Source organism: Candidatus Accumulibacter contiguus, assembly GCF_036625285.1.
Taxonomy (GTDB): domain Bacteria; phylum Pseudomonadota; class Gammaproteobacteria; order Burkholderiales; family Rhodocyclaceae; genus Accumulibacter; species Accumulibacter contiguus.
In genome coordinates, this window is the sequence record NZ_JAZKUC010000001.1 from 1,086,527 (window position 1) to 1,141,861 (window position 55,335).

Consider the following 55,335-nt stretch of genomic DNA (forward strand, 5'->3'; position numbering starts at 1 on the left):
ACAGCCCGACGCCCCTCTGGGACATCAAGCCCGTGGGAGAGCACTTGGCGTGCATTGTCAGCCGTTTGTCTGAATACCGAACAGTTGCTGGTTGGCACGTGCCGGAAAGCCGTGACCACGTATTTGCAAGGATGGCTATAGATGAACGCTTCTGAATCAACGTTTGTGGGTATTGACGTTTCCAAAGACACGCTGGAGATCGCTTTAGACGACCAATCAAAAACCCAATGCATTGCCAATGCTGACGCTGATATAGCGGCGTTGGTCAAAGAGCTCGTTCCACGTTCTGAGGAGATTGGGGCGATCGTATTGGAGGCCACGGGAGGCTTCGAGCGCCAGGTGGCGGCGGCACTCTGTGCGGCCGGGCTGCCGGTGATGGTGGTCAATCCGAGGCAGGCGCGAGACTTTGCCAAATCCATGGGATACCTTTCCAAGACGGACGCCATTGATGCGCGAGTCCTGTCGCACTTTGCGCGGACACTGCACCAATCGGCGCAGCGGGAACGGCTGTTGATGAAACTGCCCGATGCCAACCAGGAGGCGTTGGAAGCCTTGCTTGTACGCCACAACCAGCTCATTGGCATGCGCGTGGCGGAAGGAAACCGATTGGCCCTGAGCCATGGTTCGCAACACAAGAGCATCAAGGCAGTCCTCAAAATACTGGATCGACAGATCGTGGCGGTTGATAAAAGCATGGCTGGCATGCTGAAAGAGCATTTTGCCGAGAAGCTCGCTTTGTTCAAAGGCTTCAAAGGGGTCGGACCGTGTACGCAAGCGAGTCTGATGGGGGCATTGCCTGAGTTGGGCCAACTCACCCATGCGCAGATTGGCAAGTTGGTCGGAGTCGCTCCATTAAACGCGGACAGTGGTCGCCACAAGGGTAAGCGCATCACCTGGGGTGGTCGAGCGACGGTCCGTACCGCTTTATACATGGCGGCCTTAAGTGCCATACGTTACAACCCCGTCATCAAGACCTTTTATGAACGTTTGCTTGCTAACGGAAAACTCAAAAAAGTCGCGCTGGTCGCTTGCATGCACAAGATGCTGACGATCATGAACGCCATAGTCAAATCGGGTATTCCGTGGAATCCAGAGCATGCAAAATGCGCCTAAAAAACTTGACTGGGAACACAGTTGCTCCCCCGCAAGTGGGGAGGGGAGATTCGTGAGTCGCATACGCGACTTTCACATTAACGGTCATGGATGAAGCCGCGTGCACATTACTCGCTACCCCATGCCCGGGGCTTTTGCTTTGCACCGTCATTGCCTCAGGTGTCCTGATGCGGGTCATTGGCATACCGCGCTTCCACCTCAGCCATTTTCCTCGCCAGGTCGTCGGGAGCAAGGATCTGTTTTTGAAACAAGATGACGGAAAAAGCGGCAATCCAGCGCTCATAGTAGGTGAGATTGTTCATCATCTCGGCGCCGAGAGACTCCACCCCGCGACGCTTTTCCTCGGTGTTGATGATTTTATGGTAGTCCAGCACATCCGCCAGCGCGTGGCAGCGCTTCTCCCAGGGCAACAGCACATGGTCCGTTTGCTGGACTCGGTCGGCCGGCAGCCCGCCGATGTCGTTGGGCAGGCGTTTTAATAAGTCTTCACTGTGGTTCATGGTGTGTCCTGTCTTTGGTTTTCTACTCGGACGACGCCGATCATCGCATCGCGCGTAACCAGGGCTGCGAGTTGTTCCTCGCTCAAATCCTCCGTGCCCGCCGGTCGTTGCGGCAGCACGAGATAACGAACCATCGCGGTCGAATCACTAACGCAGATCTCTACATCCCCGGGAATGTGTGTGCCAAATTCCTCCAGGACCGCCCTTGGCTCTTTCACCGCGCGAGCCCGATAAGGTTTGGACTTGTACCAGTCAGGCGGCAGCCCCAGCACCGGACGCGGATAGCAGGAACAGAGCGTGCAGACGATGAGGTTGTGAACTCTGTCGGTGTTTTCGAGCACGATCAACTGGGTATCGTCGTAAAAGCTGATCCCGAATTCTTCACAGGCGGTACGGCCATTGGCCAGCAGACGCGCGCGAAATCCTGGATCAACCCATGCTCGCGCCACCACCTTCGCCCCCAGAGCCGGCGTGCGGGAGTCGAGCACTTCGATCTGGCGGCGAATTTCACCCGGGCCGATCAATCTCTTCTCGATGAGCAATTCGCGGACAGCGATCTCCATGATTTCATAATAGCCCGGCATCGGTTCATCCGACGCCTTCGGATGATCGTGGTCGTGGTCGTGTGTCTCCATGGTTCAAATCCTTTCCAGCCAGGTTTCAAATACCTCAATGACCAACTGGTCCTGCGCTGGCCCTGCGTATCCAGGCCACAATTCCAAAAGCAGAATGCTCACCCGATAGTAATATCTTCTGATCCCGGCATTACGGCCATAACCTTCCTCCTCATTGTTGACGGCCACCGGCCTCAGGATCATTTTCACCACGCCTTGCTTGCCGCGGACGTAGAGCGGCACGCGGTAGTGGCCAATGGGAAAACGCATCGAAATCCGGACGCAGTCCCCGACCTTCAAAGCGGGTTCCTCACCGAGAGCTTTCACCACCCGCAAACCAGATGGCGTAATTGCTGAGGTTGTTAGGGTCATGTCTGATATTCCTTTTACAGGTTAGCGAAGTAATCGGCCCGCTGCCGCAAATCGCGCCGAAGAAACACAGGGAGGGAATGATGGAGCAAGCCAGGGCCCAACGCAATCGAAGCCTCCGCCTCCAGCCGGGCCAGTCCCGAGTGGCGATGGAGTCTACCGGCGTGTACTGGATCCCCTGGTTCGAATTGCTGGAGTCGCGTGGCTTCACGGTGCTGCAGGTCAACGCGCGCCCCGTGAAGAATGTTTCTGGCCGCAAATCCGACGTGCTGGACTGTCAGTGCGCCGAGTGTTGCGAGCGGTGGCGAGACCTGGCGCTGGCCCATCTGAGTACTGACCGCGCGAGATGCACTGTCGAAAAATCTTACAGTACGTGACCGAATTTCAGGCAAGTCATTGATTTTTCATCATGGTACGTTCAATGCTTATATCTGGCCGTCAACACTGTTCTGATAAATAAGGAGTGCCGCCATGAACGTGACAGCAACTTACACCCGCCACCTGGCGGCCGCCGCAATGCTGGTTCTCGGATCTGCCGTCGCCGAGGCGAGCGTACTGAACTTGTCGACCGGCCTCGATGCGTCGGATACCTTGATCACCCTCGGCAACACGCCCGACGCGCACTGGACCGTCGACCAGCCGGCAGGCGGGATCGCCCCCGCCAAGGTCGTCGATGCAACGAACACGGGCGGTGCATTCTTCGCCTGGGCCGCCAACGGACCTGGGTCGTCCTGGATTACCATCGATCCTAACAGCCTCGGCAATGGATCAGGGACCCCGTTCTCCTATTACCGCTCATTCACGCTCGCTGCCTCAGAGGTCGCGTCGGCCTCGATCTCTGGTGTCTGGGGAATCGACGACTCGGGTGATTTGAAATTGAATGGGAACCTTCTCAGCAGCCTTGTCGCGGACTATTCAGCCACCACTGCATTCTCCGCCGCAGCGGGAAGCGGCTTTTTCGTCGCGGGCTTGAACACGCTGACGATTACCATGACTTCCTCGGACAACGTATGGGAGGCTGTCAGATTGCAAGGTGCCCTCACCGTTCCCGAACCCTCGATGCTCTCCCTCCTGATTTTTGGCATCCCGCTCGCCCGCCGGCGCGGCCGCCAGGCTACGCCGGCCTGAGGCGCGCAGCGCCAGTTTGGCGCAACCAGGACTGCAGCGCCCGCTTTATGCCGTCGTGCACGTGCAGGTCGGCTGGCCGCGCGACCAGCGCCTGCACGGTGTCGGCCTGGGCGTTGCAGCCACCAATGAAAGTATATGAGTGAGCCCCCATCAAGAGGTGTCAATCTCGATCCACCTTTCCGACGCCAGCGGCAACTCATTCAGTTCCGCCCTCGCCTCCCGCCAACTCGGGATGCGACAGTGCGCCAGGTCGGCGAGGCTGAAGACGCCGGGCGGATCGAGCGGTAAGTCGTGCAGCACGGATTCGAGGCAGGCAGCGCGTTCGCTGGTGGCCGCGTAGCAGGTGCCGACCGGACCAATGCTCTCAACGTAACGCGCCATTGTCATAATTTGATCAACGGTCAGATACCCGGTTGCACGTCGGGCAGGCTCCTGGCAAAATGCCTATCCCCTTGATACCCAGGTAAGATTTTATATGCCAAGATCTTTATGTCAATGTCGTTGACTCGTTCTCTAACTTCCTTTTTTCTCAAGCTTTTTTCATTCAGTCGCGTTTGACGGAGAAGGCTTTCTCCCGAACAGGCATCCTCAGTCTTCCCCGCCTGATCGCCTGCCTGCTCGGTGGGTACACGTCCAAAGTGCAGTCTGAACTGGACGCCTTCTTCGCCAACCTGGCGAACCGCGCCGACCTGGCACGAGAAGTCTCGGCGCAGGCCTTTGCCAAAGCCCGGAAGCAGGTGTCGGCCGCCGCCTTCTCGCTTCTCAACGATCATTTCCTCACCCTGGTCGATGCGCAGTTCGGCTTTCCTCTCTGGCACGGGCTGCGCGTCGTCGCCGGCGATGCCACGGACTTGCACCTGACCCTGTTCGGCAAGACCCGTGACGGCAAGCGCTCCGTCCGCCACAAGATCGAGGCCAAAGGCTTCGCGCTCTATCTGCCCGGGATCGAAATGACCCTGGCCGCCAGGCTCTACTCCACCGACGTCGGCGAGCGCCAGATGCTCTTCGAACACCTCGACAAACTCCGCCACAATGACCTCCTCGTGCTCGACCGCGGTTACCCAGCCTACTGGCTCTTCGCCGCCTTGTGGCAGCGAAAACTCCATTTCTGCATGCGGGTCGACAGCCTCAATTTCAACGTCATCAAGACATTCCGCCGATCCGGCCTGCTTGAGCAAATCGTCACCCTGCCAGCCCCCTGCAAACAGGACGCGCTCGATTACGAAATTGCCCGCACTCCTTGCCAGGTTCGACTCATTCGCCAGGTGTTCGGCCACAAGGTGCGCGTTCTCGTGACCTCGCTCCTCGATCTGGATGCCTACCCCGCCGCCGCCTTCGGGGCGCTCTATCACTCCCGCTGGAGAATTGAGGAAGCCTTCAAACGGCTCAAGCACCGTCTGGCCCTCGAACACCTGTCGGGCATGTCCTGGCTGGCCGCACAACAAGACTTCGGCGCAAAAATCCTCTGCGACAACCTCAATGCCCTGGCCGTCCATGCCGCCAGTGAATCCCTCGATCCCAATACCCGCGCACGCTACTTCATCAACCGCGGCGACACCTTCTCTCGCATCAAGCGCACCCTCGGACGCTGGCTCCTCCAGGGCATCAATGCTCTCGACAATGTCGCCTCCGTCTTCGACGAACTCATCAAGAACCTCGTCCAGATAAAACCAAACAGGTCATCTCCCAGAAATTTCACCAAAAAACCACATTTATCACATGCTTACAAAAACGGGGTATGACTATGTTCTGATAGGTTGAGAGCATTGGGCGAAGAAGGCGTCCAGTTCAGACTGCACTTTGGACGTGTACCCACCGAGCAGGCAGGCGATCAGGCGGGGAAAACTGAGGATGCCTGTTCGGGAGAAAGCCTTCTCCGTCAAACGCGACTGAATGAAAAAAGCTTGAGAAAAAAGGAAGTTAGAGAACGAGTCAACGACATTGACATAAAGATCTTGGCATATAAAATCTTACCTGGGTATCAAGGGGATAGGCATTTTGCCAGGAGCCTGCCCGACGTGCAACCGGGTATCTGACCGTTGATCAAATTATGACAATGGCGCGTTACGTTGAGAGCATTGGCCACACCCGGACTACCGCCTTGATCCTGATGGGTGACTGGTGCGGACTGGTTCCGACACCGCAAGAACGAAGACCAGGGCGCGAGCGCCGATCTGATGCCAGGAGCGGATTTGCTCACGAATGTATCGCCGCTGCATCGCGAGAGGTTTTTTTTAACCTGTTGACAGGGGCCGGCTAATGGGTGACCCCGCGGCTTTGACCCCTCCTACGGCAATTTCCGGTTCTTGTGTCGCCGTACTCGTAGTATTGCTGCCAGGCCTATACCAAGCAACCCAAGGGTGGTAGGTTCAGGCACACTCGTTGCCGGGGGCAAGGCTGAAAATAGCAAGCCAGACTGCGAGTGAAAGCTCAGACCATTCGGTAGGCTAACGGGTTGAAGTACAAATGATCGAGAGAAATCTGCAGACGCGTCACCGAATGTCTCGACTGCCAATGCAATCTGGACACTAACCCACCGGTTTTCCGAAGTAATGGTATAAGGCAGTTCAAAATCGAATGCCCCATAGCCGGAACCACTCGCATACTGCTCCAGGGTGTTCGATACGAATCCGCCGCCATAGGAGGTACTGCTAAAGGCAGCTCCGGCAAACCCGAAGGCCTCCCGATCCCATGGCCAACCGTCGAGAACATCGCGATAAAGCCCCTTTGGTTCAATCACCCCATCAACGCGTGCCCGCAAGGATCCGGTATAACCCCCTTCGGGGATATCTCCCTCAAAATAGATCCAGTCACGCAAGAGAGCTCCCGCAAATGCATACTGATGATCGTACTCTGGATTGTATTGAGTGGAACTGGAAGCGCGCAGCACTGCTCCCTCGAGAGATGACGAAGATGCACTGACGCCTGTACTGCTAACATCGCTCCCTGACGAGACCAGTACTACAGGCGTAGATGTTGAAGGAATACCCCAGCAAGAACCGCTACTGCCACAGCCGAAAGCGACCGCGAGGCTATTGTTCCAGTTTGCCATACCGATATCCCAGAGCACATCTCCCGGCGTGTCATATCCACCCCGCAACCCGCGCGCTAAGGCTTCAATTTCCGGATATGGTTCCCCTCGCAACCACTGAAATCCCGTAGAAGACTTATCACTCCAGTCAAGGCCCGCGCTTGCTGGCTGGCTTAAGCACATCAAGGAAACCAGCCCCACACCGAGATAAATTCGCGCCTTGTTCACTCCTGAATCCTTGATGCCTCCCCCCTCAAGCGCGGCCCGCCCCGCGCCGCGAAAGGCCTGCCTGGCGATCTTGCCGGAGAGCCAAACATCTCTCGACATTCTCCTGATTGATTCGACACCACCCCCGCCGCAAACGCTCACTCGCTGCCCGCTACCCGTCTTCTGAATTGGCAAAATTCGCTTCCGTCCCATCACTGTTTCTCCTTGAGTGGCCACAAAATCCGTGGCCGAGACAAGCAAGAAGTAGGCCACTTTTCGTAAGTGCATGACGGGAAAAAAATAAAATAAAATAAACAATAAGAAGTGTAAAGTTTTTCGACACTTAATCCAAGGGGCCAGGCTCAAATAGTATGCCGTAGCAAGAAATAAAGGGCCACGTTCGCTTTATCCAGCGAAAATCAGGTAAAGAAGTGGGCCTCTTGTTGTCTTTCGGCGCCAAAGGGATCAGCAGACAAAACACGCCTGCCCCTTTGATTTCGACTACGGCATCGAGTCGGGGGCGATCAAGCGTAGCTCGGGAAAGTAGCTGCGATAACGGCGGGCATCCCGGGTGAGCAAGGTCAGCCCGGCAACTTGGGCGTGGGCGCCAATGTAAAAGTCAGGCATCGGGGCGGTTTTCGTCCCGCCTGCACGGCGGTAGGCGACAAAAGCTCGCCCAGCGCGGAATGCCGCCTCCCAGGGAAGGTCAGCGCGCTCCAGCAGCATATCGGAGAGGATCGAGGCCATCTGCGACTCCGAATCGGCATAGCCGGCCAACTCCGCGTAGATGATGGGGTTGATGAACACCGCGCCATCGTTCGAGGCGGAGATGAGCTGGGCAGCCGACCAGGCGTACCATTGGGAGTCCGGGTCCGCGGCATCGATGATGACGTTGGTGTCGATGAGATAACTTCGCATCAGTCCTCACCCCGGGTTTCGCGCATGATTTCATCGGTGGTCATGCCGCAGCCCTTGAAAGCGCCACGCAGGCGCTCGACGAGTTGCTGGCCGCGTGTTCCTCCCTTGGGCATGAGCCGGACAACACCGTCCTTGAACTCGAACTCCACATCCGTATTCGGCATCAGCCCGGCCTGTTTGCGAATTTCAACGGGAATGGTCACCTGACCTTTGCTGGTGATGCGCATAGTTTTCCCCTTCTTGCTGTAAGCAGTAAGAATAGCACGGCATTACGTCGGCGACCGCGTCGTGGAACGTCTACCGCCGGAGCATTCGCAGCCCGATCGCGCCGGCCACTGGGATTCGCTCATCGTCGCGGCGGCGCTGGCCGCAGGCTGCGCAATCCTTCACTGTGAGGACATGCAGTACGGGCAGGTATTCGAGTTAAGGGGGCCAGGCTCGAATAGGGTGCCGTAGCCTTTGATCGGATGGCTCCAACGGGTCAATGGCGACGTCCAACATCCGCGGCGGGAGACTGACGACCGTATGGCCACAAGTCGCCTCGATCTTCTGAATGTCGGCGCAGATGGCACGGAGGTCGAAATTGAACCTCCGCGCATGTTCAGCGCGATACTTCCGAACTTCGTCAACAATAGGGTCGATCATTCCAGATCTCCAAAGACCTCTTCCGGCGAACACAGTTCGGGGCACTGGCAGCCGTCCCGCTCGATGACCGACCGTATCTTGTGCCGGGTGAGCGCGTTGTTGACGTGGGTGGGTGGTGTCCCTCAAGTGGATATGCTAACCTATAAGATATTGATTATAAAATACTATATGAGGCTCATATCCACGTCTGGACCACTACCGTCAGCGCATTGTGCCAACGCTCCCGCTCGGCCGCATCTTCGTCGCCGGGACGCGGCCGGCCGGTCTGGTTGAGAAGAACGATGACCGGTTTGCCGATCCACTCGAGAACGGCGAGTTCGAGCGAAAGATAGCCCACGTCAGTAGGTTCTTCGGACGCATTGACCAGGTACAGTACAACGTCGGCCTGCTCGCGCACGTTGAACACCGCCTGCTGCAAGAGCCAGAACACGCGGTCGCGGAAGCGATCCCAGAGCTGCGCCAGGAACCAGCCGATGGGGTTGCCCTGCTGCTGCAGACGCCTGGCCAGGCGGGCGCTGTCACCGAATCCGGGGGTGTCCCAGAGAAGCAGTTCATCACCTTCCGGCGTGCCGATCAGGGAATGGCTGGTGGCCTCGAGGGTGACGTGCGGCGCGTCCCGCACCCCGCCGACATCTCGCCCGAGCAGGGTGCGCGCGCGAGTCGTCTCGGTTCGAGCACAGCCCCCCGCAATGGTGTCACAATGACAGTTGCCGGCCAGTAGGCAATCGCCGTCTTGCCATCTGGCCAGTGCGATGTGACTGAAACCCGTCGTCGGCACGGAACCGCTATGGATGTTGCCTCCCCGATACCAGTTGAACCCACCGCCGGCAATTCCCGGCCGCCCTCGTCGGCGCAGGATGGCCCCAGATACGCGCGCCTGTTCCTCGCGCTCTGGCCGGCGCCCGCGGAAAACTCGGCACTCCTCGGTTATCAGCAGCAATGGTTGTGGCCGAAGAGATCATCACCCGTCCCTACCGAGCGGCTGCACCTGACCCTGCACTTCATCGGCGCCGTCGAACGCCTGCGCCTGGAAGCCGTGGGCGCCGGACTGCAGGTGGCAATGACCCCTTTCGAGCTGCATCTGACCCAGGCTGCGATCTGGCCTCGCGGCCTCGCGGTGCTGCAGGCGAGCGCCATACCCGAGGCGCTGAAGGAACTGCATTGCCGCCTTGGCGAAGCGCTGCAGGCACTGGCCCTGCCGGTCGAGTCGCGTCCCTTTCGCCCGCATGTGACGCTGGCCCGACGTGCTGCCGGAACCATCGCACCCGCCGCAGCGCCGGCACTGCTCTGGCAGATCGGCAGCTACGTGCTGGTCGAGTCCTTGCCGGGCGCCACTGGTGGCTACCGGATCCGGCGCCGTTACCCCTGAGCCGCAAGGCAGCGGTGTCGGAAAACTCGCAGCAGTGCTTCCAAAGCCCGCAAAATCAGGCACAATGGCGCCCTTTTGCAAACGCCACGGCCGCTTCGCGGCAGGAAGCGCTGAAATGTCGCATCGCCGTGCTGCCGCGCTGATGGTGCTGGTAACGCTGCTCTGGAGCATCGCCGGGGTGGTCTCGCGCCATCTCGATGCTGCCGGTAGTTTCGAGGTCACCTTCTGGCGCAGCCTGTTCAATGCGCTGGCGCTGAGTGTTGCGCTGACGCTGATGCGTGGACCCGGCCTGTGGCGCGGACTGGCACACGCCGCATGGCCGGTGTGGTTCTCGGGCCTCTGCTGGTCGGTGATGTTTACCGCTTTCATGCTGGCGATCACCCTCACCACGGTCGCCAATGTACTGGTGACGATGGCCATCGGCCCCCTGATCACCGCCTTGTTCGCCCGCATCTTCCTGCAGCACCGACTGCCAGCCCGAACCTGGCTGGCGATCGTGGTGGCCGGCGCAGGCATTGCCTGGATGTTCGGACAAGAGGCGCAAAGTGGCCTGTCGCTGCTTGGCACTCTGGTCGCACTCGCCGTGCCACTGGCCGCCGCGCTCAACTTCACGACGCTGCAGCATGTTGGTCGTGGCCGGAATGCTGCGGATGGAGCAGTTCGCCAGGACATGTTGCCGACGGTGCTGATCGGTGCCATACTGTCGGCAGCCTTCACCCTGCCGATGGCGTATCCCTTCCAGGCATCGATCCATGACCTCGGTCTGCTGGCACTGCTCGGTGTCGTGCAACTGGCGATTCCCTGTCTGCTGGTGGTGCGCCTGTCGCGCGAACTGCCGGCGCCGGAGATCGCTCTGCTCGGTCTGCTCGAAGTCGTCTTCGGTGTCACCTGGGCCTGGCTCGGTGCCGGCGAGCAGCCGGCAGCAAGCACTCTGACCGGTGGCGCGCTGGTGCTTGGCGCGCTGGTGGTCAACGAAGTACTGGCCGGCTTCCCACTCAAGCCAGGACGATCTCTAACGGTCATGACTTTTCCAGGCACCCCCGATCGAAAGAAATGAGCGCTGTCACCAAGAAACTGTCTTTCCTCGACAGATATCTGACGGTCTGGATTTTTGCTGCCATGGCGATCGGTGTCGGCCTCGGTTTCTTCGTTCCGGGCATCGAGGCTCTGATCAATTCCTTCCAGGTCGGAACGACCAACATTCCGATTGCGCTGGGCCTGATCCTGATGATGTACCCGCCCTTCGCCAAGGTCCGTTACGAAGAACTACCCGACGTCTTCGTCGACAAGAAAGTCCTTGGCCTGTCGCTGCTTCAGAACTGGGTCGTCGGGCCGATCCTGATGTTCGCGCTGGCGATCATCTTCCTGCCGGACAAACCCGAGTACATGGTCGGCCTGATCATGATCGGCCTCGCCCGCTGCATCGCCATGGTGATCGTCTGGAACGAGATTGCCAAGGGGTCTACCGAGTACGCTGCCGGCCTCGTGGCCTTCAACTCGATCTTCCAGGTACTGTTCTACAGCGTCTACGCCTGGCTGTTCGTGACGGTCCTGCCGCCACTTTTCGGGCTCTCCGGTTCCGTGGTCGATGTCTCGATCGGGCAGATTGCCGAGAGCGTCTTCATCTACCTGGGAATTCCGTGCGTCGCCGGGGTTCTGACACGGGTGATCCTGCTGCGCTTTGTCTCGAAGGAGTGGTATCACCAGCAGTTCGTACCAAAGATCGGTCCGATCACCCTCGTCGCTCTGCTGTTCACCATCGTCGTCATGTTCAGCCTCAAGGGCAAGCTGATCGTCACCATCCCGCTGGACGTGGTGCGCATCGCCATCCCGCTGCTGATCTATTTCGTGCTGATGTTCCTGATTTCGTTCTACATGAGCAGGAAGGTGGGGGCCGGCTACGGAAAATGCGCCACTCTGTCGTTCACCGCGGCGAGCAACAACTTCGAACTGGCGATTGCCGTCGCCGTGGCCGTCTATGGCATCAATTCCGGCGCCGCCTTCGCCGCCGTCATCGGTCCGCTGGTCGAGGTGCCGGTGATGATCGGCCTGGTGAGTGTGTCGCTGTGGTTCCAGAAGCGCTACTTCGCCTCTGAAAGCACGAGGGTGTAAGTGTCAGTGGCGGTCAAAACCCGCCGATAGCTGGCGGAGAAGCGTAGGAGAGGCTCCCGGCGAGGGATGGTCCGTAGTCGAGACGGATTGGGGTTTCGGAGCGGCCGGGTCACCGATGATGCGGCAGGGGGGCGTGTCGGAAGGAGCCCGAAGGGCGACTGGAGACACGCCCCCCTGCCGCGCGCCGGCCATCGGGGAAGCTTGCCGCTCATCGGCGAAGGGGGCAACGCGGAGATGACAAGCCCGTTCGCGATGCGGTAAAAAGGGCCCGCCAAGAAGAACGAGCACGACACCGGCCAAACCCGCAAAGTTGACACCGATGCCGTGCCCCACACCGTGCTGGGCACGGGTGCAGGGAGAGTATTTCACGATCGACATCTCCCTGTCGATCGCGCATTGGCATGCCGGAAACCGCCAATGGAAATCACGGGCCGACTCTTCCTTTGTCATGGCTGCCGAACCCAGGTCGTCGTCTGCCGCCGCTGCGACCGGGGCCAGATCTATTGTGCCAGAGGCTGCGCCCAAGCCGCACGCCGCGCTTCGGTCCAGGAAGCCGGCCACCGCTACCAGAAGAGCCGAAGAGGCCGCCTCAAGCATGCCGAAAGAAGCCGCCGTTACCGGCTGCGCCGGCAGAATGTGACGCATCAGGGTTCTATGCCAGCGGCACAAAGTGATCTACTGGCGGCGAACTCGGCGGTGGGCCGGGAACCGACGGCAGTCGGTCCGACCGACCCTTCCCGAACGGCGCGCTGCCATTTCTGCGGTACGCGCTGTTCGGGCTTGCTCAGGCAGGGCTTTCTGGGCAGCTGCCGGGTTCCATCCGCTGTCCCACCTGACCGAAGAGGAACCCCACTTGACCATTTCCCCTGAACTGGAAGCGCAAATCCTGCGCTACTTCCACGCCGAACACTGGCGCATCGGCACTATCGCCAGCCAACTGAAGGTGCACCACGGCACCGTCTCGCGCGTCATCACGCAGGCCGGCTTGCCACGGGTCGGCGCGCCGCGGCGCGCTTCCCGCATCGACCCCTACCTGCCCTTCATCCGCGAGACCCGGGAACAGTTTCCCCACCTGACCGCGAGTCGGCTATACGTCATGGTGAAGGGCCGCGGCTACAGCGGGCAGCCCGATCATTTCCGGCACTTGCTCGCCTTGCACCGACCGCGGCCCACCGCCGAAGCCTACCTGCGGTTGCGCACGCTGCCCGGTGAACAAGGACAAATCGACTGGGCCCACTTTGGTCATCTCGATATCGGCCGTGCCCGCCGGCCTTTGATGGCTTTCGTGATGGTGCTGTCGTGGTCGCGACAGATCTTCCTGCGCTTCTTTCTCGATGCCCGCATGGAGAATTTCCTGCGCGGTCACTCCGCTGCTTTCGAGACCTGGGTCGGCGTGCCGAGGGTCCTGCTCTATGACAACCTCAAGAGCGCCGTCCTGGAGCGACAAGGCCAGGCGATCCGATTCAACCCGACGCTGCTGCATTTCGCCGGTCATTACCGCTACGAACCACGGCCCGTGGCAGTGTACCGAGGAAATGAGAAAGGGCGCGTTGAGCGCGCCATCCGGTATATCCGAGAGGCCTTCTTTGCCGGCCGCAGCTTTGCCGATCTGGCCGATCTCAATGCTCAGGCCGATGCCTGGTGCGCCGGCGAAGCCGCCGACCGGCGCGGCCCGGAAGACGTGACCCTGACCGTACGCGAAGCCTTTGCGCTGGAATCGGCGCATCTCATGGCCCTGCCGGACAATCCCTATCCAACCGACGAGCAGGTGGCGGTAAAGGTCGCCAAGACACCCTATGCGCGTTTCGACCTCAACGATTACTCGGTTCCCCATACCCACGTGCAACGCACGCTGAGCGTCGTCGCGGATCCCCGGCAGGTGCGCATCCTCGAGGGCCAGACGCTCCTGGCGACGCATGCGCGCAGCTATGATCGGGGGCAGTGCATCGAGAATCCCGCCCATCTCGAGACGCTCGCCGCACACAAGCACCAGGCCAGTCAGCACCGCGGTACTGACCGCCTGACCCAGGCGGTGCCGGAGAGCCGGGACCTCCTCGTGCGGGCTGCCGAGCGTGGCGGCCATCTCGGCGCGATCACCAGGGCTCTGTTGCGCCTGCTGGATCGTTATGGTGCGGCCGAATTGCGCGTCGGCGTCCTCGACGCATTGGCGCGCGAGGTGCCGCACGTGAACGCGGTGCGCCTGGCTCTGGAACGTCGGCGCGAAGCCCGAGATCAGCCGCCGCCGGTCGAAATCACCTTGTCCGAGCAGGTCCAGCGCCGCGACACGCCGGTCCAGCCACACCGCCTGGCAAGTTATGACCAACTCACGGAGGCCGACGATGACCCCGCTTGAGAGCCTGCGCCGGCGCGCAGAGACCTTGCACCTGCATGGCCTGCTCGCCCATTGGCCAGAATTGGCCGACAGCACCTGGGTTGAGCCGCTACTGGCCTGGGAGGAAGCCGAACGGGCACGGCGCAGCCTCGAACGCCGCCTCGGCTGCGCCCATATCGGCCGCTTCAAGCCGCTGGCCGATTTCGATTGGAACTGGCCCACGCAGTGTGACCGAACGGCGATCAGCGAATTGATGGGGCTCGATTTCCTGCACAGCGCCACCAACGTCATCCTGGTCGGCAGTAGCGGGCTGGGGAAGTCGACCATTGCCCAGAACATCGCCTATCAGGCCGTCCTGCACGGCCACACCGTGCTGTTCACGACCGCAGGCCAACTTCTCAATGATCTCGCCACCCTCGATAGCGATTCGGCTCTGCGCCGTCGATTGCGCCACTACGCCGCACCGTCTCTCTTGGTCGTCGACGAGGTTGGCTACCTGTCCTATTCGAACCGCCATGCCGATCTGCTCTTCGAACTGATCAACCGCCGCCACGAAACCCGCAGCACCTTGATCACTACCAACCGCTCGTTCTCGGACTGGGCGGAGGTCTTCCCCAACGCCGCCTGCGTCGTCGCGCTCATCGATCGTCTCGTCCATCACGCCGAGATCATCGCCCTCAAGGGCGAATCCTATCGCCACAAAGAGGCCCGCGAGCACGCCGAGCAGCGCTCCCGAAAACGCAAGGCAACCGCCGGGAGCACCCCATGAAACCCTACCCCCAACCCTCCGGATTGAACCACGGCCTCGACTGCCTGATATCCGCCGAATGGACACCGGCCCAGGCTTTCGCCGTCGTCGAACTGCTCGACGACTTGCGGGACCGGATCTGCGCTCACTACCAGACCGCCCTCTTTGAACTGCTTCGTGACGAGCAATCCAGGGACAGCGACGCCAATCCCTACGACCCCTGGACCGAAGAGCCGCCGTTCTAACCGCTGCCAACCTTCCAATCCTCAAGGGGCCCTTACCGGCCCCTCCTTTGTCCACTCAATCAGTCCAGCATTCTCTGCCATTCTTCTGCGCCATTTATGCGCGCTTCCTTCCAGCCACTAACAATCGGCAAGGATCTCCAGCACCATCAGCGCGCCGTGCTCGGTGCGCGTCTGCCAGCGCCACGAAAGCTTCAAGCCCTGTTCATTGACAGCGCGTTCGAACCCCATGCGCTTCAGGTTGTCCTCCAGCGAGTGGTACGCGTCGGTGTCGGCCAGGAGCTGCAGATCGATGACGATGTCGACATCCAGCGTGCCGGCGTGCGCAGGCACGTCGGGTGGACGCTGGGGCACCAGATAGCGCAGGGTCAGTCCTCCCACTAGGAAAACCGATTCCTTCCATGGGCCGAGTCCGCGCAGCAGCGTGACGAGAACGCGCTCGCAGTCCACGGTGTAGGCATCGCTGTATCCACCGAAGTGGGTCGGTTTGACCATCAGAAGCCGATCCTTTCTTTGCGCAGGTGCTCGGCCAACTCCTTGGCGCGCCCCTCGGCGCACACGAGGTCCAGGTAGGTCTGGATCGGGCTGGCCAGCCAGACACCGTCCACCCGCTGCCTGAACAGCAGATCCCCTGGCGATTTGGCGTCGATGACCACCAGATTCGCTCCCTCACTGACGGGGCGGGCGCCCAGTTCGCCCAGCGCTGCTTCGGTGGCCGAGCCGACTGGCAAGCGGATGCGAACCTGCGAGACGTTCGACAGAAACGGGGCGTAGCGCTGGGCAGCCGCTTCATGGGTGACCGCGTAGTCGATTCCACGCGATGAACACACGCCTTCGAGTCCTGCGGCCAGGGCGTCGGTTTTCATGGACGGAACGAAGAACCTTCGCATCGCCTCGGCCGGTTGCTGCTTCAGGCTCGTTGCCCAGGCATCCAGCAGTGCGGCAGGCTGACGCACGCGCCGCTGCTTGCCCGGCCCCTGTCCCCGCGAACCCAGCCAATCGAGTCGCTCCAGTTCGGTCAAGACCATCGACACCGTCGATGGGGATGCCGAGACGTCTTCGGCCAGATCGGTCACACCGAGCCAGTCCTCGCGACGCATCAGCAGACCATGCAGCACGTGCGCACGGCGCCCTGAAAACAGCGAACGAATGGCGCGGGAGGTCGACTTCGACGGCGGCTTGTCCACGAAGAAGAGCGCACCCGGTGCGGGGAGGTACAGGCTGCCCCCGGCGTCGAAATAACCGACCCGCTCCGCTTGCAGCAACTCCTTGGCGCCCGGGGAGATCGATTCGGCTACAAGCAGCGACACGGCGTTTTCTGCGCCGGCATCGCCAATGCGCCGCGACGCCGCATCCCGGATCTGCCAAAGTGCCTGCCGGACATCCCGCGGATAGAGCGCCTTTCGGATCCTGACCAGCAGTGCCAATGGACGCCCGGCGACCAGCATCGAGACCGAAACGTCGTTCACCGCGGCCTGCCCGCCGGCGTCGCCTTGGCACGCGAGATCAGCCGTCACGTCCGGGAGGGCCCGCAGGGCTTCCAGGAGTTCGGCGATCAACGCGCGCTCGACTTCAGGGGTGTTCACGATCGTGCCTCATGGGTTATTCGCTGTGCAGCGAATGAAGAAACTGTATAGGATATTCCCAAGATAAGGCAATATTTGCTGCACAGCAAATCTTTAGGATTCCCTGAACCACGATCGCAACGATCCACGAAAACCGAAAACCTGTCCCCGTGAACCCGTCCGCTGAAGCCACAGATGGTCAGTCGCTCAGACGCCCTGGCGACGTCTTCAGCGCTTCCATGGTCAAACGGAAGTTCGTCGCGGAGGTACTTGCCACCATCGGGCCGACTGCCACCGCCCATCAAACCTTTGTCGAAGGCAATATGCTCGCGACCGGGGAGCGCAACGCATGAACCGTCCGCGACGGCAAGGCCGTGAGGCGCCCACCACGACAAGATGCTCGTCCAAGACCCTCGACGAATGCAAGGCGATCCAGCTTGAGCACCGTCAGGCCATGGAGGCACGCGCCAAGGAAAAAGGCACGACCTTGATGGCAGCGCGGCAAAATGCTTGCGACCGCATGCAGGCACGCGGCTTCTTCAGCGAGCAAATGTCGGAGACCGAGGGACGATTGCTTAAACCGGTTTCGGGGGCCATGATGCTGGGAGTGGGCATTCTGCTGATCGCTGCCCCGGCGGCACTCAACGACCTGCGCGTGGCGCTGGTCTTGCTGGTTGGCTCGATCGGCTTTTTCGGGTTGGTCCATTGGCTGAGGAAGCCTGTGCAGGGTGCAGACAATGAATAGAGTCCTGATCATCACGCTGCTGCTGTCGGTCGCCGCAACTGCGCAGGCGCGTGGCCCCGTGCGCGCGAGCGAGGGGAATACCCGCGGCTGGCAGTTGATGACAGCGGATGAGCGAATCGAACATCAGGCGAGGATTCGTGGCTTCACGACGTACGAGGAGTGCCGCAGCTACCAGGTCGCGCATCACCAACTCATGGAAGAGCGCGCCAGAGCGCGCGGCATGGCGTTGCCGCAGGGAGGACGTGACATCTGTGAGCACCTGCGGCCGGCAAGCGACTCTCGCCAGCCCTCCAGTTGATTCCTGCGCGAGCCCACCATGTTCCTCCTTCGCTGGCTATCGATTCCGCTGCTGATCCTTGCCTTTACCGCAGGCCCCGTTTACTGGGCCTTCCCGGAGGGCCTGTCGCTCGCACGCAGTCTGGGCATTGTCCTCGGTTGGGCGGGCTGCGGCCTGCTGCTCGCCAGCCTGCTGCTGATGCTGCGGGAAACCTGGCTGTCCCGCTGGCTGGGCGGACTGGAACGGATGTACCAATGGCATCACCGCGTCGGCATGGCCGCTTACGTCCTGCTGCTGGCACATCCGCTGGCGCTCGCTGCCGATGCCTGGCCCGCGTCTCCTGCTCTGGCCTGGCAGACGCTTTCACCGTTCAGCCAGGGCTGGCCGGTCAGGCTCGGTTGGCTGTCGCTGCTGCTCCTGATGCTCGGGCTGGCGGCCACTTTCGCGACGCGCCTACCCTATCGACCCTGGCGCTGGCTGCATGTCTCGCTGGGGGTCGGCGTGCTGGCCGGTCTGTGGCACCTGCTGCAACTCGGCATCGAAGAACCGGTATTGCCGATCCTGGCACTGGCCGCCCTGTTCCTCGGCTGGCGACTCCTGCTGGAAGATAGCGGATTGGCGGCGCGGCCGTACATCGTGCAATCGGCCGTGCCAGTTGCTGACGGCATGGTCGAGATCTCTCTCAAGCCGCTGGCAGAACCCATTGCCGCCACTGCAGGACAGTTCGTCCTGGTCGCTTTTTTCGCCGGGCCGACGTTCCGGGGTTGCGGCGAATTTCACCCCTTCACGGTCAGCTCCATCGGCACCGACCGTGCAATCCGCGTCGGCGTCAAGGCCCTCGGCGATTGCACCCGGCGCATCCAGTCCATCGAGCCGGGCGTCCTGGCGCGGGTGCATGGCGCCTTCGGCACCTTCCTGGCCGAGCGGCCAGCGGCACCGCAACTGTGGCTGGCCGGCGGCATCGGCATCACGCCTTTCCTGGCGCTGCTGCGAGCAGGCCCGCTCAGTCAGCAGACGACTCTCGTCTATCTCTATCGCGCCGAGGCCGACGCTGCCTTTCTGCAGGAGCTGCGCGCGCTCGCCGAACGCGATCCACATTTATCCCTGCAGGCTCTGGCCACCGGGAACGAGCCGCCGGATGTCAATGCTTTCCTGCCCGACGCAGTCAAGCTGGCCGGAGTTGAGTGTTATCTGTGCGGGCCGCCGGGCATGCTGGCCGCGGTCAGACAGTCCCTCCACGCGCGCGGCATCCAGCCTCGCCATATCCATTTTGAAAACTTCGGATTCCGATAATGCGCCGACTCTACCTATCCACCACCCTCATTTTCTGGCTGCTGGTGTCAGCCTTCTGGGCAAGCAGCCTGTGGTTGCCGCCCGCTGAAGAAAGCGTTGCAGTAGCGGCCGAAAAGGTCATCGCAAGGAGCGAACTGGCCAGGCACGCACTGCCGGACAACTGCTGGATGGCGATTCGCGGCGCGGTCTACGACCTGAGCGCCTATCTGCCCCGGCATCCGTCGCCCCCCGAGATCGTTCTGCCCTGGTGCGGCAAGGAGGCGACCGAGGCCTATGACACCAAGACCAAAGGGCGCCCGCATTCCGCCTATGCCGACGAGTTGCTCGCCAAGTACCGGATCGGCATCCTGGCTGCCAACAAACCGTGACCAACGACCTCCTGGCTTCATTCTCACCACCCGGCACGGCGAGGCCACCCTGCCCAGCACCCGAACAGGCGCCGCTGGGGGTCATCGAGGAGGTGCACGGGCCGGTCATCGACATCCTGTGCAGCCGCCTGCCGCCGCTGCATCAGGCGGTGTATGTCTGCCTCGATGGCGAGCGTTACACCTTCGAGGTGCATCGCCACCTCGACGAATCCCGGGCCCGGGCGATCGCCCTGCATCGCACGGCCGGTCTGCGCCGGCTGCTGCCAGTCTTTGACAGCGGCGGGCCGCTGCAGATACCGGTGACCCCGGATTGCCTGGGCCGCTTGCTCGACATCTTTGGCCACCCGCTGGATGGTGGCCCGCTGCTCGCGTCGACGGAATCTCGCCCCATCGTCGCGGCCCCGGCGCCGCTTTCGGAAGCGCTCGGCATGGGAGAAATCCTGCCGACCGGCATCAAGGTGATCGACCTCCTGTGTCCCTTCGTGCGCGGCGGCAAGACCGGCCTGTTCGGTGGCGCCGGTGTCGGCAAGACGGTGCTGATCATGGAATTCATGAACGCCATCGTCCACCTGCACCAGGGGGTATCGGTCTTCGCCGGAGTCGGTGAGCGCATTCGCGAAGGACATGAGCTCTGGCACGACATGCAGGACGCCGGCGTCATGCCGCGCTCGCTGCTGGTGTTCGGTCAGATGGACGAATCGCCGGGAGTCCGCTTCCGCATTGGGCTGTCGGCGCTGACCTATGCCGAATACCTGCGCGACCATGTCGCCAAGGAAGTGCTGTTCCTGATGGACAACGCTTTCCGCTTCGTGCAGGCGGGCAGCGAGCTCTCGGGGCTGCTCGGGCGCATGCCGGCGACGGTCGGTTACCAGCCGACACTGCTCTCCGAAGTGGCGGAATTGCAGGAGCGCATTTCTTCCACACGCAGCGGCAACATCACCGCCGTCGAGGCCGTGTATGTACCCGCTGACGATATGACCGACCCGGCGGTGGGGGCGATCCTCGCCCACCTCGACACCACCGTCATTCTTTCGCGCAGTCAGGCGGCCAAGGGGATCTACCCGGCGGTCGACCCCCTGGCTTCGGGCAGCCGCATGATGGATCGCGTCACCCTCGGCGACCGTCACTACCGGGTGGCGCAAGCAGTGCGCGAGCATCTCGCCCGCTACCGCGAACTTGAAGACATCATCGCCATGCTGGGCATGGAAGCGCTGTCGGAAGCCGACCGGCGCACCGTTCTGCGGGCGCGCTTGCTCGAACGTTATCTCACGCAGCCGTTCTTTGTCGTTGCCGACCACACCGGTATCGCCGGGGCCTCGGTACCTCTGGCAACGACCCTCACCGATTGCGAGGAGTTCATCAAGGGGAGCTACGACGAGCTGCCCGAGGATCGCTGCTATATGCGCGCCGGTATGGAGTGTGTGCAATGAGCAGCGGGATCACCCTGCATCTGCAGAGCGCAGTGCGCTGCGAGCGGTTCGACAAGGTGCAGAGCTTTGTCGGCAGCGATGCCAGCGGCAGCTTCGGCATTCAGCCGGGACGCGCCCGCTTCATGACAGTCCTCGACTATGGCCTGTCGCGTTTTCGCAGCACGCAGGGTGCGTGGCAGTATCTCGCCTGCCCCGGCGCCGTACTGCGCTTTGCCGACGATCAACTGACCGTCAGTACCCGGCGCTACCTCTGCGACGAAGACTATCAACGAATCTCGGAACTGCTGGCAGGGCAACTGGCACAGGAAGAAGAGGCTCTGAGGAGCGTCAAGGACAATCTCCAACAACTGGAGCAGGAGCTTTTCCGGCGCCTGCGCACCCTGGATCGGTGGCCGTCATGAACGACCATCACCGCAAGTCATCATGAACGACCATCTTCGCAAGTCATTATGAACGACGATCTTCGTAAGTCATTATGAACGACGACAAGTGGCGTCGCGAAGTTTCCCGTGACAGCGAAAGACTCAAGGAGGCTGAACGGAGCCGGCGCTCTCTTCTCGTGCAGACGGTCTTCCTCGGCAGTCTGTCGGTGCTGTTCCTGGCGCCCCTGCTGGCGGGGGCCTATCTGGGGCGCTGGCTCGACAGCCTGGGTGAGGGCTACACGGTGCGGTGGACGGTGAATCTGATCCTCCTCGGCCTCGCGCTCGGCGTGTTCAATGTCTATCTCTTCATCCGAAAATACTGGTAATGGAAGCGGCAAGCGTTGTTTTCAGTCTGGGGGGCTTGCGCATCACCTCGACGGTGGTAACCACCTGGGGCCTCCTGCTGACCTTCGGACTGTCCTGCTGGCTGGCGACCCGACGACTTTCGGTCGACCACCCCGGTCTTGTGCAAACGGCGCTGGAAGGTGTCGTCCAGTCGATCGAGGCGGCCATCGAAGGGGTGCTACCGGGCCGATCCGGCCTGCTCCTGCCTTTCATTGGTACCCTCTGGCTGTTCGTCGCCGTGGCCAATCTGACCGGGATCGTTCCCGGTCTGCATGCACCCACCAGCGATCTGTCGACCACCGCCGCGCTGGCCTGCCTGGTCTTTGTCTCGGTGCACTGGTTCGGCATCCGCAGCGAAGGTCTGAAGAATTATCTGCGCCACTATCTGGTCCCCAGCCCGATCCTCCTGCCGTTTCATTTGCTCGGCGAGTTTTCCCGCACCATCGCGCTGGCAATGCGCCTCTTCGGCAACATCATGAGCCTCGAAATGGCCGCCCTGCTGGTTCTCCTGGTTGCGGGCCTGCTGGTGCCGGTACCGGTACTCATGCTGCACATCGTCGAAGCCCTCGTCCAAGCGTACATCTTCGGCACGCTGGCCCTGATCTACATCGCCGGCGGCATGCAATCGCATGCTGTGGAGAACCCCGAAGCCCCCCCATCGAATGACACGAAAGGAAGCAGCCCATGAGCGACATGCACTGGTTTGTCCTGGTCTCCACCGTGGCGGCAACGCTGGCCATCGCGATCGGCATCATCTTCCCGGCCATTGCCATGGGCCGGGCGATCACGCAGGCGCTGGAGGCTCTGTCGCGGCAGCCGGAGGCGGAGAAGTCGATCACCCGCACCCTGTTCATCGGCCTGGCGATGATCGAGTCGCTGGCCATCTACGTCCTGGTGATCGTGCTGATCATCCTCTTCCGCAATCCGCTGCTCGAATACCTCTTGAAGTAGGAGGCGGCCATGGAGCTGGACTGGACCACCTTTGCCCTTGAAATCATCAATTTCCTGGCGCTGATCTGGATCCTCGAACGCTTTCTCTCTCGCCCGGTACTGGCGACCCTGGCCGAACGCCGGGCCGGAATCGAAGCCACCCTCAACGAAGCGCGCGCGACGGAAGCACGGGCCTTGGCCCTGCAGCGCCAGTTCGAAAGCCGTCTGGCCGACTGGGAGCGAGAGAAGGCGGCCGCTCGCAGCCAGTTCGATGCCCAGATGGCGGCAGAGCATGCGCGACAGATGGAAGGGCTGAACCGGGACCTGGCCACTGAGCGGCAACGGAATGCCGCCCGTGAAGCACACCGGCAGGAGACCCTGCAGCGCGAACTCGCCAGCCAGTCCGGCGCCCTCGCCCGCCAGTTCGCCAGCGCACTACTGACCCGGCTTGCCAGCCCCGAGATCGAAGCGCGGCTGCTGGAAATCTTCGTCGAGGAACTGTCGGCTTTACCCGAAGAACGTCTGGAGCCTTTGCGGGCGGGCCAGAATGGTCATCGGCAAGGCGTGTTGCGCAGCGCCCATCCGCTCTCGGAGGAACAACGCCGGCAGATCTCCGGAGCCGTCGATGCCCGGCTGGGAAAGCTCGTCCACCTCGATTTCGTCGAGGACAGCGGGCTGCGGGCCGGCGTCCGGCTATCGCTCGGGGCCTGGCAACTGGATCTCAGCCTGGCCGGCGAACTGGGCGTTTTTGCGGAAGCAGGCAGGCTTGATCACTGACCCATCTGCACTGAACGCTGGCGGCCTGCGCAGCCAGTGGCTCGCCGGCTACCAGCCGCAATTGCGGATCAGCGAAATCGGCAAGCTGGCGGCGATCGGCGACGGCATCGCCTGGATCGAGGGGCTGCCATCGGCGGCGATGGACCAGATCCTGCGTTTCGAGAATGGCAGCGAGGCGCTGGTGTTCCATCTCGGCAGCAAGCGCATCGGCGCCATCCTGCTCGGTCAGGAGGAAGGCCTCGCTGCCGGTGCAGCGGCCCATCTGACCGGACGGCGACTCGATATCGGCGTCGGTGACGGCTTTCTCGGCCGCGTGGTGGACCCGCTGGGGAATCCCCTCGATGGCGGGCCGCAACCGAAATTCACGCGGCGCCGCGCGCTGGAAGTCCCCTCACCACCGATCACCGCCCGTGATTTCGTCAGGCGCCCTTTGCTCAGCGGCAGCAAGATGGTCGATACCATGATCCCGATCGGCAAAGGCCAGCGGCAACTGATCATTGGCGACGCGGGCACCGGCAAGAGTTCGCTGGCGATGGACACGATCATCGCCCAGAAAGGGCGCGATGTGCTCTGCGTCTATGTGCTGATCAGCCAGAAGCGCTCGGCGGTGGTCGCCACCATCGAGACCCTGCGCCAGGCAGGCGTTCTCGACATCAGCTGCGTCGTCGTCGCCGAGGCCACCACCACACCCGGGCTCAAGTTCCTCGCGCCCTTCGCCGGCTGCGCCCTGGCGGAAGAATGGATGTGGGGCGGCCGCGACGTGCTGGTGGTGTACGACGACCTCACCACGCATGCACGGGCCTATCGCGAGCTGTCGCTGCTGCTGCGTCGCCCGCCGGGGCGGGAAGCCTACCCCGGCGATATCTTCTACCTGCACGCGCGACTGCTCGAACGCTCGACCTGTCTGGCCTCGCGTTACGGTAGCGGCAGCATGACCGCCCTGCCGATCGTCGAAACCGAGCAGGGCGAGATCGCCGCCTATATACCCACCAACCTGATCTCGATCACCGACGGCCAGATCTACCTCGATCCGGCGCTCTACGCGCGCGGTTTTCTGCCCGCCATCGACATCACCCGCTCGGTTTCGCGAATCGGTGGCAAGGCGCAGTTACCGGCCATCAAGGCCGAGGCCGGGCGCATGAAACTGGATTTCCTGCAGTTTCTCGAACTGGAGGTCTTCACCCGCTTCGGCTCGCGGCTGGAGGCCGGGGTCGATGCCAAAATCCAGCGCGGCCGGCTGCTGCGGGAACTGCTCAAACAGGAACGCCTGGCGCCGCTGTCGCCGGAACAGCACCTGGCCTGGCTGGTCGCCTACAATGAGGGAGCATTCGACGCCTTGGCAGGTGAGGCGGTCCAGGGACGGCTGGCGAGACTGCTGCACCAGGCGGCGGCTGGGGGACCCGGGCTGGCCGCGGGTCGGGATGCCTGGCGGGATGCCGTCGCCGGCTGGCTGCAGGAGGCGTGCGATGAGCCGCCGGCGTGAGATGGAATACACTCTGTCGCGGTGGATCTTTGGTCGGCCGTGTATTGGTTGGCATGCAACGCCCCCTTCACGAGGAAGTTCGCAAGCTTTACCGCGCAGTCGCTGCTGACACCCTGATTGACCAAGGCACTGTGGTTCGGCTCAAGACACAGTCGCGGCCAGCCGGTGGACCTGTGTGCCTCGAAACCGCAAGCTCTGGCGGACGGTTGACCACGTGCCGACTGGCCTCCCGAGCCTATGAGCACTGGCGTGGGTTGCTGCGGGAGTTCTCAAAGAACGCCAATCTGCTGGCAGGCGTCGAGAAACGGCTTCTTGAGAAAGTTGCACTCAGCATACGGATGCTTCTGCGCCTGCCGCACCAATGTCGTTAGAAACTCGGCAGGATCTCGGCCATCCTCTTTCCATTCGTCCAGCACCTGCGTCATCCCCTGCTCCTTATCCCCAGACTAACGAATGATAATGTCCTTTATCATGCATAATATGACGGACGAAAACAGAGGTCAACCCAGCATAACCCCGCAAAAGCGCACGGAATCCTGGATATTGCCAAATCATGTTTGACACGACTAAGTAGGATTGTTACCTTGAAGCCATGCGAACGACGAAAACACTCTCCATTACTCTGCCGCCCGAAATGCTCGCCCGCGCCGCGGAGATGGCCCGGCGCGAACACCGCACGATGAGCGAACTGGTGCGCGAAGCCCTGCGCGAATACGAGCGCAAGAACTGGTGGGCAGAAATGAATGCCTTTGGCCAGGCGAAAGCAGCCGAACGGGGTCTGACCGAGCCCGATGTCGAGCGGGCCGTGCACGAAGTGCGTCGCGAGCGGGCGAGCCGCGATCCCAAGCCCACGGCGTGACGGTCGTCGTTGCCGATACGAGCGTCTATGTTTCGGCGCTCGTCTTCGGAGGGGTGCCGCAGACTGCCCTGATCAAGGCGCTCACGGCCCCCTTCCGCGTCGCGGTCTCCCCTGAGCTGAAGGCCGAGCTTGTGAAACCCTTGAGCGAAAATTTGACTGGCCTTCCTCCCGTGTGGCCCATGCCTGCGCCTACTTGTGGAGAGAGGCTATCTGGTGCGAGCCGGCTGCCGTTCATGCCTCGCGCGATCCCAATGACGATCACGTGCTTGGCTGTGCAATCGCTGCTTCAGCCAACGTGCTGGTCACGGGCGACAAAGACTTGCTGTCGTTGCATCCGTTCAAGAGCATTGCCATCGTGACGCCCGCGACATTTCTCGCGATGCCGTGGACGGTCCACGGTGACGACCGAGTACCAGCTTGAGGATGTTATCCGCAAGGCGTTTCGCCTCATGGACGAACAGGATCGCGTGCGGGCGGCCAAGCTCGAACAGTTACGCCAGGATATCCGCGATGGCCTCGACAGCGGCGAGCCCACGCCATGGGACCCCGAGGAAATCAAGCGCGAAGGCCGCAAAAGAAGAGCCGCGCGCGTTCCCGCCAGCCAAGATGTGTAGACTCGCCCGCCGGGAACTCGGCGTTGAACGGACCTGCTACGGCGGCACGATCAAAGGCGTCACCCCTTCCATGGTGCTCAATGACAGCAAGGGCGAACTGTGCCCGGCCGTCGCCCGCGGGTCCATCGAACGGGCGCAGCGCTTCGAGCGACTTTGCTATTGGGCGCTGGCCGAGGGGCTGATCTCGCTGAGCAAGGCGCCGGAGTTGCTGCGCGCTCCCATCTCCGATGTCAAAAGCGGCCTGCAAGGGCCGCAGGCCGCCCATGCGCATCATCGTCAGCGACAGCAGTTGTCTGATAGACATCAGAAAGGCGTCCTTGATCGACGCCCCTTTTGGCCTCGATCATCATTCCGGCCAAGGCCAAGTGCTGAGCGTGGAGAAAGGAGTGGCAGGCCCCTCGAAATCTCGTACCCTTGGAAGTGCAAACTCACCGAGGGAGAAGGAAGATGCTCGAAGGTCCTGCCGGGATTGACTATAGCCCAGATACGAGGCCGGTGCCACTGTGCGCTGCACGGTGGTCGATGGTGGGTGGGTCGTGAAGCGCCGCTCGCGCCTGGAGCGGGCTGAACAGCTTGGGGCGGCCAGCGCGCGCTTGGCGGCGGGACAGCCGCAACGGCAGGTAGCCGCCGACCTCGGCCTGGCACGCAGTACCTTGCAGGAGTGATGCAAACCGGTTGCGGTCGGCGCGGCCCCAGCGGCTTTGGCGGCGCACTTCAGCATCACCCTGCAGGGTGGTGCCGGAGTTCGGGTGGTGTGCCAATTCCTTGAGTTGAGCGGGCTGTCGGCCTTCGTCGGCGCCAGCTACGGCACCCAGCAAGGCCTCAATGCGGCGCTGGAGGAGGCGCTGGTCGCCGTCGCGGAGGAGCAGCGCGCGGCGCTGGCGCGGGGCATGCCGCACCGGGATCTCACGGTGTGTGAGGATGAGACTTTCCATCCACAGATGGGTCTGGTGGCGCTGGAGCCGGTGTCGGGCTTTCTTCTTCTGGAACAGTACGCGGCGGATCGTCAGGCGGCGACCTGGACGCAGGCGCTCCAGGAAGCCCTGGTCGGCTTGGATGTCGCCGTGATTCAGGGCACCAGCGACGAGGCCGGGGCGTTGCATCGGCAGGTCGAGGTGGACCTGGGTGTGCATCATTCGCCGGACCTCTTCCCTGGCCAGCATGAGGTTTCGAAGGCCACCAGTCTCTCCCTGGCCCGCCAGGTTCGGCAGGCCGCTGCGACGGTGGTGGCCGCTCAGCAGGCTTGGGCGGTCGAGCGGGCGGCCCAGCAGGCGTACGAGAACCAGTCGCCACGTCCCCGCGGTCGCCCACCCGCGTTCGCCGCCCGCATCCACGCCGCCGTGAGCGAGGTGGTGCAGGCCGAAGTCGCGCACACCCAGGCGCAGGCGCGTCAGAGCGAAGCCCGCGAACTGGTGCGGGAGCTGGGCATCGGGTATCACCCGTATGACCTGGAGCGCGGACAGGCACAACCCGTCGAACCCGTCGCGCAGCGCCTCAACGACGTCTGGACGCAGCTCGGGCGCATCGCCGCGGCCGCTGATCTGCCGACGCGCGCCCGTGAACGCCTGGCCAAGGCGCAACGTCTGACTACCCAACTGCTGGCCACCATTCCCTTTTTCTTCGCCACCCTGCAGTTGCAGGTCGAGGCCCTCGCGCTGCCACCCAACCTGGAGCGCGCCCTCGTCGAGCAACTGATTCCCGCCCTGTATCTGGAGCGCGTCGCCGCGCGCAGCACCCACGCCGAGCCGCGTCACCGACTGCGCGCACTGAGCCACCAGTTGCTCGAACCGCTGCGCCACGGCGACCATCCGCTCCAGGCCTTGCCGAGCGCCGAGCGAGCGCGCCTGGAACAGGTGGCCGGCGAATGCGCCGATCGCTTCCAGCGCAGCAGTTCCGGGGTGGAGGGCCGTAACGGACAACTGGCCCTGCATCACCAGGGCCGCCATCGCCTGAGCAACCGCAAGCTCGCGGCGCTCACCGCCGTACACAACTACCACATCCGTCGCGCCGACGGCACGACCGCCGCCGAGCGCTTTTTTGGCCGTGCCCACGAAACATTGTTCACGCAGGCGCTCCAGCGCATGCCGCTGCCCCCACGACCGGCGCGCCGACGACCTCGACCACCCAAGCCGCCCTATCTGATGCAGGTGGCGGCGTAGCGGGAGCGGCCGGAATGATGATCGAAGCCCTGTTTCGCGGCGAGGTGATCGAACTCGCCTGTATGGCCCATGCCCGGCGGAAGTTCTTCGATCTCCATCAGGCGAATGGGAGCCCGGTCGCGGCCGAGGCCCTGCGCCGTATCGGCGAGTTGTATGCCATCGAGGACGCTGCGAAAGGGAAGACGGTCGAGGAACGGGCCCGACGACGAAAGGAAACCAGTCAGCTGTTGCTCGAAGCCCTGCACCTATGGCCCCAGAACACTCGCCGATCGGTGGCCGACGGCGGCGCACTGGCCAAGGCGATCGACTACAGTCTGCGGCGCTGGCCGGCCTTTGCCCGTTCTGCCACGAACGGTTTCTATCCGATCGACAACAACCCCGTCGAGAATGCCATTCGCCCGATCGCCATCGGCAAGAAGAATTGGCTGTTCGCTGGTTCCGAGGCGGCCGGCCAACGCGCCGCGGCGATTCAATCGCTGCTCGAAACCGCGCGTGCGAACGGTATCGAGCCCATGGCCTGGCTGACCGACACCTTGGCGAAACTCCCCGACTGGCCAAACAGCCGCATCGACGAGCTGTTACCTCTCAAAAAACCAGTGTAATTGTGCGCACCCAGGGGTGGGTGCGCTGAACGCTTACGCTGTTACTGCAGCTTTTGACCCCGCAGCTTGACCCGGACATGACCCCGCGGCCTGGATGTGATGCCCGCGTGTGAGCCACCGCCTTGGGACAGGGTCGACACGCCGGTCGGTCAGAAGAACCCGCTTGGAGAACTGGCGCCCGAATACGAATTCGGACAACGCCTCTCCTGGTAGCCTCTCGTCCAGCCCCATGGTGGGACGGAAACTCCACAGTCGCCAAGACCCATTGACAGTGGGAACAGGCTTCGGCTGTTGACTACTGGTCCCGGAGTAACTCCTGCAGTTGGATTTCTCATCGTTCGCCCCTGAGCGATGACGACCGGAATCCTCCTAATTTCCCATCCTTGCCGAACACGACGCGAACCGCTTTACCGAATACCATAGATCACTTCCACCCGGCGCATGATCTGGCGGCATTCGGTTGTTCTACAGGCCGGCATTGCTTCCCCTCGACCGACGCTATAGCGACGCAGCGGATGAATCTGTTTCTTGGGAACGCCGTAGGTGCGAAGGAGCTTGGCGACGGCTTCGATACGCCGCTCCGCTATCGCCAGATTATATGAGTCACTGCCCAGGTCGTCCGTGTAACCGGCCAAGGTCACCACCTGCGCCGGATTCGCCTTCAAGCGCACTGCATGATGCCGCAGTTTGTCCTGCCCCGCCGTATCGATACGGGTTGCGCCCTTGGCGAAGTAGATGCTGTTAGCTTCCTCCAGCGCTACAGAATCCGTTTCCTTGGTTGAGGGCGCATCCAATGGGGTATCTGGGGCTGAAGAAGAATCAAGCGACTGTTGCGGCATCGGCTCTGAAGGTGAAATGGCCAAGGTACTGCATCCGATGAGCATTACGCCATAGAACAGCTGTATCAGGCTGGAGAGCCTGGACATGATCTGAGCAGGCCTCATTCCGGATCCCGCAGCATGTCTGCCAGCGGTATGCTGGCGAAGGCATCGTCTCGTCCGGGCAGATGCCGTATCAACTCAAATAGATTGATATACAATGTTTGTAGGGCGACTTCCGGCATGGCGGCAAGCGCTTCAGGAAGGACGCCTTCTGCGGACCCTGGTAGCGCCGCGATGGCCTTCACTCCGTCTGGTGCGAGCTGGAGACCGACCCGGCGCTGATCTTCCTGCTTGCGCGTCTTGATGAGGCATCTTCGGGCGACCAGTTTTTCAACAAGTTGACTACAGGTAGACTGGTGTATACCCAAGCGTGCAGCGAGATCTGTCACGCCAAGCCCCGGGCAGCGATGCACTTCCTGCAGAATCCACATCTGTGAACCAGGGAGTCCGCAACGATCTTCCACCTCACGGAAATACTGGCGCATCGTGCCGTAGATCACACGGAACTGTTGTAGAACCGCCAAGTGGACCGGCGGTGTGGCGGCCGTCAAAGGATGTGTCATCGGCGTGAGGCATTGCTCTAATCGAGATAGAAAGACTATTATATTCACCATCAATGTAATATCGATAGATTTTTTGTACTTGCACCTTTGGCGACAGCATTGTGCCAAGGCCGCTGGTCACGTTTTTGTGCCACTCAGAGCACCGGTAAGGGTTCGCGACTCGATGTTCAATTCGATCCAGATTTTCGGCGTGGCGCTTCTTGGCGGCCTGGGTGCGGGCGAGTTTTCGCGTCGTGCGCTGGCTTTACCACGAACCACCGGCTACGTCGTTTTTGGATTGCTGGTCGGCCAGAGCGGACTGGGTTGGATAGCGCCTTATCACATCGAGTCCAACCAGCTTTTCATCGATCTGGCATTGGGCCTGATTCTGTTCGAATTGGGCTATCAAGTTCCGCTGGTGGCAGTCAGTGAAGGATGGAACCGACTGAGCGCGGGGATACTGATCTCCCTGACCACCGGAGCGACCGTAGTTCTGGCGCTCCTGGCAATGGACTTCTCCGCCAGTTCCGCAGTTTTCGCGACAGCCCTTTGTCTGGCCACTTCGCCAGCGATCACGATTGCCACCTGCAGCGACGTGGGCGCCAGAGGAGAAAAAACCGGCTTGCTGTTCACCATGGTGGCAATCGATGGATGCGTTGCCTTGGTTGTCTCTACCTGGTCAATGCCGCTTCTGGTCGAGGATGGGGCGATTTACAGCCTCGCCGGCGCCTGGACAGCGACGCAGGAAGTCGGTGGGGCCGTGGTGCTCGGTGGTGCCTGCACTGCGCTCGTCCTGACCGGCGCTCAACTCCTGGGACGGCGTTCGGAACACCAGCACCTGTTGATTCTGGGAACCATCGTCCTGGGCGTTGGAACTGCGATCCACCTCGACATTTCCGCATTGCTGCCCATGTTGCTCTTCGGCTATCTGACGCGCGCCCTGGATCGAAACAAGCAGGTCGTTGCCATTCGGATTGCCAGTGACGCCCGGATTTTTCTCGTCGCCACGTTCGTTCTGGCCGGTGCCGCGCTCGACATTGGAGTTGTCGTGGAGAGCTGGCCGGACGCTGTCCTGGTGATCATCGCGCGCTTCGCCGGGCAACTCGCAGGCGTTCTCTTGAATCGCAATCGCCTCTGCTTGGGAACCGCATCTTCAATCTACCTGTCAATTGGTTTACAGCCGATGTCAAGCATTGCTTTGGTTCTTCTTGCCAACATGCAGACGCTCTACTCCGGGCTTGAGCCACGACTGACGGGCGCCTTGCTGGCGACGATTCTTCTCATGCAGTTGTTTGGCCCCTTGGCCACGCAGACGGCGATCAAGGGCTTCGGCGAAGCAACCTATCTGCAATCGGACGACCCGGCAGCAGAGAAGCCTGCCTCCAACAAAGGTTCCTGGGGAGACAAATCATGAGCAGACGCCCTTTACGTATCGGTCTCTCCGCACGCATCTACCACCCAGTGGTCGGCGCCACGGGTTTGCAGTCGAAGTCCCTACAGTACCTCGAGCAATCGGTGGCGCACTGGGTGATGTCCCGCGAAGTGATGGTGTTCATGATCCCCGCGGTCAGTGGCGACGCCATGGTCCATCGCAGCAGCATCCGGCTCTCGGACTACCCGGAGTATCTCGATGGCCTGATTCTCCAGGGTGGAGCTGACCTCAGCCCACAAAGCTACGGGGAGGAGCCGTTGCACCCCGACTGGGCTGGCGACCGGGTGCGCGACGCCTACGAAATGGAACTTCTGCACGAATTCATGGAAGCCGGCAAGGCGGTCCTCGGCATCTGTCGCGGAGCTCAACTGATCAACGTGGCGCTTGGCGGGACACTCTATCAGGACATCGCGACACAGATCGAAGCGGCGGGCGAGCACGTCCATAGCGATTACGACCAGCACAGTCACGCGGTCGAGTGGGCCACAAAGTCCGGCTTGGCGAAGCTCTACCCGGGCAAGACCGCTGGGCGGGTGGTTTCGATACATCATCAGGCGATCCGAGCATTGGGTCGGGACCTGCAGGTCGAAGCGCGCAGCACCGCGGACGGCCTGATCGAAGCCATTCGCCTGCAAGGCAGGCCGTATGTGCTGGGCCTGCAGTGGCACCCGGAGTTCCATCCCCCCGGCAGCGAGGTACTGTTGGACTGCACGCCAATCCTCGACGAGTTTCTCGCTGCCGCGCGCGGCCGATTCTGGTGAGCGGGACGAACCAATGCTGAACGAGATTCTGTCGTCGGCACGCACCGCCTGGGAAGGCTTGCAGGAGCGCCTCTTCTTCCTGCCACCCTTCCCCGATGAACTCGATTCTCTGGCCTTGTTCAGCATGCTGCTGGTCGTCGGTTTGCTGGTCGGCGAGTGGTTGCGCGCCAAACTGGGCTGGCCGAAAGTCATCGGCTACGTCCTGGCAGGAACATTGTTCGGCCCCTCCTTGCTCGGCTGGATCAGCATTGAGGCACTGGCCCAGATACGGCCAATGGCCGATGCAGCGCTCGGACTCCTGATGCTCGAGATCGGGCGACGCCTCGATCTGCGTTGGCTCGGTGAAAACCGCGACTTGCTGAGAGCCACGCTTGGCGAGATCACCCTGTCCTTCACGGCCATTTTTCTCTTCGCCTGGGGGGTGGTTGGTCTGATGGCGGCATGGGCGGCCGCGGCGGCGGCTGTTACCATGGCCTCGGCGCCGGCGGTTGTCCTGCTGACCGTCGAGGAATCGAACGCGCAAGGGCAGGTCAGCGAACGGATCATCCTGCACACGGCGCTGAGCGCGGCTGCGTCATTCGTCGTGTTCGCCGTCGTCGTCGGCGTGGTACATGCGCAATACAGCGACGACTGGCTGAATGCCGTGGCCCATCCGCTGTGGGTGGTGGTCGGTTCCGTGATGATCGCCTGGCTGATGGCGCTTCTCGCTCGTCTGGTCGCGGCACTGTTGCCAAAACGCTCTCTGGCACAGGTCTTCATCCTCGTGGCCACGGCCTTGCTCGCCGTTGGCACCGCCCGCATGTTGGCGGTGCCGGTTTTTCTGACCCTCTTCCTGATGTGGGTAATCCTGTCGTTCAGCGATCAGGAAAGGACGCTCAGCTATACCAACCTGCCGGAAGGACACTGGTTGCTGGCGATCATCCTCTTCGTCGTCGTCGGCGCCTCGCTACCCTGGCAAGACTTCACCTGGCTGATCGGACTGCAGGCGATTGGCCTGTTGATCGTTCGGGCGGTGGCCAAGGTGGCTGCCCTGGCATGGGCCGGCGGTGACCTGGGCGTTGCCAGGCGGGTGCTGGTTGGCATCGGCATTCAGCCGCTGTCGGCCACTGCCGTTTTCATGGCCTATGAAATCGCCGGACTCTACCCGGAAATCGGCCGTTCGTCGCTGTCATTGCCGCTGTTTGCGGCCGCCATCATGGAACTCGCCGGCCCTGCCCTCTGCCGTTTCGCCGTGGTGCGTGCCGGAGAGACCGCGGCGACCGACAACAGCAAGGAAGGAGTGGCATGAGCCAGCCAATCGCCGAATTCAAACAGAGCCAGCCACTGACCCTGGGGGTCGAGCTTGAGTTGCAGCTGGTTTCAGTGCGCGATTTTGATTTGACGCGTGGAGCGACGGATCTTCTCGGCAGCATGGACTACGATGGCCGCTTTGGTGAAATCAAGCTTGAAATTACCGAAAGCATGATCGAGGTCAGCACCCTGCCGCGTACATTCGTCGATGGCATTGCTGCCGATCTGGTCGGCCTCCGACAAGCGCTCGTCAGTCAGTGCGCGCGCAACCATATCGCCGTCTGCGGCGGCGGCACGCACCCCTTCCATCGCTGGGCGGAGCGCCGGATTTGTCCGGGTGATCGCTTCGATGAGATCTACCACCGTTATGGCTACCTGGCCAAGCAGTTCACGGTCTTTGGCCAGCACATTCACGTCGGCTGTACATCCGGTGACGAAGCGATCTGGATGACGCAGGCCCTGGGACCCTATGTGCCGATCTTCATTGCGCTGTCGGCGTCGTCACCGTTCGTCGATGGCGAAGACACACTGTTCCAGTCCGCTCGTCTGAACGCCGTCTCGGCCTTCCCCTTGAGTGGGCAATGCCCGGCCTTGCGCGACTGGGCAGAGTTCATTGAACATTTTTCCTTTCTGCAGGCCTGTGGCATCGCTCGCAGCATCAAGGACCTTTACTGGGATATTCGTCCCAAGCCCGAATTCGGCACCGTGGAAATCCGCGTTTGCGATACGCCACTGACGGTCGAGCGCGCCGCAGCCCTGGCGGCCTTGGCGCAAAGCCTGGTACGCCATCTCTTGCGAACTCGACCCGCGCTTGACACCCAACGGCATCTGTATGTTGCCCGCTATAACAAGTTTCAGGCGTGCCGCTATGGTTTCGATGGGCAGATCTCGGATCCGATCGGCCTGCGGCAAGTCCCTCTCCGGCAGATCGCCCGTGAACTGCTCGCCGTGTTGATCGAGGATGCCCACGAACTTGGCTGTTCCGCCTGGCTGCAACTGCTCGACGCCTCCCTGGCCGGAGAGATCTCCGACGCCAGCTGGTTGCGCGGGCGTCAGGCCATCCACAGAAACCTGAACGATGTCGTCCGTGAGGCCACAATGCGCTTTCGCAATAAAAGGAGCATGCACCTTGCCGAGGGCCCACGATGAAGCACTGGCTGACATTGCTGGCGTTGATGGTACCTTGGGCGTGGCCACTGCATGCGGCAGAGGAGTGTGTCATCGAGTCGGTCCCCAGGAGTGCCAAGGATCCTGGCCCGTGGATCGACCAGGACAACTGGTTGGCACCTGAAAATTTGCGCATCGGCTTGCAGTCATTCGGCAGCTTCACGCCTTCGCTGAAGATCAGGGCGACAGGAACAGCCCAGATGTTCCGCCCTGCTCCTCGACAGCTCGAGCTCGACAAACTCAAGGCCCGCGACCCGCTCGATCAGCAGCTCCGCGATGTCGGATTCCTGCTGGCCACGCGCTTGTATGCCGATGGGCTGTTGGTGCTGCGCGACGGCAAGGTGGCGAGCGAGCGCTACTGGAATGGGCTGGTAGCGCAGGACCAGCGACTGCTGCTTGGCGGAACCCGACCACTGCTCTCCCTGATGGGTGCCATGGCGGTCGCCCAGGGCAAGCTCTCGCCGGACCGCTCGATCATTCGCTACATACCCGCCCTTAGTGGGCAGACGGGGTTGCGAAAGCTGTCGATTCGGCGCCTGCTCGAAGGAGAGAGCAGCTTCGATTGGTCGTCGCACGACGTCAATGACTGGTTGGCGGCCGGTGGATGGAACTCCGGCAACACGGCCGGAGGGATTCGCGCTTGGCTCAACCAACCGGGTCGTTGGGAAAGGGACTTTTCCCCGAACCCGCAACTCGGCGAAGTCGGACCTGACACCGACCTGCTCGTCTGGGCACTTGCGGAAGCGTACCGGGTTCCGCTCACGCGGACTTTTTGCCAGGAACTGTTCGAAAAACTCCGACCCGAGAACGCAGCCCTCTGGCTCACCGACTCGCAGGGAACGGAACTGTCCGCTGGATTGGCGCTCTCGCTACGCGATTTTGCTCGTTTGGGGCAACTGCTGATCGACGCCAGGAACAGCAATCGACGCAACAAGGTCCCGAACTGGTTCATCGAAACGCTGACAGCCTCCGCCGGGCTGCGCATAGCGAATTCTTCGGATCTTGCTGGCCTCAGAAAGGGAAGCGAGTACCGCTATGGTTTTGTGCACCTTGGTGGAGCACCGAACCGCATCGCTATTATCGGCCCCTACGGCAACAGCCTCTACGTCGATTTCGATCGCCGACTGGTGATTGCCATTTTTGCAGCCTATCCGAGGAATCACAGCGCCGGCATGCGGGCGACACTTGAGCAGGTCTGGGACATGCTGGGTTCGGCAACACAGCCCAGCGGCAAGCGTTGAAGCTGGAGTTGAGGGAGGCTACACTCGGCGAACGGTCTTCTGGATCATCAGGTGTCAATGGCGGTGGAAACCCGCGTAAACCTGGCGCAGAGGTGTGACGGGCCTAGCGCTTGGCGAGTTTCTGTCGGCGAACCAATCGAATTGTTTAGGGCGACTCGGAGATCGATGGCGCGGCAGAGCCATGGCAGGTCGATGCCCGATCGGCGATTGGCAGTGAAACGGGGATGACAAGGGTGTTCGAGACGCGGTAAAAAGAACCCGCCAAGAAGAACGAGCACGACACCGGCCCAAACCACCAAGTTCACACCGATGCCGTACCCCACACCGTGCTCGGCACGGGTGCAGGGAGAGAATTCCACGAAAACGTCGACTTCTGCTGCGCCTTCACCAGCCCGAAGCCAGCAATGGCGGTCGTTTCCAGCCGATGGGTTGTAGTTGTGAATTCCCGAGTTCGACACTTTGCGCTTGCAAGAGTCGAGCGGTTTGAGATCCCAGGTTGTCCTTTTGCGGTCCTTTTCACCGTGAAGCGGCCTCACCTCGATGGTCCATCGCTCCCTGCTTGAATGCCTATGTGATGAACAACCGGAGAATTGCTAAGCATTCGGCACGCTGTATCAGGGAAGCTCATGGGTAATCAGAATCGCTCGGAAGTCATTGACGTTGGTCAGCGTCGGCCCGGTGATGACCGAGTCGCCCAAGGCTTCGAAGAAGCCGTGGGCGTCGTTGTCATCCAGGCTGACGAGCGGCTTGATACCCTTGCCCCAGGCGCGAGCCAGGCTGTCCGGTGCGAGCCAGGCGCCGGCGATCTCTTCCTGGCCGTCCACCCCGTCGGTGTCGCCGGCGATGGCGTGGATGCCGCGATGCCCATTCAGCGCCACGCCCAGGGCAAGCAGAAACTCGACGTTGCGCCCGCCGCGCCCGTTGCCGCGCACCGTCACCGTCGTCTCCCCGCCGGAGAGCAGGACGCAGGGCGCTGCGAAGGGCTGGCCGCGACCAGCGACCTGCAGCGCGATTCCGGCCATGACCTTGCCCACGTCGCGCGCCTCCCCTTCAATGGCATCGCCCAGGATGTGCGCCGCCACGCCGGCTTGGCGTGCCACCGCAGCGGCGGCTTCGAGTGCCATCTGCGGTGTCGCGATCAGGCGCGTTTCGACTCTGTCCAGACGCGCGTCGCCAGGTTTGATCGACTCGCCGCGGCCATTTTCGAGGATGTCGAGCACTGCTGGCGGTACGGCGATGCCGTAGCGGCGGATGATCGCCAGGGCGTCGGCGCAGGTGGTGGGGTCAGCAACCGTCGGACCGGAGGCAATGTCGATCGGGTTGTCGCCGGGCACGTCGGAGATCATGAGGTTCACCACGCGCGCCGGATGGCAGGCCGCCGCCAAGCGCCCGCCCTTGACAGCCGAGAGGTGGCGGCGAACGCAGTTCATCTCCGAGATCGAGGCGCCGGATTTGAGCAGGGCTTTGTTTACACCCTGCTTGTCCGCCAGGCTCAGGCCCTCGAACGGCAGGGCGAGGAGCGACGAGCCGCCGCCCGAGATCAGGCACAGCACGGTATCGTCGGCGCTGAGTCCCTGCACCAGGGCGTGGATGCGCTGCGCTGCAGCGACTCCGGCGGCGTCCGGTACCGGGTGAGCGGCCTCGACGATTTCGATGCGCTGGCAGGGAACGACGTAGCCGTAGCGAGTCACCACCAGTCCCGACAACTCGCCCGGCCAGTTCTCCTCCAGCGCCTTGGCCATCGCCGCAGAGGCCTTGCCGGCACCGATCACGATCAGTCGGCCGCGAGAGGGTTCCGGCAGATGCAGCGGGATGCAGTGCGCCGGCTGCGCGGCGGTGATTGCCGCTTCGAACATGTGGCGCAGCAGTCTGCGGGCTTCATTGGTCTTCATCGTTCGTCTCCTGATCAGGCAGCCAGTTGCGGGCGCTGCGTGGGCAAATTCGTTTCTTCCAGGCTGCTGGCTGCCTCGTCACCCTCGTACAAGGCCTGCAGGTCTTCGGGATCGCTCTTGCCGTCGAGCACCTGGTTGAGACGCTCCCGGTCCACCGAGCCAACCCAGCGGGCGATCGCCACCGTGCCGACCGCGTTACCGATGGTGTTGGTGATCGCACGGGCTTCAGACATGAAGCGATCGACGCCGAGCAGCAGCACCATGCCGGCGACGGGTATCTTGCCCATCGAAGCCAGTGTCGCCGCCAGAGTGATGAAGCCCGAACCGGTCACGCCTGCCGAACCCTTCGAAGTCAGCAGCAGCACGCCCAGCACCAGCAGTTGGTCGGTCAGAGTCAGTGGCGTGTTGGTGGCCTGAGCGATAAAGATCGCCGCCATAGTGTAATAGATACACTGTCCATCGGGGTTGAAGGTCAATCCTGAAGGCACGACCAGGCCGACCACCGGCTTCGAGATGCCGGCATGCTCCAGTTTCCGCATAAGCTGCGGGACGACCGACTCGGACGAACTGGTACCGAGGACGGTGAAGATTTCGTCCTTGATGTACTTCAGAAACTTCCAGAGGCTGAAGCCGGAGAGTCGGGAGATGCCTCCCAGCACGAGGACAACGAACAGAAAGCAGGTCAGGTACATCGTGGCCATCAACTTGCCGAGCGAGACGATCGATCCGAGTTGACGACCAGCAGGCCAAGCGCCAGCGCAAAGGTCGACAGCACCTCGAAGTAGATCAGCGCCCGGACACCGACGCGGCCGAGTTCCTTCATGTTTTCCATGCGGGCAATGCCCAGTACCACGGTGGCAAAGATGATCGGTGCGAACACCATCTTGATCAGCTTGATGAAGACGTCACCAAGCGGCCTCAGGTCGGTTCCGATGTTCGGGGCGACAACGCCCAGAATGATGCCGGCAGTCACGCCGATCAAGACCTGGACATAGAGTTTTCCGAAAAAGCGGCGAATCATGATGTCTCTCCTTCCTCTTCCGAGGCGATAAGTGGCCCCACAGCTCTGGCATGGCTGTGTTGAAGCCGAATGGGTGACGCCTTGACGACAAGCCCGGCGCGTCAGGCGGTCGCGCCGGGCTGGAACGACGGTCAGGCGGCCTGGCGCTCGGCGCTGACGGCCAGGTGATCGCACACGGCCCGGGTGACTTCGGCAGTAGTTGCCTTGCCGCCGAGGTCGCGGGTATGTAGCGCCGGATCGGCGGTGACGGTCTCGACGGCCTGCATCAGGCGTTTGGCAGCCTCGGCTTCACCGAGGTGTTCGAGCAGCATCACGGCCGACCAGAAAGTCCCCACCGGGTTGGCGAGGCCCAGGCCCATGATGTCGAAAGCCGAACCGTGGATCGGTTCGAACATCGACGGATAACGGCGCTCGGGGTCGATGTTGCCGGTCGGCGCGATGCCCAGGCTGCCGGCCAGGGCCGCTGCGAGGTCGCTGAGGATGTCGGCGTGCAGGTTGGTGGCGACGAGGGTGTCGAGCGACGCTGGACGGTTGACCATGCGCGCCGTAGCCGCATCGACGAGTTCCTTGTCCCAGGTGACGTCCGGGAACTCGCGGGAGATCTCGGTCGCGATCTCGTCCCACATCACCATGGCGTGGCGCTGGGCGTTGGACTTGGTGATCACCGTCAGCAGCTTGCGTGGCCGCGATTCGGCCAGGCGGAAAGCGAAGCGCATGATGCGCTCGACGCCGACGCGGGTCATCATCGAAACATCGGTGGCGGCCTCGATCGGGTGGCCCTGATGCACGCGACCGCCGACGCCGGAGTATTCGCCTTCGGAGTTCTCGCGCACGATCACCCAGTCGAGATCCTCTGGCTTGCAGCGCTTGAGCGGGGCGTCGATGCCGGGCAGGATGCGGGTCGGGCGCACGTTGGCGTACTGGTCGAAGCCCTGGCAGATTTTCAGACGCAGTCCCCAGAGCGTGATGTGGTCGGGGATGTCGGGGTCGCCGGCAGAGCCGAAGAGAATGGCATCCTGGTTGCGCAGTGCATCCAGTCCATTGTCCGGCATCATCACGCCGTGCTCGCGAAAGTAGTCACCGCCCCAGTCGAAGTTCTCGAACTCGAAGCGGAAAGTGCTGTTCGAAGCGGCCAGCGCTTCGAGAACCTGCTGACCGGCGGGAACGACTTCCTTGCCGATGCCGTCGCCGGGAACCGTGGCAATGCGATAGGTCTTCATCATTTGTCTCCTGTCTATGAGGTGGTGGGGGGTGGCACGGTGCGTACTATAGGAACTCCACAGGCTCCTCGAGTCAGTTGTTGACGCGCATCCGGTCGTTCGTCGACTTTCTCTCGGAAGCGTTTACCAGGCTCGGGAAAAGCTCGGACTAAAACCTGGAAACTCTCTGCCGATGCAGACAGGCCGTCGCGCGACTTAAATTGGAATGGATCTGAGCGCGGCAGCCGAAACAGCAGGATGTAAGGGGAGAGGCCGCTTGTTTCAGACAGCTGAGACGTCGTTTCTCGCTCGTCGGCGCCCAGTGACGAAAATCCCCTCCATCGTGCCGTGCTGATCTCGTCTGAAAGCTATTGGCAGATTCTTCGACTCAACACCGAGAGCGCCAATCTGCTACCGTTCGCCCTAGGGCGAGATGTCCAGGTGCAGACCACATGCTCGAGATTGAGCAGGCCGAACGCACTTCGATCTCGCTCAACTCACCGAACAATCGGAGTTGCTTTTCGCATCTTCACTCGCTACAGGAGTCCCTCGTGAAACGCCTTATCGGACTTTGCTTCTTCATCGTCGTCACCACGGCCCTCCTCAACACTGATGCAAATGCCGCAGAGCCAGCTCTGAAACTCGGTGTCGGGCTGTTCCAACCAGACAAGGAAAAGAACGATGCCACCTACCGCCCTCTGGCGACTTATCTTTCGAACAAGCTCAACCGACCGGTAGAACTACGCACGGTCGATAGCTGGGAAGGCCTGGCCAAGTCGCTGGCCAACGGCGAGACCGACATTGCCCTGATGGGACCATGGGGCTATGTGCTGGCCAATCACCAGGCAGGAGCGCAGGTGGTGTCCACGATCCTCTACGACGGCAAGCCTGAATATTTCGCCATCATGGTGACCCACCCGAACTCCGGCATCAACCAGCCAGCCGACCTCAAGGGCAAGACTTTCGCCTTCGGTGACAAGGGTTCTACCTCCGGTTACCTGATTCCGCTGCACTATTTCATGACCCAGGGCATCGACCCCGAGCGCTATTTCAGCAAGGTGCTATACACCAAGCATCAGGCGATCGAAACTCAGGTCACCCAGGGGATACTAGACGCCGGCGCAGACTACAACCGTAACCGCAATGCGATGATCGAGCAGGGTCTGATCAAGGCCGAGCAATCGAGGATCATCTGGCAATCCGCGCCATTGCCGAACGATGCTGTTGCTGTCAGCAAGGCCCTGGCCGCCGACAGAGCCTTCGTCATTCGTTTGCAAGCGGCGCTCAGCGAGGTCGGTGATGTCCTGAAGACCGAGCCAAAGCTTCTGCCGCCGCATTACACCGGCTTTGTCAGCCGCGACAACAATTTCTACAAGCCGATTCGCGATGCCGGCCTGGCAACAGGAATCCTGCAGGCGAAATGAGGATGGTGCGTGTCTCGCGCTTTGCCGATCGATTCGGCGGCCGGCTCGGCTTTCTTGGACTGGCCCTGGCTTATGCCATACTGGTGATCGCTTGTCTGGGTTCGCTCGCTGACGAAGGCGAATTGACGCTGGGGCGAAATCCCCTGCACAACCTGATCAAGACCGTCGGCGAGTTTGCCCGGCCGAGTTTCCTGGATGTCTGGTTCGGCAAGCCGAATCTCGAATACCACAGCGACGACGGCACACTGTTGCGCATCGAAAACCGCCAGGAGGTCGAACTCGGTTACCTCGCCGGGCTCGCGCGAGCGACATGGACGACGGTGCGCATTGCTACGCTAGGCTCATTGCTCGGCGCCGTGCTGGCCTTGCCGCTGGCGGTGCTAACCGCGCGCAACCTGGCGGCGTCGCGGCCGCTGTTCTGGCTGGCCAAGGCGATCCTCGATGTCGCACGCTCGATACACACGCTGGTGTTCGGGCTGGTGCTGGTTGGCATCGTCGGCCTCGGGCCGACTGCCGGCATTCTCGCCATCGCGCTGCATTCCATGGGCAGCTACGGGAAGTTGTTCGCCGAAGCCATCGAGTCGCTGGACATGGCGGCCATAGATGCCGTGCGCAGCGTCGGGGCCGGGCCGGTGCAGGTATTCTTCAACGCCGTCTGGCCGGCAGTGTTGCCACAGTTCGTTTCCAGCCACCTCTACCTCTGGGAATTCAACATCCGTGACTCAACCATCCTGGGAATCATCGGCGCTGGCGGCCTTGGCCTGCTGATCAGCGAAGCGACTTCACTCTTTCAGTGGGGCCGGTTATCGACCGTGCTGCTCGTGATCATCGTCCTGGTCGCCGGATTCGACGCCCTCAGCCGGCGAATCCGCAAGGCGCTGCTATGAGCCGACCCTGCGTTTCTCTTGAATCGGTGCTGTGCGCGGTGCACGGCCGTGCGCTGCTGGAAATCGACCATCTCAGCGTCGCAGAGGGCGAACGCGTCGCCATCGTTGGCCACAATGGCGCTGGCAAATCGACCCTGCTGCGCCTTTTGAGCGGCTTCCTGCAACCGGTTCACGGCAGCGTGGAAGTACTCGGCCGAACCCTGGACCGGCCATTGCCGCCAGGCGAGCTGCGCGCGCTGCGCGTGGAAGTCGGCCAGGTGATGCAGGGCATTCATCTTGTAGGCCGGCTGTCGGCCCTGGAAAATGTGCTCATCGGTAGCCTCGGATGGATCACCGGCTGGCGTAGCTGGACGCGCTGCTTTCCGGCCAACGAAGTGGCTAATGCGGAGGGTGCACTGCGTGCCGTCGGCCTTCTGGCGCGCGCCGATACCCGAGCCGACCGGCTGTCTGGCGGCGAGCGGCAGAAGATAGCCATCGCCCGGCTACTGATGCAGCGTTCGCGGCTAATTCTCGCCGACGAACCGACGGCAGCCCTCGACCCGTCCGCGGCGAGCGACGTCTGTCGACTGCTGGTCAACGCCGCCGCCAATGCCTCCCTGATCACCGTCGTCCATAACCCATCGCTGCTGCCGCTGCTGGCCGATCGGGTCATCGGCCTCAAGATGGGGCGGATCGCCTTCGATCTGCCGCCGGCCATGGTCGGCGAGCAGAAACTCGTCGAACTGTATCGACCAGACATGGGCTCGAATCGAACGTACTGGGGGGCTTCGGCCATTCCAGGCTCAGAGGCTGGGGTGGAGGCGTTTTCATGAGCGATGTTGCCGGACGAGCCTGCCCTGTTCGCTACTGCCCCCCACCAGTACTCACGTGCCCCGATAACGAGTTGTGATCCAGGGTGCGATTGCACCACCGTCCACGACCGACACGCCTGGCTCGAAACGCGATTGCCGCCAGGCGAATGCCGGACTATCATCTCGTATGTCATCGAGCCTGGGAACCTGCCATGCCCACCCTACGGAAGATCCGCGAACGCGCTGCCGTGCCTTATCACCGCTGGTCGGTGGAGGAGTTTCATCGCATGGCCCAGTCCGGTTTGCTGGATGAGACCGACCGCGTTGAGTTGATCGATGGAGAACTGGTGGATATGGCGCCGATAGGCAGCAGGCATGCGTTTCTCGTCGACCGTTTTGCCGAGTGTCTCGGCAGCGGCCCTTCCGCCAGTTATATGGTGCGGGCGCAGAACCCCATCGTCCTTGACGAACGGAGCGAACCGCAGCCGGACATTGCCCTCGTCAAACGCGCCAACTATGCCGACCGACACCCGACAGCCGCTGACGTCCTGTTGATCGTCGAGGTTTCCGACACAACCCTCGAATACGACCGCGATGTCAAGCTTGCGCTCTATGCGCGCCAGGGCATTCCCGAGGTCTGGCTGTGTGATGTCAAGGCCGGCAAATTGGCGGTCTATCGCGAACCCATCGAAGGGCAGTACCGCCTAATGCACATGCCCACGAACTGCGAAACAGTAGCACCGCTGTGGGTGCCGGGGGTCTGGGTTGCATTGGCGGACGTGCTGGCGTGAAGGGAATCACGAGCCGGGCGCCTTCTTCTCGCCCATGCAGGGGTGTGAGCTTGTCCCGCTAACGCTGGAAATCACATCCGGCAAGGATGCTACAACCGGATAAGGAACGTTTCAAAAACAATTTGCGAAAGCTGATCAATGGAATCCCACCGTTTTTCCAGTCCAGCAATGAATTTCCGCAGGTTGTTTTTTGAACGTTCCTAAGAGGGCTGCGTACAGGGGATCTTTTCAGGCGGCAGCCAGCGCCTGCTCCAGATCGTCGATCAGGTCGTCGATATGTTCGATGCCGACCGAGAGACGAATCATTTCCTCGGAAACGCCCGCTTTGGCCAGTTCTGCCGGAGCCAGTTGGCGGTGCGTGGTCGATGCCGGGTGGCAGGCGAGTGACTTGGCGTCGCCGATGTTGACCAGCCGGGTAAACAACTGCAGCGCATCCTGAAAGCGAGCGCCGGCCTCCGCAGCACTGCAGTCGGTGCCCTGGACGCCAAAGGTGAGAATCCCGGAAGCCTTGCCGTCCATGTACTTCTGCACCAGCGCGTGGTCTGGATGATCGGGAAGGCCGGCGTAATTGACCCATGCCACCTTGGCGTGGCCCTGCAGATAAGCGGCGATCTTTTCGGTGTTGGCGCAGATGCGGTCCATGCGCAACGGCAGCGTCTCCAGGCCCTGCAGAATCAGGAAGCTGTTGAACGGCGAGATGGCGGCACCCATATTGCGTAGCGGTACGACGCGCGCGCGACCGATGAAGGCAGCCGGCCCCAGGGCTTCGGTGTAAACGACCCCGTGGTAGGACACGTCCGGCTCGTTGAGACGCCGGAATTTCACCTTGTGTTCCGCCCAGGGAAAGCGCCCGCTATCGACGATCATGCCGCCGATCGAGTTGCCATGGCCACCGATATACTTGGTCAGCGAGTGGACGACGATGTCGGCGCCGTGCTCGAAGGGACGGCACAGATAGGGCGAAGGGACCGTGTTGTCCACAATCAGGGGCAGACCATGGCGGTGCGCAATCTCGGCGAGTGGTTCGAAGTCGGTAATGTTGCCAAGCGGGTTGCCGACCGACTCGCAATATATGGCCTTGGTCTTGCCGTTGATCAGTTTTTCGAAACTGGGCGGTTCGGCCTGGTTGGCAAAGCGCACCTCGATACCGTACTGTGGCAGGGTGTGTGCGAAAAGGTTGTAGGTACCGCCATACAGGGTTGCCGCCGAGACGATATTGTCACCCGCTTCGGCGATGGTCATGATCGCGTAGGTGATCGCCGCCTGGCCCGAGGCCAGCGCCAGTCCGCCGATGCCGCCTTCCATCGCGGCAACGCGCTTTTCGAGGACATCCTGGGTCGGATTCATGATGCGCGTGTAGATGTTGCCGGCCACCTTGAGGTCGAACAGGTCGGCGCCATGCTGGGTGCTGTCGAAGGAATACGAGCTGGTCTGGTAAATCGGTACGGCGACCGCCTTGGTTGTCGGTTCGGGACTGTAGCCGGCGTGGACGGCGAGCGTTTCTAGCTTCATGCAGGTTCTCCCTGGGGGTTGGCGCTTGGGCAAGGATCGATCTTAGCATCTCGGATGGCCCACTTAGATGCCGGGGAACTCTCCATTGCCGATGCGCACGCGATCGCCGCTGCGCCACAGCGGTGCTTGCGATTCGTTGACGGTGCGCATGCTGCCATCGTGGAGGCGAACGGTGACCTGGTACAGTGGACTGCCGCTCCCCTTTTTCGTCAACTCGCGCACGTCGACTACGGTACCGCAGTCCCGGCAAGCGCCAACAGCAGGTCGGCTGTGGTTGACGTAAAGCGTGTTCTCCTGTTGCGAGTCTTTCGCTATCGGCCTGGTGCCACGGTTAGTGTGGTAGGAGCTGGAAGTCGCAATGGATCGCCCCTTGCCGGCGACTGCTGCGGTCGGTCGAGTGGCGACACTCTTGCTTGCCTGGCTTGCGGGAGCTTCGCTGACGGTATGCACCGTGACCCTCGAACCGGCAGGGATGTTCAGCGTCGCGGACTTTTCCGCGGGCGTAGCGCTGGCGGTCGGCGTGGGCGCGCTGGTCACTTGCGGTGCCATCATGGGGCTCGGCAGCCAGCCCAGCAGCGCCGCGACACTGGTGAGGCTGAGCAGGGTGACCGAGGCTGCGGCAACGAGAATCATCGGGTGGGTGCTTGGGGACTGGTTTTCCATACCCTGGATTTCCTGGAAAAAAATCGCAGTGTAACGCTTTGCGGGCAGCCGTGGAGGGCGACCACTGCGCAATTTTCACGCTCAGGCTTGACGGAGGATTCACCTGTCGCTGCGCCACCGCTGGCTGCGGCCACGCAGCAGGAAGCGGCCGGGATCGACGGCGTTGACCAGGTCGTCGGCGAGCGGCAGTGGCGCACCGGTGATCAGGCAGGCCAGCAGTTCACCGGCGAGCGCCGACCAGACGATGCCGCGGGCGCCAAAGCCGTTGATCAGGTAGAGACCTGGCAGGCGCGGCATGGCAGCGAGCAGCCGCGACGGATACGCCGGATCGATGGCGGTGGCGTCGGCCAGTGCGCCGATCATCGGCAGACGATCCGGCGACAGCGGGCGGAAGCCGACGCGGCCGCCGAGTTGCGCCGGGTCGATGCCATGGCTGTAGCCTGGCAGGATGAAATCGAGTTTGGCCAGGTTTTCGGCATGATCGGCCTGGCGCAGCGCGCTTTCCTGGTCGTCGACACAGAAGGTCGCGCCGGCGCAGCGCAGGCCGTCGATTGCCGGCGTCACGTAGCCGAGGCGGCAGACGACAATGGCCGGCGGCGAAGCCGTCGCGGCCGGCAGATGCGAAACCTGCCCGCGCGCAGCGCGCAGCGGCAGATGCGCGGCGGGGGCAAAGCATCGGGCAGCCGCTGCGTTCGCCAGAATCAGCACCGGTGCTGCGGCGATGAGCTTGCCAGCGGCGTCGCAGGCCTGCCAGAGATCCGCCTGCTGCCTGATTTCTGCGACCTGGCATCGATAGTGCGGCCGGATCGCCGTCGCGTGACGAGCCAGGTTGGCCCGGCAAAGCGAAGCGGGATCGACCCAGCCGCCAGTGGGGAACCACCAGCCGCCCTTGGCGACCGGCCAGCCGGCCAGCTGGCTGGCTTCGTCACGGTCGACGAAGCGCAACTCATCGGCTGCAGGCTGCTGGATTTCGACCACCCGCTGCTGCGTCGCGGCGTGTTTGTCGTCGCGCGCCAGATGCAGCACACCAGTACGACCCCAGCGCAGCGGCAAGCCGGCGGCGGTCAGCGACTGGAGATGCGCATGGGCGTGGACGAAACCGGCCCGCGTCAGTCGTGCCAGGCGGTTGTGATCGAGCGAGGGCAGCGGGCGCAGAACGCCGGCGAGATTACCCGAAGCGCCCTCGCCGGGCGCGTCGGCGCGCTCGATCAGATCGATCGTCCAGCCGCGTGCCGCCAGCCGCTCGGCGGCACTGCTGCCGGCCAGACCGGCACCGATGACGATCGCGTGCTGTGGCATGCGCCGGGAGTGCCGGTCGATGAGCACTCTGGCTAGCTGCAGTTGCCTACTCCGGCCGCATCTGCGGAAAGAGGATCACGTCACGGATGTTTGCCGAGTCGGTCAGCAGCATCACCAGCCGGTCGATGCCGACACCGCAGCCAGCGGTCGGCGGCAGGCCGTATTCGAGGGCGCGGATGTAGTCGGCGTCGTAGTACATCGCTTCCTCGTCGCCGGCTTCCTTGGCTTGCGCCTGTTCGAGGAAGCGTGCCGCCTGATCTTCGGGGTCGTTCAACTCGGAGAAGCCATTGGCGATCTCGCGGCCGGCGATGAACAACTCGAAACGCTCGGCGACCTCGGGGTTGCTGTCGCTACGGCGCGCCAGCGGGCTGACCTCGGCCGGGTAATCGATGATGAAGGTCGGATCCCAGAGATCGGCTTCGGCAGTCTCCTCGAAGAGCTTCAGTTGCAGCGCACCGAGCCCGGATTCTGCAGCGACCTCGACCTTCATCGCCGTCAGTTTTGCACGCAACCAGGCGGCGTCGCCGAGTTGTGCGATGCTGTAGCCGGGATGGAACTGACGGATCGCTTCGATGATCGTCAGACGGGCAAAGGGCTTGGCGAAGTCGATGCTGCGGCCCTGGTATTCGAACACTTCGCTGGCCAGCGCCTCGCGTGCGCTGTGGCGCAGCAGTCCTTCGGTGAAGTCCATCAACTGGCGGTACTCGGAGTATGCCTCGTAGAATTCCATCATCGTGAATTCGGGGTTGTGGCGCGGGCTGAGCCCTTCGTTGCGGAAGTTGCGGTTGACCTCGAACACCTTTTCGAGGCCGCCGACGACGAGGCGCTTGAGATACAACTCCGGCGCGATGCGCAGGAACAATTGCATGTCGAGCGCGTTATGGTGTGTCGCGAAGGGGCGCGCCGTCGCACCGCCAGGGATCGGGTGCATCATCGGCGTCTCGACTTCGAGGAAGCCGTGATGGATCATGAAGTTGCGGATCGATTGCACGATGCGGCTGCGGACCACGAAGGTGAAGCGGGATTGCTCGTTGGTGATCAGGTCGACGTAGCGCATGCGGTACTTCTGTTCCTGGTCGGTCAGGCCGTGGAACTTTTCCGGCAGCGGTCGCAGTGACTTCGAGAGCAGTCGGATCTCCATGCACTGCACGGTCAGCTCACCCGTACGGGTGCGGAACAACGTGCCGACGGCACCGACAATGTCCCCCATGTCCCAGCGCTTGAATGCTGCATAGGTTTCATCGCCAACCTGGTCACGGCTGACATAGGCCTGGATGCGGCCGGAGAGGTCCTGAACGGTGATGAACGAGGCCTTGCCCATCACCCGTTTGAGCATGATGCGCCCGGCGACCCGGACGGCGACCGGCGCCGCGGCGAGTTCCTCAAGCGTTTTGCTGTCGTAGAGATCGTTGATCTTGCCGGCAGTATTTTCGCGCGCAAAGTCGTTCGGGAAGGCCTGGCCGCTCTGCCGCCATTCGGCGAGCTTGGCACGACGATCAGCGATGAGGTGGTTTTCGTCCGGCTGCAGCGCAGGGTCGGGGAGGTTTTCGGTCGGGGACATGACATGATGGGGTTTCGCGATCAGTACTTGTCGTGAAAGTCGCTGAGCGACTCACGACGCCCCCCTCTCCCGCCAGCGGGAGAGGGGTTGGGGGTGAGGGAAACAGGCATGGCGTCGGCTTGCATCATTCGGAGTGGCATTCTTCGCCATGACCGTTGGTCGGGTTGGGCATGCGGCTCAGACACCCTGTTTCAGGCTGGCTTCGATGAACTGGTCGAGGTCGCCGTCGAGCACGCCCTGGGTATTGCCGACTTCGACGTTGGTGCGCAAGTCCTTGATCCGCGACTGGTCGAGCACATAGGAACGGATCTGGTGACCCCAGCCGATGTCGGATTTGGCGTCTTCGAGCTTCTGCTGCTCGGCCTGGCGCTTGCGCATCTCGGCTTCGTAGATACGCGATTTCAACATCGCCATTGCCTCGGCACGGTTGCGGTGCTGCGAACGGTCATTCTGGCACTGCACGACGATGTTGGTCGGCAGATGCGTGATGCGCACCGCCGAGTCGGTCTTGTTGATGTGCTGACCACCGGCGCCGGAAGCGCGGTAGGTATCGATGCGCAGCTCGGCCGGGTTGATGTCGACTTCGAATGAATCGTCGATTTCGGGGTAGGCTGTCACCGAGCAAAAACTGGTGTGGCGGCGTGCATTCGAATCGAAGGGCGACTTGCGGACCAGTCGATGGATGCCGGATTCCGAACGCAGCATGCCGTAAGCGTAGTCGCCGGTGAGCTTGATGCTGGCCGTCTTGATGCCGGCGACTTCGCCTTCCGATTCCTCGAGCACTTCGACCGCGTAGCCCTTGCGTTCGCCGTAACGGATGTACATGCGCAGCAGCATCGCCGCCCAGTCCTGTGCTTCGGTGCCGCCGGCGCCGGCCTGGATGTCGACGAAGCAATTGAGCGGGTCGGCCGGGTTGTTGAACATGCGCCGGAATTCGAGGCCGGAAACTTCCTTCTCGATGGCGTCGACATCGGCGATGACCGCGTTCAGCGTGTCGTCGTCATTCTCCTCGCGCGCCATCTCGAAGAGATCAGTGGCGTCGCGCAGGCCATCGCCGACACGGTTCAGCGTCAGCACGACGTTTTCCAGCAAGCGCTTCTCGCGCCCGAGTTCCTGCGCGCGCTCGGCGTTGTCCCAGACCTTCGGATCCTCGAATTCGCGTGCGACGGCCTTTAACTGATCGGCTTTCTGATCGTAGTCAAAGATACCTCCGCAGTTCGGTGGTACGCTGACCGAGGTCGGCGAGCCGGTTTTCGATGAGGTTGAGCTGTTCGGCTTCCATACTGGACCCTGCTTGCTTGATGAATGGACTGTGCATTATATACGTGCAGCGAGCCGAACCGGGCGGGCAGGCAAGAGTAGGCAGGTGTAACGTCATCCTGGCGCCACGCCATTGGCCATGCGGATGGCCGGAAAGAAGAATCCACCACCTGTTCATCATTTCGCCCACTTAGTTGAGCACGGGAGTTTCACGAAGTGCAGTTTCGGTGATCTGCTGGACTTCTTCCAGGGTGGTAACGGCCAGGGCATCCCTGGCGACCGTTTCCATCTGTTCGATGGTCATCTGTCGCAGGAAGCGGCGGATACCCGACGCCTGGAAAGGGTTCATGCTGAAGTTCCGGACCCCCATTCCCACCAACAGGCAGACGGCCGCCGGAATTCCTGCTGCTTCTCCACACACCGAGAGGTCAATCCCCTGATTCAGGGCAGTCCGCACCACATGGTCTGTCGCCCGCAGCACACTGGGATGCAGGAACGCCAGTGCGCCAGGAGATTCCTGTGACTGGCGGTCCGTGGCCAGGATGAAATGGGCGAGATCATTGGTCCCGATGGATACGAAATCGACCATCTTCACGATCTCACGGATATAGATCACTGCCGCCGGGGTTTCGATCATGGCACCGATGGCTACCCGCCTGGCCAACTGCTCGACTTCGATCAACTCGGCGACCCGATGGCGTGCTTCCCTCAGATCGGCCACCCCAGTGACCATGGGAAACATGATCCGCACATCACCCAACCGCGCGGTGCGGAGGATGGCCTGAAGCTGGGTGCGGAACAGGGTTTTCTCGGCTAGGGAAAGTGCCAGGCCACGTCCGCCCGTCCGGAAAACAAAATCACTCTCGGTGCGCTTGAATTGCGGGATTTTATCCCCGCCAAAATCCATCGTGCGGATGACGACGACAGATGGATCAAGCGTCGCAGCCACCGCGGAATAGGCCGCAAGCTGCTCGTCGAGAGTGGGCGGCTCGGCGACATCGAGAAAGAGAAACTCGGACCGGAAAAGGCCCACGCCATCCAGCCGATACTCCGACACCAGATGCGCTTCATCCGGTCTGCTGATGTTCGCATACAGTCCGATGCGGATGCCGTCCCTGGTAGTGGGCTCCTGCTCTGGGTCGGCTGCCGCCGCGGACTCGTGCGTGGCATGTTGGCTCCGGCGCTCCGCGAAAAGCTCGGATTGAATCCTGGACGGTGCGACGGTGACCGTGCCGGCTTCTGCATCCACCAGCAGGTGGTCGCCCGTTGCCAGCAGCGCCGTGGCATCCTTGATGTCGCTGATCGCCGGGATGTTTCTGGTGCGGGCAAGAATTGCGACATGTGACGCGGCACTGTTACGCTCGGTGACCAGGGCCACCAGATTGACGCGATCGAGCTGGAATATGTCGGACGGCAGGAGTTCGGTGACGACGAGTATCGTGCATGGCGGAAGTGAAGCCAGATGGTTGGCTGGTGGCTCGCCGGAGACCCCGAGATTGCGCAGAACCCGACGACCAATGTCACGGATGTCGGCACTGCGCTCCCGAATGGCGTCCTGGGTCGACCCGTCCAGGCTCTCGGCCATTTCCCGAACTTCTTCCGCAACAGCCTGTTCGACCTGGATCAGATCCGCACGTACGCGCTGCTTGCACACCTTCCAGAACTCGGTGTCGTTGAGCATGGCCAGGTGTACGTCCAGCAGGGCGCTCTCCGCCGCGGCCATATCGCCGATGAGATGCTGCTGTCTGTTTTCCAGCTCCCGGATCGCAGCCGCCAATGCGCTGTCGAGCCGGTCGATCTCAGCCTCCACATCGTCCTGTGTGATCGGCTGCTGCTCGAAGGTCGATTCGCCTTCCGATGGCAGGTAGATCCACGCCACTCCGTCCGCCATGCCAGGGGAAATTCCCCGCCCTTGCAGGGTTGCACTCGTCATCCGGGCAAAGGCGCGCAGTTGGCTCACCTCGCGTTCCCTTGCCGTAGCCGTCTTCGTCAAACCTCTGGTCCGTGCCGTGGCTTCACCGACCAGATACGCGTACAGCAGCATGGCGGCGATCTCGATCACGGCGTTGATGTCGGCAATGACAAGCGATGCGTCGGTCCCCCAGGGAAATTCAAGACCGATCCTCAGTACGGGCAGCGTCATCGCCAGACCATATGCCAGATATCGCTGGCTACGCCATGCTGCCAGGCCCACCGGAAGGACATAGATGAGTGGGAATTGGATCTCGGTGCCGGTGACGATGTCGATCCACAACACGAGCGCCGCCAGGAGGAGGCTGGACAGCCTGGCATATCTTTTTTGGATCCTGTCCAGGCATCGCAGGGCGCGCGGCATGCGCCTGTTCATCTCCCATACTCTGGAGGCGGCGGAGGCGGATTGCCCGGTGGCGGTGGCGGTGGCGGCGGGTAGTTGTCAACCGGTGGCTGCTGGAGAAGCATCGGTGCAGATGACCGAGGCTGCGTGAATGTGCCGGAGACGGGAACATTCTCACCCCTGGCGTACATGCACTGGACGTAGGCGTGGTCGTAGCGTCGCTGGTTGCCGTAGGCAGAGGTCCGGGCGGTATCCGTGCCGGCCAGGCTGCCGATGAGGAGCCCGGTACCGGCGCCTACGCCTGCCCCGTCACGTCCACCGATTGCCGCACCGACAATGGCACCGAGCAGGGTACCCAACACGGCGCTGCGTACGCCGGCGTCGCTGGCTGCCTGTTCCGCTGTGGCACCACCCACCTGGCTGAGCGCATATTGCCTGCATTGGGCATCATCCAGGCGAAACTCGTCGAAGGTCTTGCCCGTGCCTGGAAGGGCCATGACGCTTGGACCGGTCGGTAAGCTGACACAACCGCCGATCAGCGTCAGACCCGATAGGGCGACCGCAGTGGCCAATAATGATTTCATGTCGATCCCTTCTGGTCGGGGTCAGGGTTGGCCCGGAGGCTGCGATGGCACCGCCTGCCAGCCGCTGGGACACTCCCTGAGGTACGGATAGTAGCTCTTGGCAGCCAGGCAATAGTACCAATAGTTCGTCTGCGGGGCTGCTGCCGGTGCAGTCTGAAACGCCAGAGGTAGGGTCGTCTGTTGCTAGGTGGGCAAGCGGGCAGCAGTACGGGCAATGTACCGCCTGGAACATTTACACACAACCCGGCTGTCCCAACATTTGTCTCTAGAATGTGAGGACATCGCAGCCATGTCAGGATTGTCGGTTGCGCCGACGTTGCCGAGCGCATCATTTCTTTGGCCAACTGGTCTCGCTGGCTGGCACCTGGATGCAGCAGATCGCCATGATCTGGTTGGCCTATCGCCTTTCCAACTCGGCCTTCGTGCTGGGAACGATTGGCTTCGCCAGCCAAATCCCGATCCTGATTTTTGCCTCGATCGGAGGGGTATGGACCGACCGCCTCGACCGGCGGCGGCTGCTGATGTGGACACAAGCGCTGTCGATGCTGCAGGCCATCGTACTGGCTGCCCTGGCCTGGCAAGAATGGGTTTCGCCCGGACTGCTGATGGGTCTTGCGTTATTCTTGGGCTGCATCAATGCCCTGGACGTTCCGGCTCGACAGGCGATTGCGATTCAATTGGTGGACGATCCGGATGACCTGCCGAATGCGATCGCACTCAATTCGCTGCTGATGAACAGCGCTCGCTTCGTCGGTCCGGCACTCGCCGGATTCGTCGTCGCCGCCGTTGGCGAGGCCATCTGTTTCCTGCTCCATGCCCTGTCCTACTTGGCCGTGCTCATCGCGCTGGGAGCAATCCGGATTACCGTCCTGCCCAATCGGTCGATGCCCACCCCGGACGGGTCTTCCCCCGTAGCTGTTTAAGTGCTTGAAAACATTAGTACCGTTACATGCCTACAAATGAGCTAAGTGCTTGAAATTATTAGAGCGAGGGGGGAAGATCCGCCGGAGGCGCTTCAACAAGGCCTTGGCCGCTTGCGGGGCAATCACGCTGGTCGCGGGAATGATGTATCGCCATCTGGCCATCCGGGGAAACCGCAAGATGCGCCGATTCTGACGCTGGCCGCAACCTCGCCGTGACGGGTGATTAGCGATGCTCGTAAATCACGAAATCGAAAGCAGGGATACTCCCGGGAGTGGCAGCGGCCGGCGCTTGGACGTTTCCGGTGCGACGGGAGACTTCCCGCCACTCGGCAAGCGAAACTTCGGGGAAAAATCGGTCACCCGGCGCATTCTCGGCGACTTCGGTCAGGTACAGACGTTTGGCCAGCGGCAGGGTCTGACGATACAGTTCTTCACCACCAATGATGAAGACCTCAGCGACTTCGCCTGCCAGAGCAATCGCCTCTTCCAGCGAACGGGCCGGCGTTGCTCCGCTGGGCAAGTAACCGGGGTTGCGGCTGACGACGATGTTGTGCCGTCCGGGCAATGGGCGAAAGGCTGTCGGCAACGATTCCCAGGTCTTTCTGCCCATGATCACCGGCTTGCCGCGAGTCGTTTCGCGAAAATTCCGCAGGTCTTCCGGCAAATGCCAGAGTAATTGCTGGTCCTTGCCAATCGCACGGTT

General features: G+C 62.0%; 57 protein-coding genes and 5 pseudogenes (1 of these 62 running past the window's edge). 37 read left to right on the plus strand and 25 right to left on the minus strand.

The window, feature by feature from the left end; translation table 11 throughout:
• The first annotated feature begins 141 nt into the window (after positions 1–141).
• A complete protein-coding gene (locus V5B59_RS05290) occupies positions 142–1,113 on the plus strand; it encodes a transposase (protein WP_332351565.1) in 972 nt (323 codons plus the stop codon).
• Positions 1,114–1,268: 155 nt separating this feature from the next.
• Here V5B59_RS05290 and V5B59_RS05295 read toward each other — a convergent pair whose 3' ends face one another.
• From V5B59_RS05295 to V5B59_RS05305, 3 genes are read right to left on the minus strand one after another with little or no spacing between them, the layout of a single operon-like run.
• Positions 1,269–1,613, minus strand: coding sequence for an SH3-like domain-containing protein (locus V5B59_RS05295; RefSeq protein ID WP_034914480.1), 345 nt, complete (start codon positions 1,611–1,613; stop codon positions 1,269–1,271).
• Positions 1,610–2,248, minus strand: a complete 639-nt coding sequence (locus V5B59_RS05300) for a nitrile hydratase subunit alpha (protein ID WP_034914484.1) — start codon at positions 2,246–2,248, stop codon at positions 1,610–1,612. The genes V5B59_RS05295 and V5B59_RS05300 overlap by 4 nt, the downstream gene beginning before the upstream one ends.
• 3 nt (positions 2,249–2,251) lie before the next feature.
• Positions 2,252–2,599: an SH3-like domain-containing protein gene (locus V5B59_RS05305; RefSeq protein ID WP_288130410.1), complete on the minus strand. Its 348-nt coding sequence runs from the start codon at positions 2,597–2,599 to the stop codon at positions 2,252–2,254.
• A gap of 128 nt (positions 2,600–2,727) precedes the next feature.
• On the opposite strand from V5B59_RS05305, the pseudogene V5B59_RS05310 reads away from it, so the two are divergent.
• Together V5B59_RS05310 and V5B59_RS05315 are read left to right on the plus strand one after the other, a co-directional pair.
• Positions 2,728–2,877 (plus strand): annotated as a pseudogene (locus V5B59_RS05310) (IS110 family transposase); the annotation flags it as partial.
• Between the two features lie 190 nt (positions 2,878–3,067).
• Complete coding sequence (locus V5B59_RS05315; RefSeq protein ID WP_332351666.1) at positions 3,068–3,724, plus strand: PEP-CTERM sorting domain-containing protein; 657 nt, start codon at positions 3,068–3,070, stop codon at positions 3,722–3,724.
• Here V5B59_RS05315 and V5B59_RS05320 read toward each other — a convergent pair.
• Together V5B59_RS05320 and V5B59_RS05325 are read right to left on the minus strand one after the other, a co-directional pair.
• Complete coding sequence (locus V5B59_RS05320) at positions 3,711–3,875, minus strand: hypothetical protein (protein WP_332351667.1); 165 nt, start codon at positions 3,873–3,875, stop codon at positions 3,711–3,713. The two genes, V5B59_RS05315 and V5B59_RS05320, sit on opposite strands and share 14 nt — an antisense overlap.
• Positions 3,875–4,105 (minus strand): hypothetical protein, encoded by a 231-nt coding sequence (locus V5B59_RS05325; RefSeq protein WP_332351668.1) that lies wholly within the window; start codon positions 4,103–4,105, stop codon positions 3,875–3,877. Before V5B59_RS05325 ends, V5B59_RS05320 begins: the two co-directional genes overlap by 1 nt.
• A 173-nt stretch (positions 4,106–4,278) precedes the next feature.
• Between V5B59_RS05325 and V5B59_RS05330 the strand changes: the two genes are divergently transcribed.
• On the plus strand, positions 4,279–5,466 hold the full coding sequence (locus V5B59_RS05330; protein WP_332351669.1) for an IS4 family transposase: 1,188 nt from the start codon (positions 4,279–4,281) through the stop codon (positions 5,464–5,466).
• A 545-nt stretch (positions 5,467–6,011) separates the two neighbouring features.
• On the opposite strand, the gene V5B59_RS05335 is transcribed toward V5B59_RS05330, so the two are convergent.
• From V5B59_RS05335 to V5B59_RS05350, 4 genes are all read right to left on the minus strand, one after another.
• On the minus strand, positions 6,012–7,328 hold the full coding sequence (locus V5B59_RS05335; protein WP_332351670.1) for a PEP-CTERM sorting domain-containing protein: 1,317 nt from the start codon (positions 7,326–7,328) through the stop codon (positions 6,012–6,014).
• A 135-nt stretch (positions 7,329–7,463) separates the two neighbouring features.
• The gene (locus tag V5B59_RS05340; protein WP_034914367.1) at positions 7,464–7,880 is read right to left on the minus strand and encodes a type II toxin-antitoxin system VapC family toxin; all 417 of its coding nucleotides are present in this window, start codon (positions 7,878–7,880) and stop codon (positions 7,464–7,466) included.
• Positions 7,880–8,107 carry an AbrB/MazE/SpoVT family DNA-binding domain-containing protein gene (locus tag V5B59_RS05345; RefSeq protein ID WP_034914363.1) on the minus strand — a complete coding sequence of 76 codons (228 nt, stop codon included), beginning with the start codon at positions 8,105–8,107 and terminating at the stop codon, positions 7,880–7,882. The genes V5B59_RS05340 and V5B59_RS05345 overlap by 1 nt, the downstream gene beginning before the upstream one ends.
• A gap of 593 nt (positions 8,108–8,700) precedes the next feature.
• Entirely contained in the window at positions 8,701–9,465 is a 765-nt protein-coding gene (locus V5B59_RS05350; RefSeq protein ID WP_408612888.1) for a GTPase, read from the minus strand.
• Here V5B59_RS05350 and thpR point away from each other — a divergent pair.
• From thpR to V5B59_RS05380, 6 genes are all read left to right on the plus strand, one after another.
• Positions 9,403–9,894 carry an RNA 2',3'-cyclic phosphodiesterase gene (thpR, locus tag V5B59_RS05355; protein WP_408612945.1) on the plus strand — a complete coding sequence of 164 codons (492 nt, stop codon included), beginning with the start codon at positions 9,403–9,405 and terminating at the stop codon, positions 9,892–9,894. The two genes, V5B59_RS05350 and thpR, sit on opposite strands and share 63 nt — an antisense overlap.
• Before the next feature lie 115 nt (positions 9,895–10,009).
• Positions 10,010–10,951 (plus strand): DMT family transporter, encoded by a 942-nt coding sequence (locus tag V5B59_RS05360; protein ID WP_288130848.1) that lies wholly within the window; start codon positions 10,010–10,012, stop codon positions 10,949–10,951.
• The gene (arsB, locus tag V5B59_RS05365) at positions 10,948–12,006 is read left to right on the plus strand and encodes an ACR3 family arsenite efflux transporter (protein WP_288130850.1); all 1,059 of its coding nucleotides are present in this window, start codon (positions 10,948–10,950) and stop codon (positions 12,004–12,006) included. The genes V5B59_RS05360 and arsB overlap by 4 nt, the downstream gene beginning before the upstream one ends.
• An 853-nt stretch (positions 12,007–12,859) precedes the next feature.
• Complete coding sequence (istA, locus tag V5B59_RS05370; protein WP_332351672.1) at positions 12,860–14,359, plus strand: IS21 family transposase; 1,500 nt, start codon at positions 12,860–12,862, stop codon at positions 14,357–14,359.
• The gene (gene istB / locus V5B59_RS05375) at positions 14,346–15,107 is read left to right on the plus strand and encodes an IS21-like element helper ATPase IstB (protein ID WP_332351673.1); all 762 of its coding nucleotides are present in this window, start codon (positions 14,346–14,348) and stop codon (positions 15,105–15,107) included. The genes istA and istB overlap by 14 nt, the downstream gene beginning before the upstream one ends.
• Positions 15,104–15,331, plus strand: a complete 228-nt coding sequence (locus V5B59_RS05380) for a hypothetical protein (RefSeq protein WP_332351674.1) — start codon at positions 15,104–15,106, stop codon at positions 15,329–15,331. Before istB ends, V5B59_RS05380 begins: the two co-directional genes overlap by 4 nt.
• 123 nt (positions 15,332–15,454) lie before the next feature.
• Here V5B59_RS05380 and V5B59_RS05385 read toward each other — a convergent pair.
• Together V5B59_RS05385 and V5B59_RS05390 are read right to left on the minus strand one after the other, a co-directional pair.
• Positions 15,455–15,823: pseudogene (locus V5B59_RS05385) on the minus strand (antitoxin); the annotation flags it as partial.
• On the minus strand, positions 15,823–16,914 hold the full coding sequence (locus V5B59_RS05390; protein ID WP_308240187.1) for a hypothetical protein: 1,092 nt from the start codon (positions 16,912–16,914) through the stop codon (positions 15,823–15,825). The pseudogene V5B59_RS05385 and the gene V5B59_RS05390, both read right to left, overlap by 1 nt.
• Positions 16,915–17,242: 328 nt before the next feature.
• On the opposite strand from V5B59_RS05390, the gene V5B59_RS05395 reads away from it, so the two are divergent.
• From V5B59_RS05395 to V5B59_RS05445, 11 genes are all read left to right on the plus strand, one after another.
• A complete protein-coding gene (locus V5B59_RS05395; RefSeq protein WP_332351675.1) occupies positions 17,243–17,638 on the plus strand; it encodes a hypothetical protein in 396 nt (131 codons plus the stop codon).
• Positions 17,631–17,936, plus strand: coding sequence for a hypothetical protein (locus V5B59_RS05400; protein WP_169071700.1), 306 nt, complete (start codon positions 17,631–17,633; stop codon positions 17,934–17,936). The genes V5B59_RS05395 and V5B59_RS05400 overlap by 8 nt, the downstream gene beginning before the upstream one ends.
• Positions 17,937–17,954: 18 nt before the next feature.
• Positions 17,955–19,208, plus strand: a complete 1,254-nt coding sequence (locus V5B59_RS05405; protein ID WP_169071699.1) for a ferric reductase-like transmembrane domain-containing protein — start codon at positions 17,955–17,957, stop codon at positions 19,206–19,208.
• Positions 19,208–19,576, plus strand: a complete 369-nt coding sequence (locus V5B59_RS05410; RefSeq protein WP_211203511.1) for a cytochrome b5 domain-containing protein — start codon at positions 19,208–19,210, stop codon at positions 19,574–19,576. Before V5B59_RS05405 ends, V5B59_RS05410 begins: the two co-directional genes overlap by 1 nt.
• Before the next feature lie 74 nt (positions 19,577–19,650).
• On the plus strand, positions 19,651–21,006 hold the full coding sequence (gene atpD, locus V5B59_RS05415; protein WP_169071705.1) for a F0F1 ATP synthase subunit beta: 1,356 nt from the start codon (positions 19,651–19,653) through the stop codon (positions 21,004–21,006).
• Positions 21,003–21,407: a F0F1 ATP synthase subunit epsilon gene (locus V5B59_RS05420; protein WP_169071698.1), complete on the plus strand. Its 405-nt coding sequence runs from the start codon at positions 21,003–21,005 to the stop codon at positions 21,405–21,407. The genes atpD and V5B59_RS05420 overlap by 4 nt, the downstream gene beginning before the upstream one ends.
• 74 nt (positions 21,408–21,481) lie before the next feature.
• Positions 21,482–21,754 (plus strand): AtpZ/AtpI family protein, encoded by a 273-nt coding sequence (locus V5B59_RS05425; RefSeq protein WP_169071697.1) that lies wholly within the window; start codon positions 21,482–21,484, stop codon positions 21,752–21,754.
• Complete coding sequence (locus tag V5B59_RS05430; RefSeq protein WP_332351676.1) at positions 21,754–22,461, plus strand: F0F1 ATP synthase subunit A; 708 nt, start codon at positions 21,754–21,756, stop codon at positions 22,459–22,461. The genes V5B59_RS05425 and V5B59_RS05430 overlap by 1 nt, the downstream gene beginning before the upstream one ends.
• The gene (locus tag V5B59_RS05435) at positions 22,458–22,724 is read left to right on the plus strand and encodes an ATP F0F1 synthase subunit C (protein WP_169071695.1); all 267 of its coding nucleotides are present in this window, start codon (positions 22,458–22,460) and stop codon (positions 22,722–22,724) included. Before V5B59_RS05430 ends, V5B59_RS05435 begins: the two co-directional genes overlap by 4 nt.
• 9 nt (positions 22,725–22,733) lie before the next feature.
• The gene (locus tag V5B59_RS05440; protein WP_169071694.1) at positions 22,734–23,480 is read left to right on the plus strand and encodes a F0F1 ATP synthase subunit delta; all 747 of its coding nucleotides are present in this window, start codon (positions 22,734–22,736) and stop codon (positions 23,478–23,480) included.
• A complete protein-coding gene (locus V5B59_RS05445) occupies positions 23,470–24,963 on the plus strand; it encodes a F0F1 ATP synthase subunit alpha (RefSeq protein ID WP_169071693.1) in 1,494 nt (497 codons plus the stop codon). The genes V5B59_RS05440 and V5B59_RS05445 overlap by 11 nt, the downstream gene beginning before the upstream one ends.
• Before the next feature lie 269 nt (positions 24,964–25,232).
• Here the strand turns inward: V5B59_RS05445 and V5B59_RS05450 are convergent.
• Positions 25,233–25,388 (minus strand): annotated as a pseudogene (locus tag V5B59_RS05450) (hypothetical protein); the annotation flags it as partial.
• A gap of 167 nt (positions 25,389–25,555) precedes the next feature.
• Between V5B59_RS05450 and V5B59_RS05455 the strand changes: the two are divergent.
• The 6 genes and pseudogenes from V5B59_RS05455 to tnpC form a co-directional block, all read left to right on the plus strand.
• Entirely contained in the window at positions 25,556–25,822 is a 267-nt protein-coding gene (locus tag V5B59_RS05455; RefSeq protein ID WP_034916234.1) for a ribbon-helix-helix domain-containing protein, read from the plus strand.
• 262 nt (positions 25,823–26,084) lie between these two features.
• Entirely contained in the window at positions 26,085–26,243 is a 159-nt protein-coding gene (locus tag V5B59_RS05460) for a hypothetical protein (RefSeq protein WP_288131556.1), read from the plus strand.
• A complete protein-coding gene (locus tag V5B59_RS05465; protein WP_288131552.1) occupies positions 26,221–26,436 on the plus strand; it encodes a ribbon-helix-helix domain-containing protein in 216 nt (71 codons plus the stop codon). The genes V5B59_RS05460 and V5B59_RS05465 overlap by 23 nt, the downstream gene beginning before the upstream one ends.
• 536 nt (positions 26,437–26,972) lie before the next feature.
• Positions 26,973–27,101: a hypothetical protein gene (locus tag V5B59_RS05470; protein ID WP_332351677.1), complete on the plus strand. Its 129-nt coding sequence runs from the start codon at positions 26,973–26,975 to the stop codon at positions 27,099–27,101.
• A gap of 87 nt (positions 27,102–27,188) precedes the next feature.
• A complete protein-coding gene (locus tag V5B59_RS05475) occupies positions 27,189–28,595 on the plus strand; it encodes a DUF6399 domain-containing protein (RefSeq protein WP_332351678.1) in 1,407 nt (468 codons plus the stop codon).
• 23 nt (positions 28,596–28,618) lie between these two features.
• Positions 28,619–29,197 (plus strand): annotated as a pseudogene (gene tnpC / locus V5B59_RS05480) (IS66 family transposase); the annotation flags it as partial.
• A gap of 407 nt (positions 29,198–29,604) precedes the next feature.
• Here tnpC and V5B59_RS05485 read toward each other — a convergent pair.
• On the minus strand, positions 29,605–30,123 hold the full coding sequence (locus V5B59_RS05485; protein ID WP_169071813.1) for an OmpA family protein: 519 nt from the start codon (positions 30,121–30,123) through the stop codon (positions 29,605–29,607).
• 14 nt (positions 30,124–30,137) lie between these two features.
• Complete coding sequence (locus tag V5B59_RS05490; protein WP_332351679.1) at positions 30,138–30,629, minus strand: MarR family winged helix-turn-helix transcriptional regulator; 492 nt, start codon at positions 30,627–30,629, stop codon at positions 30,138–30,140.
• Here V5B59_RS05490 and V5B59_RS05495 point away from each other — a divergent pair.
• Genes V5B59_RS05495 through V5B59_RS05515 form a run of 5 tightly spaced genes read left to right on the plus strand, consistent with a single transcriptional unit; the run spans position 30,616 to position 36,511 of the window.
• Positions 30,616–32,034 carry a cation:proton antiporter gene (locus V5B59_RS05495; protein WP_169071811.1) on the plus strand — a complete coding sequence of 473 codons (1,419 nt, stop codon included), beginning with the start codon at positions 30,616–30,618 and terminating at the stop codon, positions 32,032–32,034. The two genes, V5B59_RS05490 and V5B59_RS05495, sit on opposite strands and share 14 nt — an antisense overlap.
• Complete coding sequence (locus V5B59_RS05500) at positions 32,031–32,813, plus strand: gamma-glutamyl-gamma-aminobutyrate hydrolase family protein (RefSeq protein WP_169071810.1); 783 nt, start codon at positions 32,031–32,033, stop codon at positions 32,811–32,813. Before V5B59_RS05495 ends, V5B59_RS05500 begins: the two co-directional genes overlap by 4 nt.
• Positions 32,814–32,826: 13 nt before the next feature.
• A complete protein-coding gene (locus V5B59_RS05505) occupies positions 32,827–34,101 on the plus strand; it encodes a cation:proton antiporter domain-containing protein (protein WP_332351680.1) in 1,275 nt (424 codons plus the stop codon).
• Entirely contained in the window at positions 34,098–35,252 is a 1,155-nt protein-coding gene (locus V5B59_RS05510; RefSeq protein ID WP_169071808.1) for a YbdK family carboxylate-amine ligase, read from the plus strand. The genes V5B59_RS05505 and V5B59_RS05510 overlap by 4 nt, the downstream gene beginning before the upstream one ends.
• Entirely contained in the window at positions 35,249–36,511 is a 1,263-nt protein-coding gene (locus V5B59_RS05515) for a serine hydrolase (RefSeq protein WP_169071807.1), read from the plus strand. Before V5B59_RS05510 ends, V5B59_RS05515 begins: the two co-directional genes overlap by 4 nt.
• Positions 36,512–37,125: 614 nt before the next feature.
• On the opposite strand, the gene V5B59_RS05520 is transcribed toward V5B59_RS05515, so the two are convergent.
• From V5B59_RS05520 to V5B59_RS05530, 3 genes and pseudogenes are all read right to left on the minus strand, one after another.
• Positions 37,126–38,403, minus strand: a complete 1,278-nt coding sequence (locus tag V5B59_RS05520; RefSeq protein ID WP_169071806.1) for a glycerate kinase type-2 family protein — start codon at positions 38,401–38,403, stop codon at positions 37,126–37,128.
• Positions 38,404–38,417: 14 nt separating this feature from the next.
• Positions 38,418–39,424: pseudogene (locus V5B59_RS05525) on the minus strand (cation:dicarboxylate symporter family transporter).
• Positions 39,425–39,555: 131 nt separating this feature from the next.
• Positions 39,556–40,644 carry a tartrate dehydrogenase gene (locus V5B59_RS05530; protein WP_169071817.1) on the minus strand — a complete coding sequence of 363 codons (1,089 nt, stop codon included), beginning with the start codon at positions 40,642–40,644 and terminating at the stop codon, positions 39,556–39,558.
• A gap of 530 nt (positions 40,645–41,174) precedes the next feature.
• On the opposite strand from V5B59_RS05530, the gene V5B59_RS05535 reads away from it, so the two are divergent.
• The 4 genes from V5B59_RS05535 to V5B59_RS05550 all read left to right on the plus strand — a co-directional run bounded on the left by V5B59_RS05535 (position 41,175) and on the right by V5B59_RS05550 (position 44,516).
• The gene (locus tag V5B59_RS05535) at positions 41,175–42,047 is read left to right on the plus strand and encodes a phosphate/phosphite/phosphonate ABC transporter substrate-binding protein (RefSeq protein WP_308240193.1); all 873 of its coding nucleotides are present in this window, start codon (positions 41,175–41,177) and stop codon (positions 42,045–42,047) included.
• Entirely contained in the window at positions 42,044–42,934 is an 891-nt protein-coding gene (gene phnE / locus V5B59_RS05540; RefSeq protein ID WP_169071804.1) for a phosphonate ABC transporter, permease protein PhnE, read from the plus strand. The genes V5B59_RS05535 and phnE overlap by 4 nt, the downstream gene beginning before the upstream one ends.
• On the plus strand, positions 42,931–43,746 hold the full coding sequence (locus V5B59_RS05545) for a phosphonate ABC transporter ATP-binding protein (protein ID WP_169071803.1): 816 nt from the start codon (positions 42,931–42,933) through the stop codon (positions 43,744–43,746). The genes phnE and V5B59_RS05545 overlap by 4 nt, the downstream gene beginning before the upstream one ends.
• A 191-nt stretch (positions 43,747–43,937) precedes the next feature.
• Positions 43,938–44,516: a Uma2 family endonuclease gene (locus V5B59_RS05550; RefSeq protein ID WP_169071802.1), complete on the plus strand. Its 579-nt coding sequence runs from the start codon at positions 43,938–43,940 to the stop codon at positions 44,514–44,516.
• A gap of 228 nt (positions 44,517–44,744) precedes the next feature.
• On the opposite strand, the gene V5B59_RS05555 is transcribed toward V5B59_RS05550, so the two are convergent.
• The 7 genes from V5B59_RS05555 to V5B59_RS05585 form a co-directional block, all read right to left on the minus strand.
• Positions 44,745–46,028 (minus strand): O-acetylhomoserine aminocarboxypropyltransferase/cysteine synthase family protein, encoded by a 1,284-nt coding sequence (locus tag V5B59_RS05555; protein ID WP_169071801.1) that lies wholly within the window; start codon positions 46,026–46,028, stop codon positions 44,745–44,747.
• Positions 46,029–46,091: 63 nt separating this feature from the next.
• Positions 46,092–46,691, minus strand: a complete 600-nt coding sequence (locus V5B59_RS05560; protein ID WP_169071800.1) for a hypothetical protein — start codon at positions 46,689–46,691, stop codon at positions 46,092–46,094.
• Between the two features lie 99 nt (positions 46,692–46,790).
• Complete coding sequence (mnmC, locus tag V5B59_RS05565) at positions 46,791–47,990, minus strand: FAD-dependent 5-carboxymethylaminomethyl-2-thiouridine(34) oxidoreductase MnmC (protein ID WP_169071816.1); 1,200 nt, start codon at positions 47,988–47,990, stop codon at positions 46,791–46,793.
• Between the two features lie 46 nt (positions 47,991–48,036).
• Positions 48,037–49,551 carry a lysine--tRNA ligase gene (gene lysS / locus V5B59_RS05570; protein WP_169071799.1) on the minus strand — a complete coding sequence of 505 codons (1,515 nt, stop codon included), beginning with the start codon at positions 49,549–49,551 and terminating at the stop codon, positions 48,037–48,039.
• A gap of 177 nt (positions 49,552–49,728) precedes the next feature.
• Positions 49,729–50,833 (minus strand): peptide chain release factor 2 gene (gene prfB / locus V5B59_RS05575; RefSeq protein WP_169071798.1). Its coding sequence is split into 2 segments (ribosomal slippage): positions 49,729–50,751 and positions 50,753–50,833, totalling 1,104 coding nucleotides; the frame shifts between segments, so codons are not numbered across the junction.
• A 168-nt stretch (positions 50,834–51,001) separates the two neighbouring features.
• Positions 51,002–53,146 (minus strand): phosphoenolpyruvate--protein phosphotransferase, encoded by a 2,145-nt coding sequence (gene ptsP / locus V5B59_RS05580; protein ID WP_332351681.1) that lies wholly within the window; start codon positions 53,144–53,146, stop codon positions 51,002–51,004.
• A gap of 8 nt (positions 53,147–53,154) precedes the next feature.
• On the minus strand, positions 53,155–53,709 hold the full coding sequence (locus V5B59_RS05585) for a YMGG-like glycine zipper-containing protein (protein ID WP_034919838.1): 555 nt from the start codon (positions 53,707–53,709) through the stop codon (positions 53,155–53,157).
• Positions 53,710–54,014: 305 nt separating this feature from the next.
• On the opposite strand from V5B59_RS05585, the gene V5B59_RS05590 reads away from it, so the two are divergent.
• Positions 54,015–54,632 (plus strand): MFS transporter, encoded by a 618-nt coding sequence (locus V5B59_RS05590; RefSeq protein ID WP_169071796.1) that lies wholly within the window; start codon positions 54,015–54,017, stop codon positions 54,630–54,632.
• Positions 54,633–54,855: 223 nt separating this feature from the next.
• On the opposite strand, the gene V5B59_RS05595 is transcribed toward V5B59_RS05590, so the two are convergent.
• Positions 54,856–55,335: the 3' portion of a dihydrofolate reductase gene (locus tag V5B59_RS05595; protein ID WP_034919837.1), read on the minus strand. It continues 69 nt past the right edge of the window; the window shows 480 of its 549 coding nt (coding positions 70–549); the start codon falls outside the window, past its right edge; it ends in the stop codon at positions 54,856–54,858.

Excerpts from the sequence above, each read along its gene's own strand:
- V5B59_RS05315 (WP_332351666.1), top strand. The coding sequence starts at position 3,068 with ATGAACGTGACAGCAACTTACACCCGCCACCTGGCGGCCGCCGCAATG.
- V5B59_RS05305 (WP_288130410.1), bottom strand. The coding sequence starts at position 2,599 with ATGACCCTAACAACCTCAGCAATTACGCCATCTGGTTTGCGGGTGGTG.
- V5B59_RS05440 (WP_169071694.1), top strand. The coding sequence starts at position 22,734 with ATGGAGCTGGACTGGACCACCTTTGCCCTTGAAATCATCAATTTCCTG.
- V5B59_RS05360 (WP_288130848.1), top strand. The coding sequence starts at position 10,010 with ATGTCGCATCGCCGTGCTGCCGCGCTGATGGTGCTGGTAACGCTGCTC.
- arsB (WP_288130850.1), top strand. The coding sequence starts at position 10,948 with ATGAGCGCTGTCACCAAGAAACTGTCTTTCCTCGACAGATATCTGACG.
- V5B59_RS05455 (WP_034916234.1), top strand. The coding sequence starts at position 25,556 with ATGCGAACGACGAAAACACTCTCCATTACTCTGCCGCCCGAAATGCTC.
- lysS (WP_169071799.1), bottom strand. The coding sequence starts at position 49,551 with ATGTCCCCGACCGAAAACCTCCCCGACCCTGCGCTGCAGCCGGACGAA.
- V5B59_RS05345 (WP_034914363.1), bottom strand. The coding sequence starts at position 8,107 with ATGCGCATCACCAGCAAAGGTCAGGTGACCATTCCCGTTGAAATTCGC.
- V5B59_RS05485 (WP_169071813.1), bottom strand. The coding sequence starts at position 30,123 with ATGTCCAGGCTCTCCAGCCTGATACAGCTGTTCTATGGCGTAATGCTC.
- V5B59_RS05405 (WP_169071699.1), top strand. The coding sequence starts at position 17,955 with ATGTTCCTCCTTCGCTGGCTATCGATTCCGCTGCTGATCCTTGCCTTT.
- V5B59_RS05320 (WP_332351667.1), bottom strand. The coding sequence starts at position 3,875 with ATGGGGGCTCACTCATATACTTTCATTGGTGGCTGCAACGCCCAGGCC.
- V5B59_RS05325 (WP_332351668.1), bottom strand. The coding sequence starts at position 4,105 with ATGGCGCGTTACGTTGAGAGCATTGGTCCGGTCGGCACCTGCTACGCG.
- V5B59_RS05420 (WP_169071698.1), top strand. The coding sequence starts at position 21,003 with ATGAGCAGCGGGATCACCCTGCATCTGCAGAGCGCAGTGCGCTGCGAG.
- V5B59_RS05515 (WP_169071807.1), top strand. The coding sequence starts at position 35,249 with ATGAAGCACTGGCTGACATTGCTGGCGTTGATGGTACCTTGGGCGTGG.
- V5B59_RS05400 (WP_169071700.1), top strand. The coding sequence starts at position 17,631 with ATGAATAGAGTCCTGATCATCACGCTGCTGCTGTCGGTCGCCGCAACT.
- V5B59_RS05500 (WP_169071810.1), top strand. The coding sequence starts at position 32,031 with ATGAGCAGACGCCCTTTACGTATCGGTCTCTCCGCACGCATCTACCAC.
- V5B59_RS05380 (WP_332351674.1), top strand. The coding sequence starts at position 15,104 with ATGAAACCCTACCCCCAACCCTCCGGATTGAACCACGGCCTCGACTGC.
- V5B59_RS05510 (WP_169071808.1), top strand. The coding sequence starts at position 34,098 with ATGAGCCAGCCAATCGCCGAATTCAAACAGAGCCAGCCACTGACCCTG.
- V5B59_RS05410 (WP_211203511.1), top strand. The coding sequence starts at position 19,208 with ATGCGCCGACTCTACCTATCCACCACCCTCATTTTCTGGCTGCTGGTG.
- V5B59_RS05425 (WP_169071697.1), top strand. The coding sequence starts at position 21,482 with ATGAACGACGACAAGTGGCGTCGCGAAGTTTCCCGTGACAGCGAAAGA.
- V5B59_RS05295 (WP_034914480.1), bottom strand. The coding sequence starts at position 1,613 with ATGAACCACAGTGAAGACTTATTAAAACGCCTGCCCAACGACATCGGC.
- V5B59_RS05435 (WP_169071695.1), top strand. The coding sequence starts at position 22,458 with ATGAGCGACATGCACTGGTTTGTCCTGGTCTCCACCGTGGCGGCAACG.
- V5B59_RS05555 (WP_169071801.1), bottom strand. The coding sequence starts at position 46,028 with ATGAAGCTAGAAACGCTCGCCGTCCACGCCGGCTACAGTCCCGAACCG.
- V5B59_RS05395 (WP_332351675.1), top strand. The coding sequence starts at position 17,243 with ATGAACCGTCCGCGACGGCAAGGCCGTGAGGCGCCCACCACGACAAGA.
- V5B59_RS05290 (WP_332351565.1), top strand. The coding sequence starts at position 142 with ATGAACGCTTCTGAATCAACGTTTGTGGGTATTGACGTTTCCAAAGAC.
- V5B59_RS05550 (WP_169071802.1), top strand. The coding sequence starts at position 43,938 with ATGCCCACCCTACGGAAGATCCGCGAACGCGCTGCCGTGCCTTATCAC.
- V5B59_RS05520 (WP_169071806.1), bottom strand. The coding sequence starts at position 38,403 with ATGAAGACCAATGAAGCCCGCAGACTGCTGCGCCACATGTTCGAAGCG.
- V5B59_RS05340 (WP_034914367.1), bottom strand. The coding sequence starts at position 7,880 with ATGCGAAGTTATCTCATCGACACCAACGTCATCATCGATGCCGCGGAC.
- mnmC (WP_169071816.1), bottom strand. The coding sequence starts at position 47,990 with ATGCCACAGCACGCGATCGTCATCGGTGCCGGTCTGGCCGGCAGCAGT.
- V5B59_RS05505 (WP_332351680.1), top strand. The coding sequence starts at position 32,827 with ATGCTGAACGAGATTCTGTCGTCGGCACGCACCGCCTGGGAAGGCTTG.
- V5B59_RS05530 (WP_169071817.1), bottom strand. The coding sequence starts at position 40,644 with ATGAAGACCTATCGCATTGCCACGGTTCCCGGCGACGGCATCGGCAAG.
- phnE (WP_169071804.1), top strand. The coding sequence starts at position 42,044 with ATGAGGATGGTGCGTGTCTCGCGCTTTGCCGATCGATTCGGCGGCCGG.
- V5B59_RS05545 (WP_169071803.1), top strand. The coding sequence starts at position 42,931 with ATGAGCCGACCCTGCGTTTCTCTTGAATCGGTGCTGTGCGCGGTGCAC.
- ptsP (WP_332351681.1), bottom strand. The coding sequence starts at position 53,146 with ATGCCGCGCGCCCTGCGATGCCTGGACAGGATCCAAAAAAGATATGCC.
- V5B59_RS05560 (WP_169071800.1), bottom strand. The coding sequence starts at position 46,691 with ATGGAAAACCAGTCCCCAAGCACCCACCCGATGATTCTCGTTGCCGCA.
- V5B59_RS05430 (WP_332351676.1), top strand. The coding sequence starts at position 21,754 with ATGGAAGCGGCAAGCGTTGTTTTCAGTCTGGGGGGCTTGCGCATCACC.
- V5B59_RS05585 (WP_034919838.1), bottom strand. The coding sequence starts at position 53,709 with ATGAAATCATTATTGGCCACTGCGGTCGCCCTATCGGGTCTGACGCTG.
- V5B59_RS05300 (WP_034914484.1), bottom strand. The coding sequence starts at position 2,248 with ATGGAGACACACGACCACGACCACGATCATCCGAAGGCGTCGGATGAA.
- istB (WP_332351673.1), top strand. The coding sequence starts at position 14,346 with ATGACCCCGCTTGAGAGCCTGCGCCGGCGCGCAGAGACCTTGCACCTG.